Below are 55,254 nucleotides of genomic sequence, written 5' to 3'. Positions count from 1 at the left end.
GCCTGCGTCGCTTTGTACATATGGACTAAGCTGATAAGAAAGCGTTTGATATAACTCAGGGTAAGTATGCCTAACTGTCTGTAGCACTCTATAGATATCATGCGCTTTATAGGGCTTACTCATTATGTGTGTGTTTTTACTTACAGCTAAAAGGCGTTGTACTTGATGTTCAAGCTCAGGAACTTGATTTAAAGGTAAATAAGGTGAAACCCCGCCTTTAGCCATTACATTTGCACTGATTGCCATCCCGACAAGTAGCGATATTTTTTTTAGCATAATTATTCCGTTAGCAAAAAATTGTTTAAGTAAAAAACGTTAATGCGAGGTTAGCAATAAATAACTAAGTAAGAAAGAAAAAGACTCAAACCCACGTAGATTAGTCGTTATTTAGTATGGGTAAGATCTACATTTTTAGCCCAAATGAGCTTTGAGGTTAAGTTTTATTTTACAGGCGCGCAGCTTGCTGGCGGTTTAGAGTGATTGTGTCACCACAGAGTACATTGAGCTGAGAGGGAGAAGTAACTAACTAATGCTCTTGCTTTCTTTGTGTAGTGCAAAGCGCTACGGTGGCCTCGGTGGTAATTTAATAATTAATGAGAAGCTTCGCTTCTAACGTGTGCAAGCTCTACGTTTGCCGCCGGAATTGACGCTGGGGTAAATAAATTTACTTGCTGGCGTTTGGTACATTATAAGCTCTTCGAGATAGCTATTTTTCTTGCATAAAGTTGGTTTTTTGTTAACCTACTTGCCTTCCTTTTTTAGCTTGTTGAGGTGTATATGGCGTTGTTATCTCGTTCGATATTGGCGTTGTGTTTAGCACTTTCAAGCTCTGCAGTTTTAGCTCAGTCACAGTGCGATGTTGAGCTTAGTCATGGCTTAATTATCACTGACGACGTTATACGTATTCTTGATAAAGGCCAAACACGCGTACAAATTAATAATAACAATCAGCTTTTTATTCGAGGTTACTGGGTTGATTTAAGCACTGAAGAAAGCAAAGTACTTGAGCAATTTAGCAATGGTATTCGCCATACGGTGCCGGAGCTTGTTAATTTGGCTACCGATGGTGTTAACTTAGGTTTAAGCGCCATTGAACATGTAGTCGAGGGGATGTCTGACAAAGAGCCAGAGGTGCTAAAAACCCAGCTCCAGTACGTAGAGCGTGCGCTTATGGACAAATTTAAGCGCGGTGATGACTTCTTTTTTATCGCGCCACAGTCGCTTTCGCAAATAGATGATTTTTTCACTAAAGAAATTAGCCAGCAAATACACTCTGCCGTACATGGTTCGTTAGGGGCTATTTTAATATCGCTTGGTGATGCGTTTAAATCACGCGAAGGTAATATTGAAGACCGCATTAACGACATAGGCCAACGTATGGATATTATCTCGAAAGAAATAGATAAATCACTGCAAAAAAAGGCTCAGCAACTTGAGCTTAAAGCCTCTGAATACTGTGAATGTTTAAACGCACTCGATGTGACCGAATCACGCTTGCAAGCGATTGTACCAGGCATGGCTGACTTTGATTTAGTACAGATAAAATCGTAAGGAAAGTGGGGAGTTATTAGTTATAAGCTGTTAGTTATTAGCTTTTAGCTGTCAGCTGTCAGCTGTCAGTTTTAGGCTTTAATTGCGTTTAGGGTTTCTATTTCTTGAAATACTTCTAAGCTAACAGTAAATAGCTAGGATTTAGCCCATGAACTTTGAAAACTTGGAAGTATGGAAACGATCTGCTCGCTTAAGTGCTGATATTTATAAAGCGACTAGCACTATAAAAGATTACGGATTTAGAGATCAATTAACGCGCTCTGGCTTGTCTGTTCCTAGTAATATAGCCGAGGGAATGACAAGAGACAGCAATAAAGAAAAAGTGAGGTTTTTAGATATCGCTCGCTCATCAATAGCTGAAGCAAGAACGCAAATTTATATTGGAATAGATATTCGTTATATAGATAAGTCCGTTGGTCGAAAGTGGCTTGATGAAACCGTAGCGCTTTCAAAAATGTTGACTAGTTTAATCGCAACATTAAAAATGACCGCTGACCGCTGACCGCTGACCGCTGACCGCTGACCGCTCTATAGTTTTACCTCTCCCTCTTTTAACTCCCTATACTCTCCACTTGCTAAGTTTTCGTCCAGTATAATATTGCCTATTTGCTCGCGGTGTAGCTCTACCACTTTGTTACCTACCGCGGCTAACATGCGTTTAACTTGGTGGTATTTACCTTCGCTGATTGATAAACGTAAGCTGTAGGTGGCAAGTGCTTCTGCTTTAGCTGGGCGGGTAAGATCTTTTTCGTTGTGAAGTTGTACGCCGTTGCGTAGTTGTTCTAATGCTTCTTCGGTTATAGGCTCTTGTGTTTCTACTAAGTAGGTTTTTAATTTGTTGTGCTTTGGCGAGGTAATACGGTGCGACCAATCGCCATCGTTAGTAATAAGTACTAAGCCGGTGGTGTCTATATCAAGGCGACCTGCTACATGAAAGTCGGCCATATTTGGCTCATCGAGCAAATCAAATACGGTGGGGTGTAGTTCATCTACATTGGCACACACGTAGCCTACAGGTTTGTGTAGCATAAAGTAGCGCTTGCCTAAAAATACCATAGGCTCACCAGCAAATGTTACTTCATCTTGCTGGGTTACTTGAAAATCGAACGCGCTAACAATTTCCCCATTTACTTGCACTTCTTGGCGTTTAATACCCGCGCGAGCTTTTGAGCGTGGTAGCTCGGCTAGGTGGCTAATAAATTTATCTAAGCGGCAAGGGAATTTCATTTTGGTTCACATTTTTAGTCGGCTACAATGGCGGCGATTATAGCCGATAGTGAAACCCCATGTCAGTAAACTACCCACAAATTTTAAGGCTTTACCAAGCAAAAATAGATACGGGTGAACTGTGTGTTGATAGCGCTCAGCAAAATGCGGTAAACGCGTTAAATAACCTAAGTATACAGTTACACATAAAAACACCTTGGTGGAAAAAAGCGCCGTTAATTAAAGGTATTTATTTGCATGGGCCGGTGGGGCGGGGTAAATCCATGTTAATGGATTTATTTTATAAAAACTTACCCACTGAGCGTAAGAAGCGGCTGCATTTTCATCACTTTATGGCGCAAATACACACGCAACTTGCCCAGCTACAAGGTCATAAAAACCCTCTCACGTTAATTGCTAAACAATGGGCGAAAGATATAAAAGTGCTGTGTTTTGATGAGTTTTTTGTTAGCGACATTGGCGATGCAATGATTATGGCAAGGTTATTTAACGCCTTGTTTGATAGTGGGGTAGTGCTGGTGGCAACTTCTAACGCAAAACCTGAGCAGCTTTATCGCAATGGCCTACAGCGCGCGCGGTTTTTACCCACAATCGATTTAATTAAAAATTATTGCCATGTAATTAGTGTTGAAGGGCAGGATGATCATCGCTTTAGGTATGGTAAAAATAGCCGCCATTATTTTATTAATTTACCTATAAGCGAGTTTAAAAAGCAGTTTTTATCTCAGTATCCGCAAGCAAAGGAAAACCAAATTTTACAGGTACACTCCCGCAGCTTACCGTGTTTATTAACCGCAGATAATGCATTAATGATCGATTTTATGGCGCTTTGTTCAGGAGCGCGTAGCGCTTACGATTATATGTTTTTAGCCAAGCAGTTTGATATTTTATATATAGAAAATGTACCAAAAATGGGTGTAGGCGCAACAGGTAAAGTAATAGTGCATGGTATTGAAGACAGTTATCAACGCGAAAAACAAACCCTCAATGAGCATTATTTAGATGACGAAGCGCGGCGCTTTATTGCATTGGTGGACGAGTTTTACGATTGCCACAAGTTATTAGTTATTAACGCCCACGCGCACGTTGAGTATTTGTATCAGGGGCAAAAGCTGAGCTTTGAATATGCGCGAACGCAGTCGCGTATTGTCGAAATGCAAAATTGGTAATTAGCGCTGACGCTAAGTTTATAGGCGCTTTGCTTGCGCGTTGGTATAAAAATACTGGTATTTCAACTTTGTGCGTGAGCAAGCTTCACGCCTACGACTAAAATAACACAGGTGCAGTGGGTGTTGTAGGCGCGCAGCTTGCTGGCGTTTAAAAGCAGCGCTTTTACGTTGTGTTAAACCCCTTTGATAAAGCTATGAGAAGCTTCGCTTCTAACGTGAGCAAGCTCTACGTCTCCATTAAAAAATTAGCGCGTTAGTAAATTTATTTATAGGTGATTTGCCTGCTTGTGAAACAGGCAAAATTTATAAAGTATTTTTTAATTAACTTTTATAACCATTAGGGTTGTTTGACTGCCAACGCCATGTGTCTTCCATCATGGCATCTATTCCACGCACCGCTTCCCAGCCTAGCTCATTAAGTGCTTTTTCTGGCGCTGCGTAACATGCAGCAATATCGCCAGGGCGACGAGGCGATACTTGATAAGGAACGTCTTGGCCGCTGGCTTTTATAAAGGCGTTAACCATTTGCAGTACAGAGTAACCATTGCCTGTGCCAAGGTTATATACAAGTGCGCCGGTATTGTTGGCAATTTTATCAAGCGCTTTTAAATGCCCCATCGCTAAATCTACAACGTGAATATAGTCGCGTACACCAGTGCCATCAACGGTGTCGTAGTCATCACCAAATACAGCAAGCTGCTTTAATTTACCTACTGCAACTTGGGCAATAAATGGTAATAAGTTATTAGGAATACCATTTGGATCTTCGCCAATTAAGCCTGACTCATGTGCGCCCACTGGGTTAAAGTAACGCAAAATAGCAAATGCAAAACGCTCATCTGATTTAGCAATATCTTGCAGCATCATCTCAACCATCAGTTTTGATGTGCCGTACGGATTAGTTGTGCCACCTACCGGGAAGTCTTCTTTAATCGGTAAGCTTGCAGGGTCGCCGTAAACTGTGGCTGATGAGCTAAATACTAATTTAAATACGCCTGCATCACGCATGGCATCTACAAGTGTTAGCGTACCTTGTACGTTTGTTTGATAGTACTCAACAGGTTTAGCGACCGACTCACCAACCGACTTTAAGCCAGCAAAATGAATAACGCTCTCTATAGTGTGCCTTGTAAAAATGGCATCTAAAAAAACTTTATCAAGAATGTCGCCTTGGTAAAACGTGGCTTCTTTGCCTGTGATTTGCTTTACGCGTGCAAGCGACTCTTTTGATGCGTTACTTAAATTATCAACAACAACAACTTCGCTGCCTTGCTGTAAAAGTTCTAAAACGGTGTGTGAGCCTATGTAGCCTGCGCCGCCTGTTACTAAAATTGCCATGAATGCTCCGTGGATACCTTTTTCAATTATCTTAATTTCATCATATATTCTTACTATTTACATGCTTTATTTTAAAAGCGTATTAAAATAGGTTAATTAAGTAATGGTTAATAAACTAGTGTTAAACTTGTATGGTCTATTACTGGGCTAAGTCTAAATAATTAGTACTGCCCCTTTGGAGAATGCTATGAATTCAGTTAAAACAATCGCTATGGCAATGTGTATCACGTTACCTGCATTTGCACACGCTGGAGAATCTGTAGTTAAGTGGCAAGATTTTAAAGACTACCGCGATGTGCGCGCATCTAGCCAGGGTAAAGCGTCGTACCACAAACAAATTGCTACTCAGTTCGAAAAACATTTTTCTAAACTTGCCGAGCAATTGCCAAAAGGCTACAAGCTAAATTTAGAAATAACCGATATCGATTTAGCAGGGGACGTACGCTATGGCGGTATGGATGAAATACGCGTAGTAAAACCTATTTATTTTCCGCGCATTAAGCTCAATTACTCGCTAAGCGATAATAAAGGGAGCGTAGTGAGTGAAGAGGACGATGTAGAGCTTAAAGACATGGGCTTTATGGATAAAATTAAAATGGGTCGCGACGAGCCGTTTTTTTATGAAAAACGCTTAATAACCGAATGGTTTGGCGAGCAAATTTTAGCAAGTATTGATTAAATTAAACTTGCCAGTAAAAGCGGTAAGTTACAAAATCAAAATGACTTAAAGGTAGCGGCTAAAGTAAGCAACTATTGCAGACTAAAAACAGCGATTTATAGTTTTCCTTATTAAAATTAGTTTTATCAAGCGGAGCTTAAGTATAAGTAGGCTTTTTTATCATTTTGATTATGCGTACAAAGAGAGTTATTAGCTTTTGCATTTCAAGCTGGCAATTAAGTGATTAAATTACTTTTTGATTGTGTTTTATCAATATAGGGATGTACCTAACTTTACATTAAAAATTTTTGCTGCTAATTTAAACTAATGTCATCAGTGTAAGTGTTCTGGTTTATTGTTTTAAATTGAATGTGCTGTACTTGCGTTGACTTTTGATAGTTCACATGGAGAAGATTATGAAAAGTTTAAAATTACTAACGTTAGTAATGGGTTTAAGTTCTATTGGTATTGCACAAGCTGGTGAGTCTGCAGTTAAATGGCAAGATTTTGACAATTACCGCGATGTGCGTGCAGCAAATCAATCACCAACTTCTTTTGAAAAGCAAATTACTATTAACTTTGAAAAGCATTTTGCGAAGTTAGCTGAAAAATTACCAAGTGGATATAAATTAAATGTAGAGGTTGCAGATCTTGATTTAGCAGGTGCTATTGAGTTTTCTGGCGCTAAAAAAATAAGAGTAATTCAACCATTTCATTACCCACAAATTAAGCTGTCTTACACGGTAACTAATCCGCAGGGTGAAGTTGTGAACCACGCCACAGAAGTGTTATTAAAAGATAGAGGCTATTTAGATAAAATTAAGCGCTCAACCTCTAGATCATTTTATTATGAAAAACGCTTAGTAACTAACTGGTTTCATTCAAAAGTTTTATCTAATATAAGTTAAATACAGTTACAAAATAAATAAAAAATGCCGATAAACATTATCGGCATTTTTTGTATTTGATGTTTACTAAATTAAACTTTAATTTTTAGCTACTTAAACGTAGCGAGCAGGGTAAGTAACTGTTGTAGCTTAATAACCGTTGTTTTAAGCTTTTCTTCATCAAAACCATCTGTGCTTAAGCTTTCTACATCGGCTGCTACATCAAGTACGTATGGCTTAAAGCGTTTAGCTTCAAAACTAAATCCGGCATCAGCTGGGAACAAGGCTTTAAATTTACCGTGGCCTTGTTGCTGTAGCTCATCTAGTTTTTTGTCGGCATCAAGTGCTTGGCGATAAACAATTTTTAAGTTAGCGTTGAGTTGTTCAATTATAGAATCCATGGTTTTCCTAAAGCTTTGTACTGCATTGCCGATATAGTACTTGGATTACATTTAAATGTCAGGTTGATTAAGGCTTATAACGATGAATATATCAGGTGGAAATCTACCCGCTATGTCTAGCTCTGGCCAAGGTGGTGAAGTATATACCGCTGCTTTGTCTAAAAAGCAGCAATTAGCAGATGGCGCAGCAGCACTTGCACTAATTGAAGGTGCTGCCCAGCCAACAAATGCGCAATCACCGGCTCAGTCGGTCACTGCAACACTGGGTAACAATGTAAATATATACGTTTAAACTAGGGCGTGTTGATCTTTGCGGATTGAAATTTGTTCAATCTAGGGGCGATTAAATCGCGGCGCGAGGTTTGTAACCTAGTGGGCTAAGTAAAAACCGAGTAAAGCTTCCGCGTCCTGCTCACGCCCCTTACCTACATCCATGTAGGCAACAAAGAGTTTATCGCCCCTAGGAAGAACCCGAAGGGCAGCGCATGTTTGGCATTTATGCTGCGTTATCGCCTATTTATGGGGAATAACCACACTACACAGGCTCAGCCTTGCCTAAAAGCCAAACATACTGCTGCAAATTCAACCATCAAAGGTTAACACGCCCTAACTTAAGGTCGATAGGTGTTTTGCTTTTTTGACCGCCTATTTCTCTTACTAATTTAGGCACTAAAAATCCAGGCAGGGCTTTTAATAGTTCTGCCATTATTTTTATGGCCTGTGGCTCTTCTATATCAAAGTGGCTTGCGCCTTCAACCTTATCTAGCAAATATAAATAGTATGGCAGTACGTCGGCATCAAATAACGCCTCACTTAAATTTATTTGTGCCTCAACGGTGTCGTTCACCTCTTTTAAAATAACTGCCTGGTTTAATAACGTTACGCCTGCTTGCTTTAGCTTTTGCATGGCGGCTTTAAACTCGTCGTCTATTTCGTTGGCGTGATTTATATGGTTAATAAATATAATTTTTAGCGGTGATTGCTTTAGCCTCGCGCACAGCTCATCGGTAATCCGCGCAGGTATTACAACGGGTAAACGGCTGTGTATTCGCATGCGTTTAATTTGAGGTAATTGCTCAAGCTCATCTAAAAACCAGCTAATGGCATCGTCTTTGGCCATAAGTGGGTCGCCACCACTTAAAATCACTTCGTTTATGTTGGCATCTGATTTTATATAGCTCAGCGCATCAAGCAGGCTTTTTTTATTAAGCTGGTTTTCTTGATACGGGAAGTGGCGTCTAAAGCAGTAACGGCAATTTACTGCACAGCCAGTTTTAAACATAATTAAAACACGGGATTTATATTTATGTAAAAGCCCTGGCTGTTCGTTGTCTTGCTCTAGTAAAGGGTCTTTATTAAAACCTTTTTTGGTTAAAAACTCTTGATGGCGTGGCATAACTTGTAGCAATAAGGGGTCGTTTGCATCGCCCTTGCGTATTTTTTTTATAAAAGGGACTGGCACGCGTACCGGAAATAAACTGCGGGCTTTTAGGTCGTTTTCATGGGCTTGGCTCGATAAACCGACCATTTCAAGCAAGGTTTTTGGGCAGGTAACTACATTTGCTAATTCTTTTTGCCAGTTTTTATGCAAATTTGCTTCATTTCTTTGTATCATTGGCACGTAGATTACTCGAAAAAAATTAAATAGAGGAAACGATGGCGAATTATAGCACCAACGAGTTCAAGGGCGGCCTAAAAATTATGATGGACGGCGAACCTTGCAGTATTTTAGAAAATGAAATGGTAAAACCTGGTAAAGGCCAGGCGTTTAACCGTGTTCGTATCCGCAAACTTATCTCTGGTAAGGTGCTTGAAAAAACCTTTAAATCGGGTGAATCAGTTGAAGGCGCCGATGTAATGGATACCGACTTAGCGTACCTATACACAGACGGTGAGTTTTGGCATTTCATGAACAACGAAACATTTGAACAAATTGCCGCTGACGAAAAAGCACTTGGCGATGCCGTTAAATGGTTAGTAGAAAACGATGTATGTACTATTACATTATGGAACGGTAGCCCAATCGCGGTTACTCCACCTAACTTTGTTGAGCTTGAGATCACTGAAACTGATCCTGGCCTTAAAGGCGATACAGCGGGCACAGGCGGTAAACCTGCAACGCTTAGCACTGGTGCAGTAGTACGCGTTCCATTATTCGTACAAATTGGTGAAGTAATTAAAGTAGACACCCGTAGCGGTGAATACGTAGGCCGTGTTAAGTAAGCTTGAGTACGGTTTATAAAATCCCGGCTTAAGCTGGGATTTTTTTTGGAGAAAATATGTCAGCAACACCTTGGGCACCTAGTGCAAGCATAAACACCCTTAAGCAACGTGCAGCCATACTGAGAACTATTCGTGAGTTTTTTTATACGCGTAATGTAATGGAAGTAGAAACACCGAGCTTAAGCAGTGCCAGTGTAACCGATGTGCATTTAGCAAGTTTTAATACGCAGTTTGTAGGCCCAGGCCATGCTGGTGGCTTGCCGCTTTATTTACAAACATCGCCTGAATTTGCAATGAAGCGTTTGTTAGCAGCAGGCTCAGGGCCCATATTTCAGCTTTGTAAAGCATTTAGAAACGAAGAAGCGGGACGCCATCATAACCCCGAATTTACCATGCTTGAGTGGTATCGCCCTGGGTTTGATGAGTTTGCATTAATGGATGAAATGGATGAGCTGATGCAGCTGATTTTAAATGTAGAGCCTGCAGAGCGTCTTACTTACCAACAAGCATTTGAGCAAGTGTTAGCGCTTGACCCATTAACAGCTACGCTTAGACAATTGCAAACACTTGCCTGCGATCACGGCTTTGCCGATATAGCCGAAAACGAAACCAATAAAGATACCTTGCTACAGCTGTTATTTTGTATGAAAGTAGAGCCAACTATTGGGCAAACTAAGCCGTGTTTTGTGTATCACTTTCCGGCATCGCAAGCGGCATTGGCACAAATTTGTGAGCATGATAACCGCGTAGCAGGGCGCTTTGAGCTTTATTATAAAAATATGGAATTAGCGAATGGCTTTAATGAGCTAACTAATGCTAAAGAGCAGGCAAAGCGCTTTGATGAAGATAACGCTTATCGCGCCGCCAATGGGTTAAACCACGTGCCTATGGATACCCGTTTAATCGCCGCACTTGAGCACGGCTTACCGCAATGCGCAGGTGTTGCTATGGGGATAGACAGGTTAGTTATGCTAGCCACCGCTAAAGATACAATAAAAGAAGTCATCGCGTTTGATGTAGATAGGGCGTGATGCATGGCCTATAGGCGCCTTGCTTGCTGGCGCGTTGATATAAAATCTATTTACGCTTTTGCTTTTTGCGTGAGCAAGCTTCACGCCTACCAATAAAAAAGCACCGCGTTTATTGTAAACGCGGTGCTTAATATTTATTTTTTCTAACAGCTAACAGCTAACAGCTAACAGCTAACAGCTAACAGCTAACAGCTAACAGCTTACAGCTCTAACGTAAACGTTATACCCGCTACTCTTGGTTCACCTAATTGCACGTAGGTGTGTGTAGCGTAGCCATCAAGTGGGTCGTTACCAAACTCAAAGCCGCGGGTTGGTACTTCTTCGTCAAATACGTTACGTGCCCATGCGCGCACTGCCCACATGTCGGCTTCGTAGCCTAAACTTAGGTTTACTAAATTGCTGCTGGGTGCTTTTGAATTATGGCTATCGGAGAAGTAGTAATCGTCCTTACCTTCAACACCAATCATACCGTACAGCTCATTAGTAAAGTTGTAACGTGCGCTAAATGCGTATTGGTATTTAGGTGATTGCGCTTGCTCACGACCGTCTTGATTTAAGCCAGATTGCGTTACAAAGTCGTCAATTTCTGTGTTTAAGTAACCCGCACTACCTGTTAAGAATAAGTCTTCGGTAAGTTGGTAACTACCTTCAACTTCTAGCCCGTAGTTGCTACCAGAGCTTGCGTTATCAACGTAGCCTGTAAATTGCTGACCTTCTACTTGCCATGCTTTTAACTGAATGTTGTCGCGGTGCATATAAAATGCTGCTAAACGCAGGGTAAATTTATCATCAAGCGATGAACCCTTAACGCCAAACTCGCCGCTCCAAAGGTATTCTGGGTCAAAGCTTGTATGCTGCTGGAAAAAATCAGCATCTAGGTTTAAGCCTTCATCTTTAGCTTTGGCTAATGCTTCTGAATTAATACCGCCAGCTTTATAACCACGGGTAATGCTGGTGTAGATCATAGTACGGTCAATCACTTGGTATTCAAGTGCTATTTTACCGCCTACCATTACGTCGTCAGTCTCTTCAATAAAGCCGTTGCTGTCGGTGTAATCACCTTGGTATTGCTCTACACGTAAACCGGTAATGAGCGTGGTTTTAGGGCCAATAGGTGTGGCTACTTGGCCGTAAACAGCTACGTTACTGGTTTCGTAGGTTGATGCAAATGGACTTGCAAGCCAAGTGTATTCGCGCTCTAAATCTACGTCGCGGTTTTGATAGTAAACACCGGCAACCCAGTTACCTGTTTTAGAATTAAACTGTAAATTAGCCGATTGATCATCGCGATCACGCGTGTACACATCGGTTGAGCTATAACCCCAAGGGTGTAGGCCAGCTGCACATAATTGTGGCTCGCTTGCATCGTTACATACCCAGTCTTCATCAAAGCTGTAAAGTAGCTCTGTATCAATGGCTGAAAGGTTTAAGCTTACATCAAAGGCATCAAAGCCTGTGTAGGTATTATTAATACCAATGGCGTAGCTTTGTTGATTATCTTGGCCCGGCTCGTCGGCTACACTATTACGGCTGTTATCAAGCGTGAACGCATCGTAGCCGTTGTTTATATCTATGTAGTGCAGGTTTAACTCTGTGTTTAAATGCTCAGTAAGTTGGCTGTTTAATTTAAAGCGGGCTACTTGCTCATCTTGTTGTTGAGTTTCGTCGTTTAAATATAGGTTATCTACGTAGCCATCTGATTTTCTACGGAAGTAGCTGACGCGGGCACTTGTGTCGTCGGTTAATCCAGTACTTGCTGCAAGGCCTGCTTCGCGCGAGTTATAAGTACCCATACCCACTTGTAATTTTAAGCTAGGATCGGCAGTTGCCTGAGCTGATTCCATTTGGATCATACCGGCCATGCCGTCTGCACCAAAGCGAGTGCCTTGTGGGCCGCGGTAAATTTCTACCTGGTCTATATCAAATAATAATGAGCTGCCACCTAAACCCGAGTAGTTAATGCCGTCAATGACTAAGCCAACCGATGGGTTAATTGGATCTACAAATTGTGAACGAAGTCCCACTCCACGAATTTGAATATAACGACCACGAGACGCACCAGATGTAAAGTTTACGTTGGCTGTACTACCTAGCATTTCGTCTAAGTAACTTGCACCACGTTGATTAATTTCATCTTTGCTAAATAGGCTAGCGCTAGCGCTTAATGTTTGAATGCTTTCACGTTGAAAGTCGCCTGTAACAACAATTCGTTCTAGGTCGCTGTCATCAGCGTTTGCTATAAGTGGTGTACTAATTAGCGGTAATAACGCCGCAGTAATTAAAGACAAACGTAAGTTCATTAGGTTACTTAACTCCATTTTGGGGACTCGTATGGTAGCAATTATTTTAATACTTGTGTTATAACGCAGCGATTATACGTTAAATAATCAGGATTACTAATATGACCTTTAAAGTTGATTTTAAAGTGCGCCATTACGAATGTGACCTACAAGGAATTGTAAATAACAGTGTGTACTTTAATTATTTAGAGCATGCTCGCCATGAGTTTTTATTTGCAAATGGGGTTGATTTTGCACTACTAGCAAAGCAAAAAGTTAATTTAGTGGTGATACGCAGTGAGGTTGATTATAAACATTCGCTTGTACCAGATGATGAATTTTATATAGCAGTTGAACCTGAGCGTATAAGCCGTATAAAGTTTGCGTTTAAGCAAACCTTAGTGCGTAAACACGACAACAAAGTAATGCTACAAGCCAAGGTTATAGGCACCTCGGTTAATGAAAAAGGGCGCCCTTTTTTACCTCCCGAAATAGATAACTTATTTAAAAATTACACCCAAGATTAGCGGGTATAATTTTTAGGGGTTGTGACCTTTGGGATTAAATTTAACCTAGTTTGTTTTAAAGCAGCGCCTAGGCAGTGGGATTGTTTATCGTAAATAGCGGGTAGCGTAGGTGCTGTTATCGAGCCCACTAAGTTACAAACCAAGCAAAGCGATTAAAGCCCCCTTACTGTGAACACGTTTTAATCTGCAAAGTTCAACACTCTCTAAACTATCATAGAACAAAAATTTACATTTAAAACATGCATTTTTAACGGATAAACCGCATAAAAATTGTTACTATTACGGTAATTAAATATTTAGTTAGAAATAGCATGAAATTAGCAGCACTACCGATGCTTTTAATCGGTTTATGTATTGGTTGTACAGCCACAGGGACGGTGACCACTGAGCAGCTAAAGTACACACAATGGCAACTATCAAAGGTTGATGGTTTAGCTGTGCCGGCCTCTTACAGTGCATCAATGAGCTTTATTGAAGCGTTGCAAGTAAACGGGTTTGCAGGATGTAATAAGTTTTTTGGTGAAGGCGAGCTTAAAGACAGCAGTATTAGCGTTAATAAACTTGGTATGACGCGTAAGTCGTGCGGAGCAGACGTTGATGAGCTAGAGCAGCAGTTTTTACAAGCGCTAAGAGAAGGTGCAACGCTTACCATGCAAGGCTCACAATTAGTTATGCAGGGCGATCAAACTTTTTTATTTATTGCAAAGTAGTGGCATGAGTATTTAAAACTGCCCCTTGCAGGCAATTTTTAACTGGCGTACACTCAACGCTGATTTGATAAAAATAGCAAATCAACGAACATAATTTTACTTGTCGGAGTGCCTTAAATATTAAGGCTGAGATCGCGAAAGCGGGATCCGTGAACCTGATCAGGTTAAAACCTGCGTAGGGAACAAGCTGCCTAAAATGGGACGCTTGTGCGTCTTTTTTATGCGCACAACAAAATAACTAGCCATTTTAGGCCGCAAAGCAGCGTAACCACTGCTTTACGATCTTTCTCTATTCCTTATGGAATATCTGACAAGACAACCCTTTAGCAATGAGGTAAGTCATGTCAAACACTACAAATAAGTCTACACGTCGAGAAACGCGCGCTGCTGCGTCAGATTACATTTATAATTTAACGGGTCAGCCATTTCCAAGCTCACAAAAAGTGTATGTTGAGGGCAGCCAAAGCGGTGTACGCGTGGGTATGCGCGAAATTACATTAAGCGATACGTTTATTGGTGGCGATGAGCAAAACCCTGTGTATGAGCCAAACGATCCACTGCGTGTTTACGATACATCAGGCCCGTATACCGACCCTAACTTTGAGTTAGACGTACGTAAGGGATTACCTAAATTTCGTGAGCAGTGGATAAAAGAGCGCAACGACACTGAAGTGCTCGACTCGGTCACTTCGCAATTTGCTCAGCAACGTATGGCCGATGACGGTCTTGATCATATTCGCTTTGATCATTTACCTAAAATTCGCCGTGGTAAAGCAGGCAAAAACGTGACGCAAATGCATTATGCTCGCCAAGGCATTATTACCCCAGAAATGGAATACGTAGCCATACGCGAAAACATGGGTCGTGCACAAATTAGAGAAGAGCTGCTAGCAGCACAGCATAAAGGCGAATCGTTTGGGGCGAGTATTCCCGATTTTATTACCCCTGAATTTGTACGCGACGAAATAGCCCGCGGTCGCGCTATTTTACCAAATAATATTAACCACCCCGAAACCGAGCCCATGATAGTTGGCCGTAACTTTTTAGTTAAAGTTAACGCGAATATTGGTAATTCATCTGTAAGCTCATCAATCGAAGAAGAAGTAGAAAAAATGGTGTGGTCTACCCGCTGGGGTGCCGATACCGTAATGGATTTATCAACCGGGCGTTACATTCACGAAACCCGTGAATGGGTAGTACGTAACTCGCCTGTGCCCATTGGCACGGTACCAATTTATCAGGCGCTAGAAAAAGTAAACGGAGTGGCCGAGGATTTAACTTGGGAGATATTTCGCGATACGTTAATTGAACAAGCCGAGCAGGGCGTTGATTACTTTACTATTCATGCCGGTGTATTGCTGCGTTATGTGCCAATGACGGCAAAGCGAGTAACCGGCATTGTATCGCGTGGTGGCTCAATTATGGCTAAGTGGTGTTTAGCGCATCATAAAGAAAACTTTTTATATACGCACTTCGAAGATATTTGCGAAATTTTAAAACAATACGATGTGTGTTTTTCGCTCGGAGATGGCCTTCGTCCAGGCTCGATTGCTGATGCCAACGACGAAGCACAATTTAGTGAGCTACGTACGTTAGGGGAGCTTACAAAAATTGCGTGGAAACACGATGTACAAGTATTTATTGAAGGCCCAGGCCATGTGCCAATGCATATGATTAAAGCCAATATGGATGAACAATTAGAGCATTGTGGCGAAGCGCCTTTTTACACATTAGGCCCATTAACGACCGATATAGCACCAGGGTACGACCATATAACATCGGGTATAGGCGCTGCACAAATAGCGTGGTACGGCTGTGCCATGCTGTGTTATGTAACACCAAAAGAGCATTTAGGTTTGCCCAATAAAGAAGATGTAAAAGAGGGCCTAATTACCTACAAAATTGCAGCGCATGCGGCCGACTTAGCCAAAGGCCACCCCGGCGCTCAAGAGCGCGATAATGCGTTATCTAAAGCGCGCTTTGAATTTAGATGGCACGACCAATTTAACATTGGTTTAGACCCAGAACGTGCCCGTGAATATCACGACGAAACCCTACCGCAAGAGTCTGGCAAAGTAGCGCACTTTTGCTCTATGTGTGGCCCTAAATTTTGCTCAATGAAAATTACCCAAGAGGTACGCGATTACGCCAAAGATCTCGAATCACGCGGGATCGATCCTAACAATGTTGGTGATGCAATTGAGATCAAAATGGTTGATGTAGAAGCGCAAATGAAAGCGAAATCTGAAGAGTTTAAACAAACGGGCTCAGAAATTTACCACAAAGCAATATAAGCCAATAACAGGTTAGCGGCTTATGGCTGCTAGCCTTTTATTAAAAGGAGGTTTTATGTTTTACAACATTGCTGTTGTGGGGTTTGGTTTAGCAGGGCGCTTAGCTGCCCTCGAGCTTAGTAAGTCGCATCATGTAACCGTGTTTGAAGCCAGTGACGAACACACACAAAATAGTGCCGGTAAAGTGGCTGCGGCAATGCTTGCTCCGCTTGCTGAGTCGGTATTGTGTGAAACAGATTTAGCCATCATGGGGCTAAATTCACTCAAGCGCTGGCCAGAGATAGTGAGCGAGCTTGAAGGCGAGGTTTTTTATCAGCAAAAAGGCACGCTGGTTGTGGCGCACCAGCAAGATAAAGGTGACTTACAAAGCTTTAGTCAGCGAATAAAGCCAATAGCAGGGCACAGCGCGCAGGCGTTAAATGCTCTGCAAATAACACAGTTAGAGCCCGAATTAGCTAATCGTTTTAACCAAGGTATGTTTTTACCCTGCGAAGGGCAAATAGATAACCAGGCCTTTTATAAAGCAAGCTTTACCATGCTTAATAAACGTAAGGTTAAGTTTGTTTTTAACCAACGCGTTAGCATTCAAAACGGCGAGGTGAATAACCGCGCGTTTGATTACATTATTGACTGTCGTGGCTTAGGTGCTAAAGGCAATAAACCCCTTAGAGGGGTACGCGGTGAGGTGGCTAGATTACATGCACCTGAGGTTAATTTAACGCGGCCGGTGCGTTTAATGCACCCGCGCTACCCAATTTATATAGCGCCAAAACCAAATAATGAGTATGTAATTGGTGCAACTGAAATAGAGTCTGATGATAGCGGCCCTGCAACAGTACGCTCCACGCTTGAGCTACTTTCGGCGGCTTACACTGTGCACAGCGGGTTTGCCGAAGCACGGCTGTTAAATATTCAAAGCGGGTTACGCCCCGCATTTAACGATAACCGCCCTGCGGTTTTAAAAACAGGTAACGTAATTAGCATTAATGGCTTATATCGTCATGGCTACATGTTAGGGCCCGCCTTAGTGGCTGATGCGTTATCTCAAATAGGGTGAGTAATAAATGACTATAACAATTAATGGTGAGCTGTTAACTATTAAAAGCGCAATGCTTGTTGATGTATTACAAAATTTTGGTGCAAAGCCTCCATTTGCGGTGGCACTAAATGGCGAATTTATTCCACAAAGTCTGCATGCCAGCACCACAATTAACGAAGGGGATAGCATCGAGTTGTTATCGCCTATTCAAGGTGGGTAGCATTATGCAAGGTAACGATTGCTTAACTATTTATGGCGAGCAACTAAATAGCCGTTTATTAATAGGCTCGGCGCTTTATCCCTCTCCAGCGGTGATGGAAGAGTCTATAAAAGCCTCTGGTGCGCAAATAGTAACGGTGTCATTAAGGCGCCAGCAAAGCGCTGCCGCAGGGGATGACTTTTGGCAGCTTATAAAAAACACAGGCCTTAAAATACTGCCTAATACCGCAGGGTGCCACAGTGTAAAAGAAGCCGTAACACTTGCTAAAATGTGCCGTGAAGTATTTGCAACCGATTGGATTAAGCTTGAACTAATAGGTGATGACTACAACTTACAACCCGACCCATTCGCATTGTTAGAAGCCACAAAAATATTAATTGATGATGGCTTTAAAGTATTGCCCTATTGCACCGATGATTTAGTTCTTTGCCAGCGTTTAAATGAGCTAGGGTGTGAAGTGCTTATGCCATGGGGGGCGCCTATTGGCACCGGTAAAGGGCTTTTAAATAGTTATAATTTAAAAACAATTCGTGAGCGCTTACCTAACACAACTTTAATTGTAGATGCAGGGCTTGGTTTGCCTTCGCATGCCTGCCAAGCACTTGAATTAGGGTATGATGCGGTATTATTAAATTCAGCGATAGCAGGAGCTGGCTGCCCAATTACGATGAGCCGTGCATTTAAAGCCGCGGTAGAGGCTGGGCGCTTTGCGTATAATGCCAAAGCAATGCCTGAAAAAGACTTAGCCGCCCCCTCAACCCCTACAATGGGTATGCCGTTTTGGCATCAGCAGTAAGGAAATAAAGAGTATGAATAATTTAGTGTGGACAATTGCAGGCTCAGACTCAGGTGGTGGCGCAGGCATTCAAGCCGATATAAAAGCAATGCAAAGTTTTGGCGTGCATGGCTGTACTGCAATTACCGCGCTTACGGCGCAAAATAGCTTAGGTGTAGAGGCCATTAACGCGGTATCTACCGATATTATTGAATCGCAATTACTCGCACTCGAAAGCGATATGAAAACCAAAGTAATTAAAATTGGCATGCTGGCTAATGTGCAGCAAATTCAATTAATAAGCGAGCATATAGCGCATTATAAAGCTAAATGGCCTGTACCGCCTGTAATTGTTTACGACCCCGTTGCAATTGCTTCAAGTGGTGATGTATTAACTGAAGAAGATACCGTAAGTGCCATTAAAGAATGCTTAATGCCGCTGGTGGATGTAATAACGCCTAACACGCACGAAACGCAATTATTAACAGGCGTATATTTAATTGGCCCAAGCGCCGTGAAAGACGCTGCTAAAAAGCTATTAAGCTGGGGCGCAAAAGCGGTTGTTATTAAAGGCGGGCACTGGGATTACCCAACAGGTTATTGTATTGATTACTGCACACAAAACGGCGAAGAGTATTGGCTTGGTAATAAAAAAATTCAAAGCCCTCATAGTCATGGTACAGGTTGTAGTATGGCCTCGGTTATTGCCTCATGTTTAGCAAAAGACTACCCTCTAAAAGATGCTTTTATTTTAGCTAAAGCTTATATAAACCAGGGCTTAAAGCAGTCGGTTAGATACGGCGAAGGAATAGGCCCTGTTGCACATACTGCTTTTCCTACACAGTTAGATGACTACCCGCAAGTAATTGAGCCTGGCAGCTGGCTTGGCGATGAGCTTGATTTTGATGTGCCGCTTGAATTTAATATGGCGGCTGATTTTGCACCTTGTGAGAGCAAAAAGTTGGGCTTGTATGCTGTGGTCGATAGCATAGATTGGCTAGATAAATGTTTGCAGCAAGGTATTACTACGGCGCAGCTTCGCATTAAAAATAAAACCGACCTTGAGCTTGATGAATTAATTAAGCAGGCGGTAGAGCTGGGCAAAAAGTACCACGCTCACGTATTTATAAACGACTACTGGCAGTTGGCAATAAAGCACGGTGCCTACGGCGTACACTTAGGCCAAGAAGATTTAGAAACCGCTAATTTAGCAGCAATTAAAGAAGCAGGTTTAAGGCTTGGGCTTTCTACCCATGGTTTTTACGAAATGTTACGTGCGCACAACTACCGACCAAGTTATATGGCATTTGGTGCTATTTACCCAACCACGACCAAAGATATGAGCGGCCAAATACAAGGTCTCGATAAACTTAAAAAGTGTGTGCCATTAATGCAAAGCTACCCAACAGTTGCCATTGGCGGCATAGATTTAACCCGCGCAAGCGAGGTTGCAAGTACAGGAGTAGGCAGTGTTGCGGTTGTACGCGCGATTAGTGAATCGGATGATTATATTGCTGCAATTAGTGCGCTAAAAAGTGCTATAAATCAGCCTAATGAATAAGCTTAGCGATAAAGAAACCCTGCGTTATAGTCGCCACTTATTATTAAAAGAAGTGGGCCTAGAAGGGCAGTTAGCACTTAAAGCAGCCACCGTTGCAGTAGTGGGAGTTGGCGGGCTAGGTAGCCCTGCACTTTTGTATTTAGCTGCGGCAGGTATTGGTACGCTTATTTTAATAGATGATGATGCGGTTGAGCTTTCTAACTTGCAGCGCCAAGTGCTATATAAAATTAATCACTTAGGGCAAAACAAGGTCACCGCCGCTGGCAAAGTATTAACAAGTCTTAATAATCAAATAGAAATAGTGACGCATTGTAAAAAGCTTGATGATAACAACGCAGGGGAGCTTTTAAAAAATGCCGACATAGTACTTGATTGCTCTGATAATTTTGCCACACGTTACAGTGTTAACCGTTATTGCTTTACTCATAAGTTGCCTTTAATTGCAGGTGCCGCGATTGCAAGTAGTGGGCAACTTATGGGCTTTGATTTTAGGCAAAACAATAGCCCATGTTATGGCTGTGTTTTTGCAAAAAGTGACGCCGCTCCTGCTGTAAATTGTAGTAATGCGGGTGTAATAAGCCCACTGTTAGGAATTATAGGCTCTATGCAGGCACAACTTACGCTTAATATGCTGCTAGGGCATGTTGAAGGTAGTGTGTTTATCAGCTTTGATGCGCTGAGCTTAAAGCAACAGCATTTTAAAATGATTAAAGACATAAACTGTAAAGAGTGCGGTGAATAAAGTATGCGGTAATTCGCGGGGCTAAACTCGGGGTTAAGCCATGAGAAGCTGCGCTTCTAACGTAAGCAAGCTCTACGTCTACAGCTAAAATTAGCATCGTAGTTTAATTAATCTATAGGCGCCTTGCTTGCTGGCGCGTTGATATAAAATCTATTTACGCTTTTTATTTTTGGCGTGAGCAAGCTTCACGCCTACCAATAAAAAAGCACCGCGTTTATGGTAAACGCGGTGCTTAATATTTATTTTTACTTACAGCTTAAAGCTTACAGCTCTTCACTTTCTTTAATTGTTGCAAATGCGGTGTTTAAACGCGTTACTGTTTCTGGCAGTTGGTCGTCTAAAATGTCTGCTTTATCTGCACCCCATGCTAATACCACTGTTGAGCCTAGTTTAAAGCGGCCCATTTCTTCACCTTTTTTAAGGGTAATGGCGTTTTCGCCTTTAGTAGGGTAGTTCCAGCTAAACACATCGCTACCGGCGGGTGGTGTTACTGTGCCTGCCCAAACGGTCTCTATGCTGGCTACAATGGTTGCGCCTACTAGTACCATAGCAAGTGGGCCAATTTCGGTTTCAAAAATAGCCACTACACGTTCGTTACGAGCAAATAAATTAGGGACATTGCGCGCTGTAAGCGGGTTTACCGAAAATAAGTCGCCCGGTACGTAAATCATTTTACTTAGTGTGCCGTCTATAGGCATATGAATACGGTGGTAGTCTTTTGGCGCTAAATAAATGGTAGCAAATTTTCCGCCTAAAAATGGTGTTGTATCATCTTCAGAGCCACCTAATAGTGCTTGTAGACTGTAGTCATGACCTTTTGCTTGTATTAGCTGCCCATCAACAATGTCGCCCAGTTGGCTAATAGCACCATCAACAGGGTGAGTAATTACGTTCTCGCCTTGCGCCATTGGACGCACGCCGTCTTTTAATGGGCGAGTAAAAAACTCATTAAACGTTTTGTAGTGCGCTGGGTCTTCATACAAAGCCTCGTTCATGTCTACTTTATATTGTTTAATAAATAGTTTAATGAGCGTTGTAGTTAAAGCACCTGCTTTTGCTGCTGCTAATTTACCTACTACGCGTGAAATAAAGTGCTTTGGCATTGCATACTGCATTGCAATTTTAAATTTGTCTAAACTCACAGATTGTTTCCTAAATTAAACGCGAGGTGCGCGTGCACCAGCACGGCCATCGGCCATTGTTTCTAAAATACGGTGGTAGCTGTCGAATCGCAATTGCGAAATATCGCCATCGGCTACCGCTTGTTGAATTATACAGCCTGGGTCGTTTAAATGCTTACAGTCTCTAAAACGACATCCACCTATAAACTCTCTAAATTCTTTAAAGCACCAGGTTACCCGTTCAACATCTAAGTGCCATAAACCAAACTCACGTATTCCCGGTGAGTCAATTAGGTTACCACCACTTGGTAGGTGATGTAAGCGCGATACAGTGGTGGTATGTTGCCCTAAGCCACTGTTTTCTGATACTTCTTTAGTTAATATTTCGGCATCAGGAAGCACAGTGTTAACTAAGGTTGATTTACCTACGCCACTTTGACCAACAAAAATATTATTTTTATCAACCAGTACGTTTTTTAAATCATCTATGCCTTCGCCGGTTACACTACTTACAAGCAGTACCTGATAACCAAGGCCTCGATAAATATCGAGTACTTTTTGAATTTCATTTAGGCCTTCGTCGTCGATTAAATCGATTTTATTAAGTACTAAAATAGGTTCTATACCCATGTCTTCACAGGCAATTAAGTAACGGTCGATAATACTGGGCGTAAACTCTGGTAGTACCGCTGAGACCATTAAAATTTGATCAATATTTGCAGCGATTACTTTTACGCCATCGTAAAAGTCGGGACGCGTAAGCTGTGAGCGGCGTTCTTGTGTTGCTTCAATAACACCCGCTAAGTCGCCTTCACTTACTTTTGCGCGGCGAAATAGTACTTCATCACCACACACTAAGTTAGTAACGGTACGGCGAATATTACAGCGTAATACGTCACCTTCTTGTGTTTCTACATCGGCGTGTTGGCCAAAACGGCTGATCACGACAGCGTTTTCGGTTGCGCCCAGATTATCTGTTTGCCACTCTTGTGCGCCACCTTTTGCCAATTTTGTATCGGCATTATTTAAGCGCTTTTGATGATTAGCCTTGATCCTGCGAGATTGGCCTTTACTTAATTTTTTCTGTTTTGCCACTTTTGGCCTATAACCTTGGTTTAAATGTCGGCTTTGCGTATAAAAAAGCTTTAGCTCGACGGTTGATGCTAATATGATATATCGAAATGCGTTGGATCTAAAGAAAAGCACTGTTTAAGGTTACTATGACTATTAATGAATCTAATTTAATTTGGCTTGATCTGGAAATGACTGGACTTGAGCCGGCCACAGATAAAATACTCGAAATTGCAACAGTAGTAACTGATGCCGATTTAAATATACTCGCGGAAGGGCCTACTATAGCTATTCACCAAAGTGATGAGTTGTTAGATGGCATGGACGAATGGTGTACTACACAGCATGGGAAATCAGGTTTGACGGCCCGTTGTAAAGCCAGTACATATGATGAAGCTTATGCGGTTGAACAAACGCTTAATTTTTTAAAGCAGTGGGTACCTGCGGGTAAATCACCGATGTGTGGTAACTCAATAGGTCAAGACAGACGCTTTATGAATAAGTATATGCGCGAGCTTGAAGACTTTTTTCATTATCGAAATTTAGATGTAAGCACAATTAAAGAGCTTGCCCGACGTTGGAAGCCTGAGGTACTAGAACAGGTAAATAAAAAAGGCTCTCATTTAGCTCTCGATGACATTAAAGATTCTATTATGGAATTAAAGGTGTATAGAGAAAAATTCTTTAATTTGTAAAAAACACTTGCAAACACATTAGATTATTGTAGAATCCTGCCCCGCTCAAGACGATAACCCTCGCGGGGTTGGTGTGTTTGAGTGGTTTAAATACCATCAGTAAGTGCGGCACTAGCTTAGTTGCCAGAACGTAGGACGCGACCTGTCACGCACCAACGGACAAATTACTGACTAACTATGAAGCGGCACTAGCTCAGTTGCCAGAATGTAGGACGCGACCTGTCGCGCACCAACGGACAAATTACTGACTAACTATGAAGCGGCACTAGCTCAGTTGCCAGAATGTAGGACGCGACCTGTCGCGCACCAACGGACAAATTACTGACTAAATATGAAGCGGCACTAGCTCAGTTGGTAGAGCGCGACCTTGCCAAGGTCGAGGTCACGAGTTCGAGCCTCGTGTGCCGCTCCAATTTCTCACCAAAGAAATTGAAGTATCGAATAAAATATAAAGCGGCACTAGCTCAGTTGCCAGAACGTAGGACGCGACCCGTCGCGCACCAACGGACAAATTACTGACTAACTATGAAGCGGCACTAGCTCAGTTGGTAGAGCGCGACCTTGCCAAGGTCGAGGTCACGAGTTCGAGCCTCGTGTGCCGCTCCAATTTCTCACCAAAAGAAATTGAAGTATTGAATAAAATATAAAGCGGCACTAGTTCAGTTGCCAGAATGTAGGACGCGACCTGTCGCGCACCAACGGACAAATTACTGACAATCTATAAAGCGGCACTAGCTCAGTTGGTAGAGCGCGACCTTGCCAAGGTCGAGGTCACGAGTTCGAGCCTCGTGTGCCGCTCCAATCTCTCTAAATATCCCACTAAAATAAACACTTCTTTAAAACAATATCTTGATCTGATTTATAGCTACGAAAATTATTTATAAATATTATACGCACGAGTGGCCGCATGCCGCCGCGCGATATAAAGGGTTTTAAATAATGCGAAGTGGCGTGGGTAAAAGCTAGGGAGGGGAGGTCAATACAAGGTTAAAAGGTTTCGCCTTGCAAGGTCGCTATAATACGTCTTGCACCGCCAGCGTCGCGATGCTCACCTAAGTAAATACCTTGCCATGTACCTAGCGCTAAGCGCCCATTGCTTATAGGAATACTTAATTCACTCCCTAACGTACTGGTTTTTATATGGGCTGGCATATCATCATCACCTTCGTAATCGTGACGATAGTAAGGCTGGCGCTCGGGAACAAAATGGTTAAAGTGGCTTTCCATATCTATGCGCACTGTAGGATCGGCGTTTTCGTTTATGGTTAAACTTGCCGATGTGTGCTGAATAAACAAATGTAATAGGCCAACTTTATAATTAGCCAGCTCGCTCAGCTGCGCGAGTATTTCATCATCAATTAAATGAAATCCTCGAGCGCGCGGTTTTAAAGTTATTTGAGTTTGTTGCCAGCTCATAACTTATCAAAGCTAACTTCTATATTTGCATCGCCTGCATCACAGCTAAATGGCATGATTATTTTTTTGCCCTTACTTTTATGTGTGATGGTGTGGCCTTTACCTGCAACTACAATTGGCGTAGCCATATCAAAGTCATAGCCTTTTTCGCCGAGTAAGTTTTTAGCTCCACCGGTAACCATATTAGTAATTTCCCCAACCATATCAGTTACTTCATCGTCTATGTTGTCAGGGCGCTCACCAAGCATGCGTTCCATGATAGTCAGAGCTAAGTTTTCATCAAAGGTAATTGAAAATGAGCCACGAGTTTGCGCGCCCACCATGCCAATTAAACCAGATACATCGCCACAGGCGACTTCGTCTGTTTTTATACGCGGCTTACCTGGTTTTAACTCGGTTTGTGCCATTGTAGATAACACATTGATCAAAGAAGATAAAAATGGATTAATGAACTCAACATTCATGTTAGGTACTCTTAAAATTGGTGCTAAAGTGGCTATCTAAATATGAGTATAGCTTTAAAACAAACTTTGGGTTTAGCTTCTACAAGACTCACACTTACCGTGTGCTTCAATAGTTTGCCCTGATACAACAAAGCCGCTTTCTGCTGCTAAGTTGTTTAGCTCGTGAGAAATAACCGTAGAGTGCAGCTCTTTTACAAAGCCACAACTGTCACAAATTAATAGCTGCACAGGATGAATATGATCAAAGTGATGGCAAAGCATAAATGCATTGGTGCTTTCTATTTTGTGAATAAAGCCCAGCTCTGATAAAAAGTCTAGCGCACGGTAAATTGTTGCAGGTTTTGCGCCTGTTTCTGTTACTTTTAATTGTTCAAGTAAATCGTACGCCCCAACGCCGCCTTGGGCGCTAGCTAATAGGCGAAATACTTTTTCGCGGATAGGCGTAAAACGCGCACCACGGTTGTCACAAACTTGTTTTGCTTTACTTACGAGTGATTCTATATTCATCATTCTCTTATCCTTACGCTACCGTGATATACTAACATACTGTGTTGTACTTGCAGCGTTTTTATTAAACACTTTTTATCTAGGAACCCCATTAATGCATGAACTGGTAGCTATATTTATTTTCTTTTTTGCGGTGATAGACCCTATAGGTACAGTGCCTGTATTTATTGCTGTGACACGAGGGGAAGATGAAAAGTTTAAACGAAAAGTTGTTTTTAAGGCCGTGGGTGTATCCGCTGTGGTTTTACTCTTTTTTGTTATTGCCGGTGAGCAGCTATTAAATGCAATTGAAATACCGCTGTCGGCGTTTCAAATAGCGGGGGGCATAGTCCTGCTTATTTTTGCGCTTTCAATGATTTTTGGTGAAAGTAAGCCCGAGTCTGAGATTAAAAGTGTGCGCGACAGCACAGAAACCGCTATTTTTCCGCTAGCCATTCCCTCTATAGCAAGCCCAGGCGCCATGCTTGGCGCAGTACTGATGACCCGCAACGAAGAATACACGTGGGTTGAGCAAGTTACTACATCGTCGATGATGTTGGTTGTATTAGTTGTTGTGCTTGTGCTGTTGTTACTCGCAAATCATGTGCATAAATTAATAGGCGACAGTGGCGCAAGTATTATAAGTAGAATCATGGGGTTAATTTTAAGCTCTGTGGCAGTTACAAATATACTCAACGGTATCGCGCATTATTTTGGTTTACAAATATACAGCTAACATTGATGCTAATTAGGCTTTTGTGTAGAATACAGCGCCTTTTTATGGGCGCATTTACTTATAATCCCCGAGGCTTTTACATTGCAAAAACGCACATTAGATAATCCAACGTTAAACAGACGTTTTTCTGTTGCACCCATGCTTGATTGGACTGATAACTAGGTATTTAAAGGGTTATTAGTATGTAAGGGTGACTATAGGGTCACCTTTTTAGTTTTAGGGGGTCCCGATATAACACAGTTTGTGTCATATTTAATTGACTGGGTACTTAACTTCAGTTACTTTACACACATAAAGTTTACTTAACTAAACATATACATCATTTAAGTTGCTTACCTTGTTTATGCAACTATTCTTAATATTAGTAGTCTTATTTATTAGTTAACAGCCAATTATGGCTGTTTTTGTCGTGAGGTTTATTATGGAATTGCCAGCAGTCAAGAATATACTTGATGCCAACTGGGACTGGCATCTACCTGTAAATGTTGAGTACATAGCTAGTAAGTTAGGTATTAAAGTAAGTGTTCTTAATCCGTGGAACTCTGAAAATAGTGGCTTAAGTGGGCTTGCAGAAATTGACAGTAACGGCTTTAGAGTTATTCACTATAACAACTCTGAGTCTAAAAACCGTCAGCGTTTCACTATGGCACATGAGTTAGGGCATCACGTACTTAACCACGTTAATCCACAAAATCCATGCTTTCGAGATGATTCTAATACTTTTAATTCAAACTCACCTGTATGGCAAGAGCGTGAAGCAAACAACTTTGCTGCACAATTACTAATGCCGCTTGATGCAATCAAAACAATGTTATTTGTTAAACGCATTAGTGATATCAAGCAGCTTGCGGAGATTTTCCACGTTTCAGAAGCCGCAATGTATTATCGTTTGAAGAACTTGGGTTACCTAACAATCTAAAGTTGAGTCGGATAAATTATTAATATAATCTAGCCCTTTAAATGAAGGGCTTTTTTATGTCTGATGAAAATAATAGTTCAGGGTTTGACATAGCTGGTGATGTAAATAGTGGCACAAATAGTCAAAACGTTAATATCAATAATGAGCAAACTTCAGCAATAATTAAATTCAACGTGCTTGAAGAAAAAGTATATCTAGGTTTTAAGGTTTTTGGTTTTATTATTGCCATGGGGTTAGCTGTATGTTTCTTAAAAACAGGGCTGGAAGTTAGCAAATATTCATTAGAAAAGATTGTTGAGCATCAAGCGGAACCAAAAAAACAAGTTACCGAAACAAAGCCTGTAAATAAAAGTGAAAAAGCAAACAGCGAAGTTAAAAAAGAAGAATCAGAAAGTATGGGTAATAAAATGCTTTACTCAGGGTCAATCATAACTTTAGTTGCATTTATACTAGGTACTGGCTTAACCTTGTTGTTGACCATTGTTAAGTTCTCTTTCCATAGCCGACAACAAAATGAAGACAATCCAAATGTGGCACTTGCTGGCCCTGCAAGTGAGTTATTTATGGCTTTAGCTAACTATATAAAAAGCAAAATTAAATAAAAAAGCCCGCTTAATGCGGGTTTTTTAATGCTCAAAAACTTTACCCCAACAAATTACTCGCTCTATGCATTCTAATTGACTGGCCAACAACACCTTCAACGTTGTATTCATCATGCTCAGTTATTTTTACCGCTGGGTGATCGGGGTTAGCAGATAACAGCCGGTTGTTTTTTAAGTCGGCTATTTTACAAACGAACAGTCCATTTAAAGCAGCAACAATTACATCGCCGTGTTTAACCTTTGCGGCCCTATCAATAATCAATAAATCCCCGCTGAAAATACCAACCCCTTCCATACTGTTGCCACTGGCACGGCCAATAAAAGTAGCGTCAGTTATAAGGCTATTATCTAAATCGCTTTCTAGCTCTTTTATGCCTGGGCCCACATCAACATTAGAATCAACCATCAAATAACCCTATTTATAAAAATAATTTAAATTAATTTTAGCCCTATTTAAGCCAATATTAAAAAAATGTTCGGAAGATTTTTTTAATTTCAACAAAATACGTAAGTTATTGCCACCTCTAAAAGTTAAGTCGATTTCGCCCAATTTTACACTACAAAATGGTGTAAATATTTACACCAATAAAGCCTTTTAAATCAATTTGTTCGAAAGTTTTAACTGGTTACTTATACAGTATTATTTATTGCTATTATCATTTTTATCATTACAATGAAATTGACTCCTAAACAGAGCTCTTTTAACAAAAAAAGGATTAAGTTATGAACAAGCAACACGTAAACGGAAAATCAGTACTTTTATCAGCGCAGGTAAGTGGTGGTGAAGATACTCAGGACAATGGCGGCGGTGGCGGCGGGGTAGAGCCACCAAAATTAAACTAAGCCAGCACAAATCATTAACCAGCATTATTGCTGGTTAATTACACCACCAAGGAAAACACATGATTGATTTTATAACTGCTACAGACTGGACAATAAGAGCGCTAGAAGTGCTTGTTATTCTTTACTTGCTAGTAACGCTTAACAAGCACCGCTTAGCGTTATTTTTTGGTGGTAAAAATAATTTAAAATCAATTGATGATCACACAATGCATTCATGCTTTATTGCTGCACTTACAGTAATGGTATTTCACTTTGTAAGTTCAAACTTAGCTCAATACATAATTACAATAGAAATGGGCAAGCTAGCACTCAGGCAGTTTTTTTACTTCACCATGTTTAGTTGTTCAATGGCATTTGTCATAGCGCTATTCTTTATGCATAACATTAGGGGTTGCACGTTTTCAACAACAGCGCGGCTTTGCTTATACCTTGCACTAGCTCAATCGGTTGTGCAGCTAATACAATTTATCATGCGTGGCCTGCTAGATAGCAGCATGCTGTCACCAGCTTATAGCTTTAGTGTGGTGGCGCTTAACATATTATCGCTCGGCGTAGTTGCTATTTACCCAGCTAAAAAATTTACTGGCCTACTAACAAAAGAGGGAATTTAAATGCCGTTACTCATAGTTATGTTTATCTGTTTAACAATGGCCTTGTGTATAACTGGAGTTGCTATAGTGCGCGGCCAAAACACAACAGGCATAGAAACCGCGCTTAAACATAAAATAAAGCACTATATGCCAGAGGGAACAGCAGCCCAACAAGCCGATTACGGCGTAGCGTATTCCATAGTTATGGATTTAGGCGCCACAATAGAGCGCACAGATAACTGGGATAAAATAGAATCAATGAATGCGGTACAAAAACGTGCCACTATTTTTAGAAACCAAGCACTTAAAAAGCCAACTAATTTACCCACCTCACAAGAACGGCCAGTATTCAAACTTGTTAAATAACCCGCTAATGCGGGTTTTTTAATACCTGTATAAATCCCCAGCTTGTTCAATTATTGGATACAGATTAACCTATGATCTTCATTGAAAAGGGAAGGTCATGGAAGCAGAACAGATAATTCAAAATGCAATTGATAATAAGCAAAAAATAAGTGCAATTTACCACGGTGGCAGCATGAATGGTAAGTCACGAGTGCTTGGGCCTATTAGTATAAAAGGAAATAAAGTTAGGGCTAAGTGCTACACAACTAACGCTCTTAAAACTTTTCTTATTGAAAGGATACAGGTCATAAACGATGATGGCTCATTAACTACAAATCGTTCCTCAGAAATAATCGAACAGGTTAAAGTAGACCCACAACAAACATTACCTGATGTACTTGGCGCTATCTATCCTCATTTCCCTTCTAACCTATGGTATATCGATTTTAAAGAAGCTGAGAAAGCAATTTTGATTTATGGGGTATTTAAAAACGGGAACCCTAAAAAAACACCCGAATTAGAACTATGCTACGAAGAATATAGAACAGAGCTTATACTTAACGATGAATCAGGCGAGCTTGAAGAAGTAACAATAAAAAGAACCAAAAACTGGGTTGCACGTAACAAGCAAAAAAAATCAGCTATATCTTATGGAACCTTAAACAAAGCCGCTGAACGCTTCTTCATATGGTGTAAAGAATTATTAAATAAACCAAACATAGAATTTGAATTTAAAGAAATTGCTGAGTTAAAGCATCTAAAAACAATGTGGCCTAGTGGCGATAAAGCAAAAATAAAAAGAGAGGTGGCAAGCTTACCTACTGTTTATTATAACTCCGCCCTTAGTCAGGGAACGTTAAATAATAGCAATTGGTATTTTAGTGTCTGTTATGCTTTCAGAGATGCATTAGATATTAAATTTGAAGAGCGAAAAAAAGATAAAAAGGGATACATGGTCTGGACACAAGGCCCAATTCTAAAATTTAAAATGGGTGATAACTTTGTAGCTAAAAATAGCAATATCACAGTACAAGTCCAATATGGCGATCAAATGGGCTGGGACAATGATAGCAATAAAATGTATCTCGGTAGTGTCGTATTCGATGTGTATAAACTTGAAAGTAAAAAGTACAGCTATTATCAGCGCTATCAATGTAATCAAATGGAATTTTTACAATTACTTATAACTGGTGATGGATATAGCAAATTTACAAATCTATCAAGAACCGCTCTTAGCACATAAAAAAAGCCCGCTTAATGCGGGCTTTTTTTATGCTGTTTTTTGGCTATTGGCGGGCTTGCTTGCGCGGGCGTCAATCACAGGCTTTAAGTCTTTTAGCAACAATTTACCACAGTCGTTAATATCAATCTTTTTATCTGGGTTTACCCTAAACCAATCAAGATGAAAGAACATCATTAACGATTTAATTGAAGTATCAATAAACTCTTTTTCAAACTCTTCTTCATCCAACAGGCCTTGTTGACTGATTAAATCTCCTGGAGCAATTTGTCCAGCTGCAGGATTAGTTTCACCTGTAAACAACCACATTAAATACATTTTTGTCTGTGGGTGATTAGCAATTTTTTCTAAATTACCAGCTCCAGGTTCAGAGATTCCAGCCTCATACTTCTTGTAACCACTTAACCCAATATCAAGCAATTCGCAGAACTTAGCCTGACTTAAATGAAGTGATTCACGAATAGTTTTAATTTTAAGCCCAATAGTGTTTGACATGGTTCTTATAAGATCCTAATATTATCCCAGATACAATAGTGTACCAAGTGGTTCTTTTTGTATTCTCTTTATGTGATTGGGCTTAATAACGTGCCCTAACAATAAAGGTTAGCACAATTATAGTCCGTTTAGGAACCAAACGAATCAAGATAAAGGTCAATTATGGATACTGAAAAATACAGAAAAAACTTACAGGGTGAAGTAGTTGGCCCTGATGAAAACTTCTTAAAGCGTAAACAAGTGCTCGAAATGTGCGGTATTTCACTTTCTCACCTGTACTACCTAATGAATAAAGGCATGTTCCCTAAGTCGCATCGTGTATCACACCGCAGTGCGGTCTGGCTTGAATCAGACATAAATCTGTGGCGTTCAATGAATGCCAATCATTTTTATGCAGAGTACGGCGAGCAAATTAAAGCACAAAAATTAGGTGAAGGCGCTGCAGCATGAACATGACCTTTGCACTTTTAGCGATATACAACACCCCAGCGGTTCCGCTTAAAGACATTTGTGAGGAATATTTAGGCCTTAAGTTTAAAACAGCCGAGCAAAAAGCAAAGGCTGCGCAGTTACCCATACCCACATTTAAAATTCGCGACTCAGAACGTGCCCCCACCATGGTAAACGTAAACGACCTAGGCGCGTATTTACAGGCCCGTTATGACGCAGCCCAAAAAGAATGGCAAAGCGTTAATAACTAGGAGCAAAGGCAATGAGCACATATAAAGTATTTGACCAAACCACGTATAACGCATTACCTAATTTAGCTGCCAAAGCTGAGTATTTACTTACGTGCAAAATAAGCACGAAAGACGCCGTTAACTGCCAATCAGTTGAATTTGAACCGTGCTTACAGGCCTTTGTTGGCGAGTTGCCATTACCTATTTACTGCCACGGCAACGAAAGCCAAACCATACAAAAAGCCGTGTACTGGTTAAAAACACAAGCTTTATCTAAACCGCAGCAACAAGCACAAGGGGTATAACCATGGCAAATGCATTAGTTAAACACACCGAGAACGCACAACCAGCGCCATTAAAAGCTGTAGAAGGGCGCCACATACCAAAAGGCTTAGCTGAAATAAAAGCGCTAATGGGTAGCGAACGCCACACACCAGAGTACGTATACACCAAAGTGTTAAGCGAGCAAGAGCGAACAATAGTGTGTTTTGCTGCAGGCCTAAAGCGCCATGACCTTGAAAAAGGCTTTGCCAATTTTAACGCCGATACCCGCTTAAAAATTCACAAAGCCATTTTGCAGTTGCAAGAACTGGTTAAAGCATTTGTTGATGCCAACGCCATGGCACCGGCTAAGTTTTTGCAAAATGCGCCTGCTGAGTCTGCAAAAACCAGCTACTCCCACCTAACTGTTAGTTCACACTAAGGATTGATCATGAGCTCAACTAATCGCGGAACCCAGCGCAATGCAGATGACTACTACGTAACACCGCATTGGTTAATTGAAGATTTTTTAGCAGCGTTTAGCGAAAACTGCCGCTTTAATTTTGACGAACAAGCATACCCGTTAATGTTAGACCCAAGCGCAGGCGGCTGCGACAAGTACGAAATGAGCTACCCAACCGTATTAGAAAAGCACGGATTTAATGTTAATAGCTGGGATATACGTGAAGACTCACGCGCTAACTTAACAGGCGTAAATTTTTTAAACGTCCCTAGTTATGAATCGCGTAAATACGACATGATCATCACAAATCCACCTTTCAACAAAGCCCAAGAGTTTACCGAACACGCACTTGAAATGGTTAAAGAGGGCGGTTTAGTCATTATGCTGCAACGCCTTAATTGGCTAGGTAGCCAAAAGCGAAAACCTATGTGGCAAAAACTGCCATTAGCTGCGGTTTATGTGCATAGCAAACGCCCAGGCTTTGACCCACAAAAGCCAAGTAAAACCGATTCTACAGAATACGCCCACTTTGTATTTTGCAAAGGATACGAGCTAGCCCCTGAGCTTTTCGTAATTTAACACCCAAAAACAACACCCAAAGGACTACTAAAATGAACACAATCAAAGACCAAGATCTATCTAAAAATCAGCTATTAGTTAAAAACATTGTTGAACATGCTATCGACCAAGCCAACTTTACTATTAAAAATTTAAGTAAGCGCCCAACAGTTGCCATGCTAATGGAGTGCGAAAACTGCCTAACTGACTTTATGCCCGTGGTTAAGTTTATTGCCGATGACCACATTGAATACGCACCTATTTACGACCAAATGTGCGCCGCAATTGATGCCGTTCAAATGGGTGAAGATTTAGTTGAAATAGAGTTTGCATAAATGAGCATGTGGCCCATTGTAAACTTTGATGTATGTACAGCGGCTTTAACCTTGGTTAAGGCCGTTGACGACATTGACCACCGCACAACATTAGTAAACGGCCTTGGCCGTTTTACTGCGTACAGCCAATATAAAATGGTTAAGCAGTACCTTGCTAAAATTACCCCACCGAGTGATGCCTGGTATAAAGACGAGCCTATAAACCCAAGCGAAAAAGCAAACGCTTGGTTTTATGATGAGCTTAAAACTGTGCAGCACCGCATTGATGTAACCAATCTTAAACTAAGTAAGCCGGCTAAAGCGGCACTTAAAAAAGTGCATAACAATAATATTCATAATTTTATTGTTAAAGATATTATTCAAAGCGGCCGTGCACCTAGCATACAAGCCAGCTTTGTGCGCCAAACAGCCAGTAATATGGAGTTTGCGAACAAGCAGCGCAATGTAAAAAAGCCACAACCAGAGCCTAGCCAGCACTTACAGCAGCAGGTTGGCGAGCAGGTGTCTAAATCGGCTATGTCGGTTATTAATGCAATTGATGACGCAGAAGAGGTCGCCTTTGTTTACGACTGTTTAAGCAAAGTGCCTAAGCCACTGCAAATGCGTGTAGCAAAACGCTTTATTGATAAATACAGCGCCAACCTTAAAAACGCAGGCCAAACACAAAACGAAACAAACGCGCAGTATAACGAGCGGCTAATTAATGCCAGCCGTAAACATTACGACTTTACGGGCAACAGCACGATACAAAGCAAAGCACAAGTTACTGTTACGGCAATTCGTAAGCAGCAAAAAGCTAACAGTTGGTTACGCCGCACGGTAAAAACATTAGCGCCGCGCTTAAAAATACTTAAGCACATTACCGATACTATGCCATTGCCTTGGCACATATTAGCCAATGCCGATAAAACTAAAAAGCATGCAAATGTATTGGCAATGCAAGTGGCCGAAATAATAGCCGACCTTGCAAAAGAGCAACCCACATGGGATGCAACCGACATACACGCAAGCGTTAACGAATACGCTGCACAATTTACTGTGCAATTGCAGTTTGCTGAAAAGGGCGATTACTTAACCGTACCCGATGCCGAAGTAGCGCTTTTAAAAGCGCAAGATCATAAGTGGTGGGCGCGTAAGCTCAAAACGATTCGCAGCCGCTACCTTGAACATTTAGAAATTGCTACCGGCGAAGTAGGCCGTGATTTATTTACCAGCACCGATAAAAAAGGGGAAAAAACAACTAAACGCCGTGGTATTAGTGCGTACTGTTCTAAACAAGCGGTTGCCGAATACACTACAAATCGCGAACGCGGGCAGCGCTACCTAGAAAGCCTAGAGTTAGTAAACGAGCAAAGCGATGTTATATCGCTAATGAAAGCGGTTGAGGCAGGTGTTGCCAACCCCGAAAACATGCGTAACGAGTTAATGCTACGCATACGCGAAACCGAAGAACTAGCCGATGAAATGGGCTACACAGGCGGGTTTTATAACATTACTGCGCCGAGCCGTTTTCATGCAAATTCAAATAATTGGGATGGCTCAACCCCAAAAGACGCCAGCCTTTATTTAAATAAACTTTACTCACAAGCACGCGCTAAATTAGACCGCGAAGAAATACCGTACTTTGGTATTCGTGTAGCCGAGCCGCATGCAGACGGTTGCACTCACTGGCACATGCTTTTATGGATGCCAGCACGTTACTACGACAAAGTTAACCACATACTACGCCGCTACTTTACCCGCGACGACCGTGAGGTATTTTTTCAGCGTTTTAAAAACCGCAAAGCATTACGCGCACGCTATACAAAAGCGCGCCGTATTTGGGGTTTAAATAAATCAAAAGGTATTTATACCCGCGAACCTAAAAAAGACTACACACCAAGCGGCCCACGTTATACCGCCATTAAAATGCTACCTGCAAAAGAAGATAAAGACGGCAAAAAAACAGGCGGGGCAGCGGCTTATGTTGCTAAGTATGTAAGTAAAAATATAGATGGCTTTGCACTGGCAAATGAATACGATGCCGAAACAGGCGAAAAGCTAACCCAAGCGGTTAACCCGGTTAAAGCATGGGCCAGCACGTGGGGCATTAGGCAATTTCAGTTTCAAAAATCACCTTCTATTACCATTTGGCGCGAGTTGCGCCGAGTGCGCGAAGAGGTACAAGGCAACGAGCAATTAGAACAAGTACGCCAAGCCGCCGACAAAGGCGACTTTAAAACCTTTGTTACTTTAATGGGTGGCTTTGGTATTGGTCGCGATGCTCGTTTTAAACCTGCCTACCAGCATACCGAATACGGCAACCAATACGCCGAATTTACTAAAACCCTAAAAGGCGTTGAAGACACCTTTGGGCTTTGTACGTTAGTGACTCGCGTTCATACCTGGTCTAAGCAAACCATAGGCACCGCAGCTAATAACAACACCACCGTAATTGGTGGGCAGGATGCTAACAACGTCGGCGCAGCCGACCTATCTTGGACTAGTGGGAATAATCGTACGCCTTTAGCTGTAGGGCATACAGACGAATTATTGCTAGATATGATCGGTTTTACAACAAAACAGATCGCAAGCGTTAAAAAGGATCTGTTAGCAGGTAAGCGGGTTAAAAATAACGGCCTTATTTACCTAATAAAAGACGGCCATTTAGTCACATTAGACGAAAAAGCGCAGCGCCAAGAGCAGCGCCGCCTAGCTATTGACGAAATAGCCCGCACCGAAGCCAAAAAAGCCACCCCAGCAGCAGACGAGCAAACATCAGTACCGTGTAAAAATAAGATCAGTGACTTTACCTCTGCACAAATAAGCACCCTTAACCAAGGCGGTATTGTGGTTATTGGTAACCGCGTTTACCACCTGCACGAGCGCGAATTGCACAGCTTTGAAAAGCTCGATATGGAAAAACCTAAAAAGCAAATAACGCTAAACCCAACAGAGCAACAGATTGCATATGCCCGTGAGCTATACGACTTAGCAACAATGTATGCCGAGCTTGATGGCCGAACCGCGCCATCAAGCACCCAATTTAAACACGGTCACGCTGATGTAATTGGCGACCTTGAAATGGCTAGGCTTGTTCTAGCTGGTGAAGCATCAGCAATCAGCGATAACGATTGGTGGGCATTAGATATGATGGCGTAAAAGAAACAATAACTATAATTTTATAGGTGTTCATATTGTTTAATATGGTTATTGAGTCACTTGTTAAACTTAAGTGGTAAGGCTAATATTTTAGAACAAATTTTAATGGTGAGAGCTTATGTTTAATGATGACGACGTATATGATGATGATATATATGATGACGAGCCAAAAATTGAGCAAGAATATATTGATATGATAAATAGCGGCAAGTATTACTCTTTAGACGAACTCTGTAATGGAGAGGGTATTAGTTATGATGAACTATTCATGGATGAAGATGATTTAGAAGATTTACGACGCAATAATAGCGAAGAAGAAAAAGATTTTAATAGTACTAGTGGCGCGTCTTTAGCTGGTTCTGTGTTAGGTGTTGTTATTGCCGCAGGGTTAACAACTACAGCGAAGTATGCTTTTAAAAAATTTCGAGATAAGAAGAGACATAATAAAAAGTCTTAATATCTAATTTAGTTAAATGAAGAAATATTTATCAAAAGCTTTGTGAATGAAACTACTTGCAAACCTATCAAATCCAGCTATGTTTAAAAGTGCCGAAAGGCAAATAGATTTTCATTTGTAAACCCACATTTGTGGGTTTTTTCATGCCTTCAATAAAGTAGAGGCTAAAGGCCAATAAGTTCTAATTGCTCTTCACGCGGTAGGTTTTTAATAAGCGATGCCGCTAGTTGCGCAGTGGTTTTACAAGGAGGGTTTAAGAAGTGATCAAACGATTGGGTAATACGGAACGTAGCGCCGCATTCTTTAGTATTAGTACACGAGCAATATAAATTAACTACATGGGCGCTTTGCTTTTCGCGTGATGTAATTGTTGCTTTAGCTTCGCAATTTGGACAAGTAACCCGCGCCATAATAACCACCAATCGTTAATAAAATACACTGTCATTATATACAGTTGTTTTGTGCGTAACAAATAAGCATTTAGCTATTTATGTTTAATTTAAAAGCGCAAAAGCATTTCTAAATGGGTCTTGATAATTTACGAATATTTCAAAGTAGTGTTATCTTATTACAGAGTTGTTATTACTCTAAATTAAAGGAATATATATGAAAAATATTTTGGTGCTATTTACTTTATTTTTGACTGCTTGCAGTAGCACAGGTGTTATACCTATGGATGATGGAATTTACATGATTGCTAAAAGGAGTGCGCAAGTTGGCTTTGGACCACCTGACGGAGCTAAAGCTGACGTTTACGTAGAAGCAAATCAATTCTGCAATAAAACAAATCAAAAGGTTAAAACAGTGAAACTTGAAATGACAGACTCAGGGCTTGCAAAGCCAGGGAATGTATCACTTGAATTCAAGTGTGAATGAAGTCAGTTACCTGACTTCTTATTTGAAAAATTTAACTATTTGGTTCTAAATCAAAATTTAGCTGCAACTTACTGCCTATTTCAGGATCCCTTGCTACTTCATCACTCATTAACTTAATCAGCGGTTTAGTCTCGTTTTTAAAATACATGGCATCGTATTTAGTCGGGTCGCCAAGGCCTGCATTGTTAGCTGGAATAATTCCCGCTAAGCCCGGCGGGAAACGGTGAGCATTCAATATATCTTGCGCCGATACGTTTTTAACGTTCATGAATTCATCTTTACTTTCAAAATTACCCACGGGTATTATTTGTAAGCCTTTTTCTTTACCGTTGGGTATGTTTACAAACAGCGAGCGGAAGTTACCCACGCCTTTACTGTCTTGTATTTTTTCTTTTATGTCGTCTTCAATGTCAGGGTCTAAGTTAGGATCAGTCGCGTACATAATAAAACCCATGTGCGCGCCGTTTAAAAAGTACTTACGGCGGAACAAGGTCGCATCTTCGTTTAATAACGTAGCCTGTAAACCACCTAAGTAATCGGCTAAACCATACACTTGTTGCACTGGGTCGTACTGGCGAACCCAAATAATGTCGCGTTTTTTATATTTTTTAACTTGGCTATTGCGCTCAAGCACCACTGCGCCACCATCACCGCCAACGCGGGTACGATAACTAGGCAGCGGAAACAGCCTTACAATTTGCCCAAAGCCATTACGTATTTTAAGTAGCGCCACATCACCAAATTGCACCAGGTTTAAAAACCCCGCTTGCACTTGTTGCGCACTCATACCGCCATTAATAAAACGGCTCGCTGCCATATTGGCACGGCTTTGCACTATGCCGCCGTGCTGGGCATTACGGCGGGTTAAGTTGGCTAATAAATGCCTATCAACTGGCGGCTCCCAATACTGGTCGGTATCGTTATAAAATAGTGAGTCGTAATCGGTTAGCCACATGTCAGGCATTACTTGCTCAGGCAAGCCAAACACAACGGGCGCATTTTGTTTTGTTGATTGCTGGGTTAACTGCTCAGCGTTTTGGTCTAATTCTGCATGGTCCATCGTGATTTTCTCTTATGTGCATGGTTAAGGGGTTCGTTAATAACAGCGTGGCTAATAGCAAAAAATACGTCTGCATGGCCTATAGTGTTATCGCGGCTAGCTTTAAAGGTTATCGCGCCGCCCGAGTCGGTACTGGTGCGGCGTATTGAAAGGCAGCTCATAGCAATATCTTTATGGGATGCATCCCATTCAAGTCGGCCACCTTCAATAAGGTCTATCATTTTAAGTACTAAGCGGGTTTTACTGCCCACGCTGTAATGTATGGCGGTGGCTTCACGTGGGTACAGCGTGCTTATTGAGTCAAACACCCCCGCGCCAATGCCTGTGGTATCTACACCAATATAAGTAACGCGGTATTTGGCATAAATTTTTTGAATTTCACTCACATGGTGCGAAAAGTTCATACCGCGCCAATAGTGTTTTTCAAGTATTCTGAATTTTTCACCGGCTTTTTCAGGTGGGGCAACCACCACTAAAGCGGCGTTATCGCGGGTGCGTGATGGGTCGTAACCCAGCCATACCTCACGGTTACCAAATGGTTGTGCGGCATTGGGTTTGTGATCTTGCCAGCGGGTGGCATCAACCATGGCTTTTTCAAGGTCGCTGAATTTAAATATACTGTCGGCATCGTCCACAAAAATGCACATAAACAGGTTATTAAAATCATCAGCGTTGTATTCGTCGCGCAACTCGTCAATGTCGAACAACTCACAGCCGCCGCGCAAAGCATCTTCAATGGTAACTACAAAGCGCCATTGTTTATCGGGGCACAGCCTGCCGTTATCGCGTAATTCATCAAAGCTGGGAAACTCAACCTCTTCGCGTTCGGCGCGGCCTTGTCGCCAATGATCACCCGTCCAAAACGTATAAGCAGGGTGCGCTTTAGTTGAAGGGGTCGAAAAATACGTTTTACGCCACTTTTTGTGCGTGGCCATGGCGCTGGCTAATTTGTTTAGCTCGTTAAACTTACCAATCCAAAAGTATTCATCTACATAAACATGGCCGTGGTAACTTTGCGCGGTTTTGCTGTTGGTACTTAAAAAGCGTAATTCGGCATCGCCATGGGCGGTGTGTAACGTAATGGGGTTTCCGGTTAGCTCTATTTCAAAAAATTCTTGCGCAATGGCAATAATATAACTGCGAAATACCTCAGCTTGAGCGCGACTCGCTGAGAGGAATATTTGTGGGTCGCCATTTAATACAGAATCTTTAAACGCTTCACCCGCTGCGTAATATGTAAAACCAACTTGGCGGCTTTTTAAAATATTACGAATACGCTGATGCAAATTTTCGTGCATCGTTTTTTGGTATTCAAATAACGAGTCGTACCAGGTGCCAAAATCCTCAGCGGTTAAATGACTAACATCATTTTTACGCTTACGGCCTTTGCTTTTTTTACTGTCGGTACCGCCGCGATTATTGTTTTTATTAATGGGTTGGTTTGTGCCGTGGGGTTGCTCTGCCTGCGCTGCTTTTTCTTGCTGGGCGCGTTGCTTTTTAAGCTTCACATGCTTTTCTATTAGCATGTCGAGCTCTTTTATTTGGTTGCCTGTTTTATCGCTTACATCGGTAAGTATTAAAATGCGGCGTGCAATAGCTTCGTCTACGTCTTCCTCGCGCAGCATATCGCGCCAATTGTATTTATCGGCCCAATAGTAAATAACACGGTTATTTGGTAAACCCAGTTCCGCGCGTATTTCGTCGGGGGTATGGTGGCGCAAATAAAGCCGTTTTGCTGCTTCGCGTATTTCAGATGAATAAGCCATTGCTTAATATAAGTGCTCATATAATTGATAACTGAGCACAGTGTATTGGTTTACAATAAGCTTATAACCGCATAAAAAACCACATGTTTCCTAAAACCTCAATCTAGGAATTACCAAAAAGCTAACCAATGTATTCAGCCTTTTTTTATGGCTATGCTGCGTTTAAATATTAAGTAACGCGGTAAGCAAATAATGGCTAAGCAATCAGGTTGGGTAATTGCAGCAACAGAAGGTGCAACAGTAGACGGGCGAACCATTTCAAAAGAGTGGATCACTCAAATGGCTGCATCGTATTCGGTTGATGAATACACCGCGCTTATTTGGCCTGAGCATTTTCGCTCTAGTTGGGGCCCAAGCGAGGGTAAAAACTGGGGTACTGTTGACGAAGTAAAAGCCGCTAAACAAGGTGGCAAATTACGCCTGTTTGTAAAAATTACCGCTAACGACTACCTACTTGCTGCAAACAAAGACGGCCAAAAGCTGTTTATGTCAATTGAGCCAAACCCTGATTACAAAAGCGAAGGGCGTTGCTACCTACAAGGCCTTGCCGTTACCGACTCGCCTGCCAGTTCTGGCACCAGCCGCTTAAAATTCTCTATTGGTGATAATGAAGCCGATCACGAATATAGCCAACTCGAAACGCTACAACACAGTGACTTTATTACCACCAATAGCGAACCAACTACCCCAAATAGCAAACACGCCAAAGCGCAAAGCTTAATGGCGCAACTATTTAGCTTATTTTCTAGTGATCAGCAGCCAGCCGATCAGCAAGATGAAATCACCGAGGAAGACACCATGAAACAAGAACAGTTTGACGCCCTAATGGGCAAGTTTGAAGGAATAGAAGCCAAGGTGACTGACCTTGAAACTAAATTCAGCAAACCAGCAGCCGAAGAAACCCCGCCAGATGAAGAGCCAAAAGACGAGCCTGAAGGTGATAAAGGTGCAGCAGGCGTAACCGCTGAGCAATTTAGCCAGTTAATGGAAAAAATGGACGGCTTTGGCAAAAAGGTTGACGGCATCGAAATCAAATTTAATGCCCTTAGCAAAGAGCAAGGCGGTCAAGAGCCCGACCCAGTAGGCGGCGAAAGCGTAGATCTGGTTTAACCAAGCGCTTAACCACGTTTACTTTTTACTAATGTATAACAGAGCGAGATAACGCATGCACTTAAATCAAACAGCCGCTGGGTTTTTACAAAAATACTCAACGCAAGTAGCAAAATCATTTGGTGTAGAAGACGCATCACATAAATTTGCCATTTCAGACCCAATGGAAACAAAGCTACGTGCCGCGCTTTTAGAGTCGGTCGAGTTTTTACGCATGATCACCACCATGCAAGTAGACCAAATTAAAGGCCAAGTTGTAAAAGTAGGTAACTACGGTATTGCGACAGGCCGTAAAGCGGGTGGCCGTTTTACATCAGAACAAGGCGTTGACGGCCATACCTACGAATTGGTTGAAACCGATTCGTGCTCAGCAACAACATGGGCGCTGTTATCTACATGGGCCAATGCCGGTAACTTAAACGAGTTTATGAAGCTGATTAACCAAAATGCCACGTTACGTTTTGCACTCGACATGCTGCGAGTTGGTTTTAATGGTGTATCAGCTGCTGCCACATCAGACCCAGATGCTAACCCAAATGGTGAAGACGTAAACAAAGGCTGGCATCAAATCGTTAAAGAAAAAGCGGCTGACCAAATTGTTACCGACCCTGTTTACTTTGACCCAGATGGTGCAGGCGATTACAAAACGTTAGATGCCATTGTTACAGAGCTTAAAAACACGCTTATTCACCCATCATTACGTAATGACCCACGCCTAGTTGTGTTGGTTGGTAGTGACTTAACTGCTACTGCACAAACCCACATGATGAACCAAGCCGATAAGCCAAGCGAAAAAGTAGCCGCTCAGCAAATGGATAAAAATATTGGTGGTATGCGTGCATACACGCCGCCGTTCTTCCCAGGTAAACGCATTGCAATCACCATTTTAAGCAACTTGCATATTTATACGCAAAAAGGCACCGCGCACCGCAAAGCCAAAGACGAAGAGGACCGCAAGCAATACGAAAACTCATACTGGCGTAACGAAGGCTACGCACTTGAAGAGTTTGAAGCGTATGCCGCGATTGATGAAAGCGCAATGAACATTGGCGCTAAGCCTTAAACGCGATTAAGCAGCTAGGCCTAAGCGCCTAGCATTAACTCTAATTATTTAAAGGTAACAATGCTATGAGTGCCATTGCTAATTTTAAAAAACGCCGCCTTGCTGCTAAAACCAAAAAAGGTAATACCCAAACCACAATTACGCCGGAAACCACCGCACTTAAATTACTCGCGCAGTTACTAGGTTGCGACGAATCAAAAGCAATTGAAACCGCGCAACAATACGTTGACCAAAACATTAAATTTTTTGATTTAGGTTTTGATCCTGCCGCTGAAGGCGAAGACAAAACAGCAGTTGCAGAAGCCACCCTTGATGACAAAGTCAACATTGAAAGCGTTGATGTTTCAAACGTTGAAGATGCAACCGACGAGCTAAACGAAAGCATTAACACGGCAAGCAATGCTGCAGGTGAAATTGTAAGTGCCGCAGATAAAGCAAGTGATGCAGCCAGCGACTTAGCTTACCAAGCCGATGACATTAACGCGGCTAATAGTGACTTAAAAGATACGGTTGAAGAGCTAAAAAAGCCGTCGGCGGCGCAAAAATCCTCCAATTCAAAGAAAGCAACCGAGCCAAAAAACAGCTCGAAAAAGTAAGCCTTACGGGCTCAGGTAAATACGCCCCAAGCCTGCACTTACAGCTAATTGAATTAGAAGACGACTTAAAACGGTTAAAAAGCTTTGTAAGCCGCGCCGACAAAATAGCCCACAAACGTGATGTGTTATTGCCAAAGTGGTTGCCAATAGTTGATGAATACTTGATTAAAAAGGGTAAACAAAATGAAGACAATCCTATTTTTGCTTATTGCACTGTGTGGTTATTTGATATTGGCGACCTCAGCCGTGGCATTGAGTTTGGCTTTAGAGCCATTGAGCTCAATCAGCCCATGGCTAACAGCATACGTCGCCAGTGGCCTGGCTTTATTGCCGACACTGTTTTTGATTGGGCAGACACCCAAGCTGAAAAAGGGAACAGCATTGAACCGTATTTTGGCCAAGTGTTTAGCAAGGTTGCAAACCATTGGAAATTACCTGAGCAAGTTACCGCTAAGTACTACAAGTTTGCGGGCCTTGCGTTACTGCGTAGTAAAAACGGTGATGTTTCGCCATCGCATGTCGGCGACGTGCAAAGGCTCCAACAAGCCGATGGCTACTTAGCCAAAGCCGCAGAGCTACATAAAAACGCAGGCGTTAAAACAGTACGAAACAAAATAGCCATGAGATTAAGAGCCATTGCCGAGTTAAACGCCCAGTAATAGCCATTACTCCCAACCCTCCAGTGCACTAGCCGAGCGTTTAATGGGCGACCGTTAATAACCGCGTCGACGCTAACTGCACTGAACCTAATTTATTGAAAAAGGTATGCGGTATGTCATTTGGATTTGAAGCAACAGCACAAAACAGCATTGAAATAGATGCTGCAAGCGGCTGGCCAGCGCTAAGCACTGGCGAGTTTCGCGATCATCGCCGCATACCAGAATTTTATGAAGAAACCGTAATAGCTGACTCATTAAACCGCAGCGCCCTAGAAGTACAACAACAAATACTTAAATACATTATGAAAGACAACATGGATGTTGCTTTCACCCAAACAAACGGCGTGCCTAACTTTAGCGCCGCACAGCAAAGCGTTTACCGCGGAGCAGTGTATGCCCGTTCGCATAGCGATTTAATGGGGTACTTTTCAGCGGTTGACCAAAAAGAAGCGGGCAACAACAAAGCCGATAGTGTTGATCAGCAAGATGCGATATTAGCGCAGTCTAACCGCAGCATTCGTTTACTGCTTGGCCTTGGCCGCGGCGGAGTGCATACACTATGAGCCAAACTATTACCCAATTGCAGCAACTAACCGACTTTTTAAACACCAGTTTAAAAGGGGCTATTCACACCAACAACATAGATGCCTGGCAAGAACGTGGCACTTTAATAATAAGCGGCGAAGACAAAGGCCAAGAGGGTTACGCAGTTGCTAAGTGGAAACATACCGCCGTAATTGCAATAGAAAAATTCCCGCACCGCAAAGTTAACCCTTATAACTTACTTGCGATAGTGGGCGCCTTTTTAATCGATAGCAGTTGGCCACGTGACGAATACGGGCTAGACGACCCTGAAATAGACATTGATGTTGTAAGTAAAGACAACGCCACAGTGTTAATTGACGTGCAACTGATTGACGACATAGAGCTAATACCCGCTGAAAACGGCCCTGTTTTATTTAACGGTGCGCGTTATTACGTATCGCTGGCGCCAATTAGTGTGGCCGAAGATGTTGACGTAGATATTAAGGGGCAATCATGAGTTTAGTGATCACCCCAAATAGCAAACAAGCGCTCAGTGCAAAGCACCAGTTGCAGCTATTAGCATTGCCAGCAGGTAAACGTGTGCGCGTACTTAAAACGCTAGGTCGTTATGAGCGAAAGCTCGCCCGCCAGCGAATACGTGCACAAAACACCGTTGAGGGTAATAAGTTTGCAAGTCGCACTGATGGCAAAAAAACCAAAATGCTTAAACGCATGGGTAAAACACTAGAGCCCTACGTAAAAGGCGGTAAGCGCTTAGAGCTTAAACATAAAGCCGGGCTTACTGGGCGTATTGCGGCTCTTCACCAAGAAGGCGGCAGCGAGCAAATGACCTCAACACGCATGAGCCGTATTCATGGCAAGCCAGATTACAAAGCACCGTGTACACGTAGCCAAGCAAAAGCATTGGCAGCCGAGGGTTATAAAGTACGCAGAGCAAAAGGTAAAGGCTATCGCCGCGCAACAATAAAAGAAATTGCAGGGAGCTTAACCCATGGCAAAGCCACATTAGTGTTAAGTGAATTACGCGGCCAAAAAAGCCGTAAAAGCTGGCAAATACCTGTAAAGGCGCGCCCATTTTTAGGCGATACCACCGCGAACGTGCAAGCGCAACTAGCCACAATTTTAAACCAACTCAATAAACGAGGATAAACCCATGTCACTAGGTAAAGTGCAAGTTAACAATCTGAATTTAGGGCAAGGCGACATCCAAGGTGTTGAACGACACTTTTTGTTTGTTGGCCGTGCTGGTAACGCAAGCGAAGAAAGCCAATTGTTTAGCGTAGGCGCTCAAACAGTATTAGCCGACACCTTTGCAGACAGCCCATTGCTTGAAATAGTAAAAGCCGCGCAATTAAATGCAGGCCAAAACTGGACTGCAGCGGTTTACCCACTGGCCGAAGGTGAAAGCATTACCGATGCCATTGACCGCGCCAACGAAGTACAAAGCTTTGAAATGGTTGTTGTATGTGATGAGCAAACAACCAGCGCAGGCTTAACCGATATTCACGATCACCTAACATCATTGCAAGCGACATTAGGCCGCTTTGTATCAGCATTAGTTGCCGTGCCAGGTATTGATGTAGCTACACAAACATGGTCGCAATATGAAGCCGCAACCATTGCACTGCAAGCTGATATTGCCGCGCACTTAGTGGTACCCGTACCACAGTTACACGCTAATAACGTAGGCGTATTAGCAGGGCGACTATGTGACCGCAGCGTAAGTATTGCCGACAGCCCAATGCGCGTAGCAACAGGCAGCGTATTAGGTTTAGGCGATGCACCAGTTGATACGAACGGCGACCCCCTATCACTTGCCACGCTAGAAACACTAGCAAATAACCGCATGAGCGTACCGCAGTGGTATAGCGATTTTGAAGGCACTTATTGGAGCGATGCACAAACGCTAGACGCTGCAGGTGGCGATTACCAATACCTTGAGCATTTACGCCCTGTGCATAAAGCCAGCCGCGAAGTACGTGTGCTTGCCATTCGCCGTATTGCCAACCGCGCCCTTAACTCAACACCAAACAGTATTGAACTAAACAAGGCGTATTTTATGCGCCCACTACGCGCCATGAGCAAGAGTACCACGATTTTAGGCACGCAGTTCCCTGGTGAAATACAGCCACCGGTTGAAGGCGACATAACCATTGAATGGACCAGCAATAAAAGCGTGGTTATTTACATGGTGCTGCGCCCATACAACAGCCCAAAAGAAATTACCGTAAATATTTTGCTTGATTTAAGCAGCAACTAGGAGCATTCACCATGCGTTTATCAGGAATGAATTTTAACGTGAACTTGGGCGACATTATGGTCCAAGTTGACACCGCTTCACTGGCGATTACCGACAACAGTGCCGTAAGCCAAACCAGTGGCGTACCCGATGGCTCAGTTGATGGCGATGTATCGGCCAGCGGCGAACTGTCGGTTAACGCGAGTAACTTTGCGCTTATATCGGATGCTGCAAAAAGCGCCGGTTCTTGGCGTGGTATGGAACCGTTCGACATAATGTTTTACGCCAAAACCAGCCAAGACGAAATGAAAGTAGAAGCCTTTGGTTGCCGCATTAAGTTAAGCGACATTTTAGACATAGACAAAAAGGGCGGCAGCGCCAGCCTGTTTAAAATTCCGTTTGATGTAACCGACCCTGACTTTGTAAAAATTAACGGTGTGCCGTACCTGCGCCCCGACGAAATTGAAAACATAGTGCAATAAGGTAGTTAGTAAATGGACTTTATAGACCACCTAACCATTGCACAGGAACGCGCCGATCAGCAGTTTATTGATCAGCGCCTAAAAGGACTTAACAACGCCAATAAAATCAGTGCAACGGATTGCATTGATTGCGGCGACCTAATACCTAAAGCACGGCGCAAAGCAGTACCCGGTGTGCAGCGTTGTGTACCGTGCCAATCGTTAAGCGAGTAGCAAAATGAACAATATCAAAGTGAATTTTAAGTTTATCGCCGCACTGGAAGGTGGCCCACAGCTATCCGGCTATGTGCCCGATGCTAAACATTCTAATTCGGGGGTCACTATTGCCACCGGCTTTGATATTGGCCAATGCGATGAAGCGGCACTTAAGTACTTATTGCCTGAATTTATAGCTAACAAATTAAAGCGCTTTTGCTTATTAAAAGGCGAACAGGCACTAAAAGCCTGTAAGCAGAACCCGCTTAGTATTAACGAAAATGAAGCAACCATTATTGATTTATGTGTAAAGCAAGAATCAACCGATTACTTAGTTACTACTTACAACCAGCACTCAACGGTTGAATTTGAACAACTAAGCGAACCGATGCAAACCGTGATTGCATCGGTTGCTTTTCAGTACGGCCATTTAGCTAAGCGTTGCCCTAATTTTTGGCGCTACGCCATAACGCAAAATACTCAAGCCATGATCAGAGAGCTTGTTGATTTTGGCGACCGATACACCACGCGCCGCTGGCGTGAAGCAAGTTACTTAAAACAGGCAGGGCACTAGTTATGGGCTGGTTTTCAAAAGTATTTAATGGCAACCCAATAGAAGCCATTGGCAAAGCGGGCGATGCGTTATTCACATCAGACGAAGAACGCCAGCAGCTAAGCAATGATTTAGCAGAAATTAAGCAAAAACCTCTGTTAATGCAAGCGCTAGCTAATACTTATGCAGCACAACACCGCTCAACGTTTGTGGCAGGCGCTCGCCCATTTTTACTGTGGGTATGTGGCTTTGGTTTTTTATTCACGTTTTTAATTAACCCTATTCTGCAATGGATTATGCCAGACGCTGGCACACCAGAACTGCCAACAGATGTAATGATGGAATTAACCCTGGCATTACTTGGCCTAGCAAGTTTAAGGACAGTCGAAAAAATTAAAGGAGTAGCAAAATGACACAGTGGATAATGGTTGCAATATCAACAGCCGCGTTAATTTTGAGTGTATTAGTGCCCATTATTGTGGCGCTGAATAGAGCAAATAAAGATACGGCCAAAGAGCTAAGCGATCATAAAACCCATGTGGCCGAAACCTACGCCACTAAAACCGATTTTGACAAATTAACCGAACGCATGGAGCGCCAATTACAAAACGGATTTGACACACTCGAAAGACTATTAACCAAATCTAAGGATTAACCCATGAAACAAGCAATTATATTAACCATCGCTGCTACTGACTTTACTTTTAACATGACAGTGCAAGATCACAGCGACTTTGTAGACCTTGTTGCCCGCGGTGGCTCAATGACCGCAGCGTCACACAACATGGTAATGCGCACCATTGACGACAAACAAAAAGCCGATCTTAAAAAGGTACTTGAAAGCTCACCAGGTTCTGAGCTGCAAATTGCGTCAACGCTTAAAGCTGAGTTTTCACCAGTGCTGGAAATTGCCGTAAAAAAATAGAAGGGCTGATTGATTCAATCGACTCGAATCAGCTTGAACAACTGTTTATTTTACGCCGTCATTTTTTGCCACATGAGCAAGACGACGAGCAAAACCTAGCCCGCGCTGGTTGGCTGTATAAAAACCAGCGCGAAAACCTAGAAAACATAATAACCAATGCTGTGTGCAAGGCCTTTGGGGGCAAGTAAATGAGTTTACCGCAACCGCTAATGTTTACCGTTGGCATGATTGACCAAATAACAAAGCCTATTGCCAAAGTAAGCAATAGCTTAAATGGGTTAACCAACGACTACCAACGCGGCACCATGAAAATGGCGTCGGGCGTAGCGGGTATTGCTGCCAGCGGCTATGCACTACAAAACGCATTAATGCCAGCCATTGAAATGGACCGCGCATTAGGCGAGGTTAAATCGCTAGGTGTGCGCGAATCGGCCTTAAAACAACTTACCGATACCTCTTACGAATTTGCCCTTAAATACGGTAAATCGTCTACCGAATTTGTTAAATCAAGCTACGACATACAAAGCGCCATTGCTGGATTGAACGACAACGACCTGTCAGCGTTTACTATGTCGAGCAACGTACTGGCCGCAGCCACCAAAGCTGATGCAGGCACTATTACCAATTACATGGGCACCATGTATGGCATTTTTAAAAACCAAGCTAATGCTATGGGTAAAAGTGAGTGGGTAGAGCAGCTAACAGGCATGACGGCTACCGCCGTACAAGCGTTTAAAACAACAGGCGCTGAAATGTCATCGGCGTTTACATCAATTGGTGCTGAAGCAACAAGCGCCGGTATTGGTATGAACGAGCAAATGGCCATACTCGGTACGTTGCAAGCGACTATGTCGGGCAGCGAAGCCGGTACAAAATATAAATCGTTTTTAGCCGGTGTAGGTAAAGCGCAAGATGCCCTTAATTTAAGTTTTACTGACAGCCAGGGCGCTATGCTGCCAATGGTTGACATACTAAACCAAATTAAAGGGAAATACGGCGAAACGATAGACGTAGCTGAGGGTGACGAACTTAAAAAAGCATTCGGCTCAAGTGAGGCCGTAGGCACTATAAAATTACTAATGAATGACATTGACGGTCTAGGAAAATCAATAAATGACCTAGGCGACGTTACCGGCATGCAGCAAGCTGAAAAAATGGCAATGAGCATGACCGACCAAAGCGAGCGACTAAGCCAAAGCTGGTTTGTTATTCGCGCTGCGTTTGGTTCAGCAATACTCCCAGCCTTTAATGACTTTGTTGGCTTGATTGCAGATATGGGATCAGGCGTCTTAAGTTTTACTGAAGAGTTCCCAACATTAACAAAATGGCTTGGTTATGCAGCAGTTGGTGTGCTGGCATTAGTGGCCGCAGGCGGTTTAATTTCTGTTGTGATGGGTGGCGCAACAATGGCCATGACCGCATGGAATACAGCAACAATGATTGGTAGAGGTATAAGCGCAGCGTTTACAGCATCATTAGCATTTTTAAGAGGTGCCATGCTGGCGGTAAACCTTGTTATGTACGCTAACCCAATAGGATTAATTGTGGCTGGTATTACTTTAGCCATAGCAGCCGTGGGCGCATTAGTTTATTACTGGGATGACCTAAAAGCCACCATGAGCGAATGGGGTTGGGTTAAGGCCATTGCAGGTATTTTTAATACCGTATGGGGCGGTATTAAAAGCGTATTTAATGACACCATGGATTGGATAATAGACAAATTAAATATGATCCCCGGTGTTGATATAGATACCAGCCTTGGGAGTAAAAGTGGAAGTGACTTAGCGTCTAAAATGGCACTTGAACTTGCTAGCCTATCATCTGAAGAAAAATCGAGTATTGCGGCAATAGCTCCCGTTAAAAGCCGTGTTGAGCGCGGCGGTATTACTCAGCAAATAAGCAATGCGAATCAGCAAAAATCGACCAGTGTGGGCACGGTTAACGTGTACCCAGCCAAAGGTGAAACCAACTACATGAACTTTGTTGAGATGCACTCATGAGTATTTACCGCGACTTACAAATATTAAACGGTGATGTGGTATTAGATGCCGGGAAAAACCCGACTTACTTAACCGATCGTGACGTAATAGCCCAAGACATAGTGCACGCTATTTTAGACACCGGACTTGCAAATTTATTAGTAAGCGATAGGGGAACCAGCGTTACTAACGACACCCAAACAAAAATAAAACTATTGGTAGAAGATGACGTTCGCATTATGCCAGGCACGGTAAAAGTTCAGCAAAGCGACATTAACAAAGGCCAGTGGTGGGTGTACGCACAAACAATAGACTTCGGTGAAATTTCATCGTTATTAGTAGAGGCACAGTAAATGGCTGATGAAACCCCAATTATTAATTTTACTCGTATTGTAGAAAATGCAGGTATTCCAACTACCGAAGATGGGTGGAAAACCCTATTTAAGCAAGACGTAGAAGACCAAGGCAGCATTATAGCCAATGACTCTATTTACTCACCTTTTTGGCGATTGATTAGCGCCATTGTGGCGAAGCCTGCAACGTGGATAGTCAACAAAGTATTAATTGAAAAAATACTCCCCAACTTATTTCTGCAAACAGCCACCGACAGCGACTTTATTGAAGCCAAAGCTTGGGAGCACGACCTAACACGTAAAAGCGAAGAGCGCACCCAAGGCAAAGTGCGTTTTAAGCGTGCAGCAAACCTTGGCCCTAGCTTACTCATTAGCGCAGGCACGGTAATACAAACCGATGCCATAAACGGGACTATTTACCGTGTGCTTACGGTTGACGATGTAATACTGCCAGAAAACCAAAGCAGCATATTAGTAAACGTAATTGCAGAAAATGCCGGTGCAGCCTACAACTTAGGCGCTGGGTATTACCATATATTACCGGAATCTGTAACGGGAATTGGCAGTGTAAATAACGACGCTGAATGGATTGATGTGCTGGGAGCGGATGCTGAAAGTAATCAAAACTTAAAGCTTAGAACACGTAATGCATTTACCGCTGCGGCACCTTGGCATATTGATGCTGTATATACCGCCATTATGACTGAGCGATCAGGCCTTGATACCGACAACATATATTTTGAACACGACGCACCGCGCGGACCTGGTACAGCAAATGCCTTTATTTTGTTAGACATTGGCGAGCCTTCGCAAATATTACTTGATGATTTAAACGACTATGTAATGCAGCAAGGGCACCACGGCCATGGCGACGATATTTTAGTATTAGCAATGCCAGGCGTATTGGTTGATATAGGGGTAACTGTTTATTTAGTTAATACCTTAACCAATGAAGCCGCCAACGAAGTTAAGCAAGAAATAGACAACTTTATACGCTGCGCATTTAGAGAAAACACCGACTATACCGCCACTAAAACACTGCCAACAAGCCGCTTTAGCTTTAGTCGGTTAAGCCAAGAGCTACACCGTAACTTTGCTGATATTGAATCGTTAAACTGGCACCAAGGCGACATTACCAGCGCAAATGATGTGCCGCGTCTAGGTTCGTTAACCGTTGAACTTGGGAGCTAACCATAATGGCGTTTGATTTTAACGTAATTACTAAAATGCCTTATTGGTTGGCTCGCCCAGCCAGTGAGCTGGATAAATTACGCAAAGGCGCTGTTATTTATTGGCAGCGTTTAAGTGATTTATTGGCATGGCCTGCAAAGCAGCTTGACCCAATGACAGCCGAAATTGAATTAGTGCACTTATTAGCGTGGGAACGTGACGTAGAGCAAATACCTCAAGAAGACGAAGTAATGTACCGGGTGCGCGTTAAGTTTGCACTGCAATTTGCAAAAGGCGCAGGGAGTACTGAAGGCTGGCTTGCCATGTTTAAAAAGCTCGATATGCCTTATGTAGAGATAGCTGAGCGTTTTTCGGTATCTGACTGGGACGTTATAAACCTTAAACTCACGGATGATGATTTAGGCGAGCGGCAAAATCTTATTAATTACATTGTTAGGCAATACGGACGTACCGCAAGGCGTTACCAGTACCAAACAGTAGCAGAAATGAATACATACGGTGGCTTACAGTCATTTGATAACCACAGCGATTACACCGTTGCAAAAATAGATCAGGAGAGTTAAACCATGTCACAAGTAGTTACTAACGCAGGCGAAGCCTTATTTGCCCAAAAAGCGCAGGCAAATGAGCAGTTAGATATTGATACGTTTATTTTTGCTTATGTTCCAGGACAAGATTCACAAGCACCGGTAGACCGCAGCGAAGGTTTACCGCCTACAGCGCAGCAAGTGCATACTCAACCTGTTCAGCAAGTTGGCCGTATCAATAACAACACAGTGGTTTACTCAACAGTATTAAACAGCCTAACAGGCCCATTTGAATTTAACTGGGTTGGCTTGTATTCATCTGTAAATAATACGCTAGTAGCTATTAGCCATGTAAAAAGCGTGAATAAAACAATTACAGAACTGGGTAACGCGGGTAATACGCTAAACCGTAACTTTGCCATTGAGTACTCAGGCATTAGCGATATAACCGGTATTACAGTAGCACCAGAAACATGGCAACTAGATTTTAGCGCCCGATTAGCTGGCATGGATGCATTGACACAAAACTTAGCAATGGATATGAACGGCCGCGACTGGTTTATAGGTGACGGGTTTAAGGTAGAACCGACAGCTAATGATGATGAATTTAGAGTAATTGCGGGTGTTGGTTACGTACACGGCATGCGTTTAGAGCTTGAACAAGACTATGTATTTAGTGTGCAGAGCTACCCGCAAAATGTATATGTTGATGCTTTGTTTGAGGGGGATGTATCTAGCCAGTGGAAGCCACAATATAAATTTACACTGTCTAACGCTCAACAAGAAGACTACATGAATGAAAATGGGGTAAATCATTATGTGTTTAAAATTTCGGTGCTTAGTGGAGCTGACGCCGTTGAGGACTTAAGAAATAATAATGGGTTAGCAGCAAAATTAGAAGATTACATTCTTAAAAACAGATCTGAAGTAGATAACACGGAAAGTTTAAAGGAGTTGTTTGGGTTAGTTGCAGGAATGAAAGTTAGTACTAAAGGTTATTATGAGCCATTAGATGGTGGAAATACTACTTATGAGATAAGCACTAATTCTGATATTGATGGTTATAGTTCGTTTGAAATTATAGGTGGTTTATATGCACATCCGTACAGAAAGCAAAATGGATTAACCTCAACACAGTTCGGGGTTATGCCTGATGGAGTGACTAACTGGGAGGCTGATCAAGGGCTTAGAATGAAGGCGCTATATGCGGCCTTAAATAAAGGTGTTGAAGTTAAGTTTGTTCGTGTGGGAGAAAAATATTTATATAATACCGGTATGAATATTTACAATAATTATGCTCAAAAATGGACAATGAGTTTTGACGAAGGTGTAGAATTTGGGAACATATTTCATATTATCAGTTCTGGCAGCGCTATATTTGATAGACGCGTATCAATACCAATAAACTCACCAGATCAGACTCTTACTTTTCCAGAGCCGCATGGGATGATTACACCTAGAATGTGTACGTTTGTTGATACTGGTACGATTTTAGATAAAGGGAGCTATTTAGTCACGCCAACGGACAGCCGACATGCAACAGTTGATGCCCCAGGCCTTTTAGGAAATAATATTAATACTGGC

68 protein-coding genes, 3 tRNA genes and 1 riboswitch (2 of these 72 only partly in view) are annotated in these 55,254 nt (G+C 42.2%); of the genes, 55 read left to right on the top strand and 16 right to left on the bottom strand.

Annotated elements, in window-relative coordinates; all coding sequences use genetic code 11:
• A protein-coding gene (locus SJY38_RS12580) for a capsule assembly Wzi family protein (protein ID WP_377109892.1) crosses the window boundary here: on the bottom strand, positions 1-276 show its start. Its footprint begins 1,167 nt before the window's first position; only the first 276 of its 1,443 coding nucleotides appear in the window; the start codon lies at positions 274-276; its stop codon lies off the left edge, out of view.
• Between the two features lie 501 nt (positions 277-777).
• On the opposite strand from SJY38_RS12580, the gene SJY38_RS12575 reads away from it, so the two are divergent.
• Both SJY38_RS12575 and SJY38_RS12570 read left to right on the top strand, forming a co-directional pair.
• A complete protein-coding gene (locus SJY38_RS12575) occupies positions 778-1,551 on the top strand; it encodes a YggN family protein (RefSeq protein WP_377109891.1) in 774 nt (257 codons plus the stop codon).
• A 148-nt stretch (positions 1,552-1,699) separates the two neighbouring features.
• On the top strand, positions 1,700-2,053 hold the full coding sequence (locus tag SJY38_RS12570; protein ID WP_377109890.1) for a four helix bundle protein: 354 nt from the start codon (positions 1,700-1,702) through the stop codon (positions 2,051-2,053).
• Between the two features lie 26 nt (positions 2,054-2,079).
• Here the strand turns inward: SJY38_RS12570 and rsuA are convergent, their stop codons facing one another.
• Positions 2,080-2,778, bottom strand: a complete 699-nt coding sequence (gene rsuA, locus SJY38_RS12565) for a 16S rRNA pseudouridine(516) synthase RsuA (RefSeq protein ID WP_377109889.1) — start codon at positions 2,776-2,778, stop codon at positions 2,080-2,082.
• 59 nt (positions 2,779-2,837) lie between these two features.
• Here rsuA and zapE point away from each other — a divergent pair, with 59 nt between their 5' ends.
• On the top strand, positions 2,838-3,947 hold the full coding sequence (gene zapE / locus SJY38_RS12560; protein ID WP_377109888.1) for a cell division protein ZapE: 1,110 nt from the start codon (positions 2,838-2,840) through the stop codon (positions 3,945-3,947).
• A gap of 321 nt (positions 3,948-4,268) precedes the next feature.
• On the opposite strand, the gene galE is transcribed toward zapE, so the two are convergent.
• Complete coding sequence (galE, locus tag SJY38_RS12555) at positions 4,269-5,285, bottom strand: UDP-glucose 4-epimerase GalE (RefSeq protein ID WP_064386952.1); 1,017 nt, start codon at positions 5,283-5,285, stop codon at positions 4,269-4,271.
• A gap of 187 nt (positions 5,286-5,472) precedes the next feature.
• Between galE and SJY38_RS12550 the strand changes: the two genes are divergently transcribed.
• Positions 5,473-5,964, top strand: coding sequence for a DUF3016 domain-containing protein (locus SJY38_RS12550; protein ID WP_004587951.1), 492 nt, complete (start codon positions 5,473-5,475; stop codon positions 5,962-5,964).
• Between the two features lie 395 nt (positions 5,965-6,359).
• Positions 6,360-6,851, top strand: coding sequence for a DUF3016 domain-containing protein (locus SJY38_RS12545; protein ID WP_029773263.1), 492 nt, complete (start codon positions 6,360-6,362; stop codon positions 6,849-6,851).
• Positions 6,852-6,940: 89 nt separating this feature from the next.
• Here the strand turns inward: SJY38_RS12545 and SJY38_RS12540 are convergent, their stop codons facing one another.
• Positions 6,941-7,231: a hypothetical protein gene (locus SJY38_RS12540; protein WP_004587953.1), complete on the bottom strand. Its 291-nt coding sequence runs from the start codon at positions 7,229-7,231 to the stop codon at positions 6,941-6,943.
• Between the two features lie 82 nt (positions 7,232-7,313).
• Here SJY38_RS12540 and SJY38_RS12535 point away from each other — a divergent pair, with 82 nt between their 5' ends.
• Complete coding sequence (locus SJY38_RS12535; RefSeq protein ID WP_273605548.1) at positions 7,314-7,523, top strand: hypothetical protein; 210 nt, start codon at positions 7,314-7,316, stop codon at positions 7,521-7,523.
• Positions 7,524-7,820: 297 nt separating this feature from the next.
• Here SJY38_RS12535 and epmB read toward each other — a convergent pair whose 3' ends face one another.
• Positions 7,821-8,846, bottom strand: coding sequence for an EF-P beta-lysylation protein EpmB (gene epmB, locus SJY38_RS12530; RefSeq protein WP_377109887.1), 1,026 nt, complete (start codon positions 8,844-8,846; stop codon positions 7,821-7,823).
• A 41-nt stretch (positions 8,847-8,887) separates the two neighbouring features.
• Here epmB and efp point away from each other — a divergent pair, with 41 nt between their 5' ends.
• Positions 8,888-9,454, top strand: coding sequence for an elongation factor P (gene efp / locus SJY38_RS12525; RefSeq protein WP_004587956.1), 567 nt, complete (start codon positions 8,888-8,890; stop codon positions 9,452-9,454).
• 56 nt (positions 9,455-9,510) lie between these two features.
• Entirely contained in the window at positions 9,511-10,485 is a 975-nt protein-coding gene (gene epmA, locus SJY38_RS12520; protein WP_377109886.1) for an elongation factor P--(R)-beta-lysine ligase, read from the top strand.
• A gap of 200 nt (positions 10,486-10,685) precedes the next feature.
• Here epmA and SJY38_RS12515 read toward each other — a convergent pair whose 3' ends face one another.
• A complete protein-coding gene (locus tag SJY38_RS12515) occupies positions 10,686-12,803 on the bottom strand; it encodes a TonB-dependent receptor (protein ID WP_171038594.1) in 2,118 nt (705 codons plus the stop codon).
• Positions 12,804-12,886: 83 nt separating this feature from the next.
• On the opposite strand from SJY38_RS12515, the gene SJY38_RS12510 reads away from it, so the two are divergent.
• From SJY38_RS12510 to SJY38_RS12475, 8 genes are all read left to right on the top strand, one after another.
• On the top strand, positions 12,887-13,291 hold the full coding sequence (locus SJY38_RS12510) for a thioesterase family protein (RefSeq protein WP_004589047.1): 405 nt from the start codon (positions 12,887-12,889) through the stop codon (positions 13,289-13,291).
• A gap of 311 nt (positions 13,292-13,602) precedes the next feature.
• Positions 13,603-14,001 (top strand): META domain-containing protein, encoded by a 399-nt coding sequence (locus SJY38_RS12505; protein WP_004589048.1) that lies wholly within the window; start codon positions 13,603-13,605, stop codon positions 13,999-14,001.
• 94 nt (positions 14,002-14,095) lie between these two features.
• Positions 14,096-14,200, top strand: a riboswitch (TPP riboswitch).
• A gap of 142 nt (positions 14,201-14,342) precedes the next feature.
• Positions 14,343-16,295, top strand: coding sequence for a phosphomethylpyrimidine synthase ThiC (gene thiC, locus SJY38_RS12500; protein ID WP_054982298.1), 1,953 nt, complete (start codon positions 14,343-14,345; stop codon positions 16,293-16,295).
• A gap of 55 nt (positions 16,296-16,350) precedes the next feature.
• Positions 16,351-17,352: an FAD-dependent oxidoreductase gene (locus SJY38_RS12495; protein ID WP_377109885.1), complete on the top strand. Its 1,002-nt coding sequence runs from the start codon at positions 16,351-16,353 to the stop codon at positions 17,350-17,352.
• A gap of 7 nt (positions 17,353-17,359) precedes the next feature.
• Positions 17,360-17,554 carry a sulfur carrier protein ThiS gene (gene thiS, locus SJY38_RS12490; protein ID WP_096739084.1) on the top strand — a complete coding sequence of 65 codons (195 nt, stop codon included), beginning with the start codon at positions 17,360-17,362 and terminating at the stop codon, positions 17,552-17,554.
• A gap of 4 nt (positions 17,555-17,558) precedes the next feature.
• On the top strand, positions 17,559-18,350 hold the full coding sequence (locus SJY38_RS12485; RefSeq protein ID WP_004589052.1) for a thiazole synthase: 792 nt from the start codon (positions 17,559-17,561) through the stop codon (positions 18,348-18,350).
• Positions 18,351-18,363: 13 nt separating this feature from the next.
• A complete protein-coding gene (gene thiE, locus SJY38_RS12480; protein ID WP_377109883.1) occupies positions 18,364-19,890 on the top strand; it encodes a thiamine phosphate synthase in 1,527 nt (508 codons plus the stop codon).
• Positions 19,883-20,632, top strand: a complete 750-nt coding sequence (locus tag SJY38_RS12475; protein ID WP_377109882.1) for a HesA/MoeB/ThiF family protein — start codon at positions 19,883-19,885, stop codon at positions 20,630-20,632. Before thiE ends, SJY38_RS12475 begins: the two co-directional genes overlap by 8 nt.
• A gap of 263 nt (positions 20,633-20,895) precedes the next feature.
• Here the strand turns inward: SJY38_RS12475 and asd are convergent, their stop codons facing one another.
• Entirely contained in the window at positions 20,896-21,774 is an 879-nt protein-coding gene (gene asd, locus SJY38_RS12470; RefSeq protein ID WP_004589055.1) for an archaetidylserine decarboxylase, read from the bottom strand.
• A 15-nt stretch (positions 21,775-21,789) separates the two neighbouring features.
• Positions 21,790-22,848, bottom strand: coding sequence for a small ribosomal subunit biogenesis GTPase RsgA (gene rsgA, locus SJY38_RS12465; RefSeq protein WP_004589056.1), 1,059 nt, complete (start codon positions 22,846-22,848; stop codon positions 21,790-21,792).
• 125 nt (positions 22,849-22,973) lie between these two features.
• Between rsgA and orn the strand changes: the two genes are divergently transcribed.
• The 4 genes from orn (at position 22,974) to SJY38_RS12445 (ending at position 24,320) form a co-directional block, all read left to right on the top strand.
• Positions 22,974-23,519, top strand: a complete 546-nt coding sequence (gene orn, locus SJY38_RS12460; RefSeq protein ID WP_004589057.1) for an oligoribonuclease — start codon at positions 22,974-22,976, stop codon at positions 23,517-23,519.
• 336 nt (positions 23,520-23,855) lie between these two features.
• A tRNA-Gly gene (locus tag SJY38_RS12455) sits at positions 23,856-23,931 on the top strand.
• A gap of 118 nt (positions 23,932-24,049) precedes the next feature.
• Positions 24,050-24,125: transfer RNA gene (locus SJY38_RS12450), tRNA-Gly, on the top strand.
• Between the two features lie 119 nt (positions 24,126-24,244).
• Positions 24,245-24,320: transfer RNA gene (locus SJY38_RS12445), tRNA-Gly, on the top strand.
• 186 nt (positions 24,321-24,506) lie between these two features.
• Here the strand turns inward: SJY38_RS12445 and SJY38_RS12440 are convergent.
• From SJY38_RS12440 to SJY38_RS12430, 3 genes are all read right to left on the bottom strand, one after another.
• Positions 24,507-24,935, bottom strand: a complete 429-nt coding sequence (locus SJY38_RS12440; RefSeq protein ID WP_377109881.1) for a secondary thiamine-phosphate synthase enzyme YjbQ — start codon at positions 24,933-24,935, stop codon at positions 24,507-24,509.
• Complete coding sequence (locus SJY38_RS12435; protein ID WP_029773279.1) at positions 24,932-25,399, bottom strand: chemotaxis protein CheX; 468 nt, start codon at positions 25,397-25,399, stop codon at positions 24,932-24,934. Before SJY38_RS12435 ends, SJY38_RS12440 begins: the two co-directional genes overlap by 4 nt.
• A 72-nt stretch (positions 25,400-25,471) precedes the next feature.
• Positions 25,472-25,906 carry a transcriptional repressor gene (locus SJY38_RS12430; protein ID WP_029773280.1) on the bottom strand — a complete coding sequence of 145 codons (435 nt, stop codon included), beginning with the start codon at positions 25,904-25,906 and terminating at the stop codon, positions 25,472-25,474.
• Positions 25,907-26,000: 94 nt separating this feature from the next.
• Here SJY38_RS12430 and SJY38_RS12425 point away from each other — a divergent pair, with 94 nt between their 5' ends.
• The 3 genes from SJY38_RS12425 (at position 26,001) to SJY38_RS12415 (ending at position 28,142) form a co-directional block, all read left to right on the top strand.
• On the top strand, positions 26,001-26,621 hold the full coding sequence (locus tag SJY38_RS12425) for a MarC family protein (protein WP_004589061.1): 621 nt from the start codon (positions 26,001-26,003) through the stop codon (positions 26,619-26,621).
• Positions 26,622-27,042: 421 nt separating this feature from the next.
• On the top strand, positions 27,043-27,540 hold the full coding sequence (locus tag SJY38_RS12420) for an ImmA/IrrE family metallo-endopeptidase (RefSeq protein ID WP_377109880.1): 498 nt from the start codon (positions 27,043-27,045) through the stop codon (positions 27,538-27,540).
• A 56-nt stretch (positions 27,541-27,596) separates the two neighbouring features.
• On the top strand, positions 27,597-28,142 hold the full coding sequence (locus tag SJY38_RS12415) for a hypothetical protein (RefSeq protein ID WP_377109879.1): 546 nt from the start codon (positions 27,597-27,599) through the stop codon (positions 28,140-28,142).
• A gap of 40 nt (positions 28,143-28,182) precedes the next feature.
• On the opposite strand, the gene SJY38_RS12410 is transcribed toward SJY38_RS12415, so the two are convergent.
• Positions 28,183-28,548, bottom strand: coding sequence for a LexA family protein (locus SJY38_RS12410; RefSeq protein WP_377109878.1), 366 nt, complete (start codon positions 28,546-28,548; stop codon positions 28,183-28,185).
• A 496-nt stretch (positions 28,549-29,044) separates the two neighbouring features.
• On the opposite strand from SJY38_RS12410, the gene SJY38_RS12405 reads away from it, so the two are divergent.
• The 3 genes from SJY38_RS12405 (at position 29,045) to SJY38_RS12395 (ending at position 31,163) form a co-directional block, all read left to right on the top strand.
• The gene (locus SJY38_RS12405; RefSeq protein WP_377109877.1) at positions 29,045-29,596 is read left to right on the top strand and encodes a hypothetical protein; all 552 of its coding nucleotides are present in this window, start codon (positions 29,045-29,047) and stop codon (positions 29,594-29,596) included.
• A complete protein-coding gene (locus SJY38_RS12400; protein ID WP_377109876.1) occupies positions 29,597-29,941 on the top strand; it encodes a hypothetical protein in 345 nt (114 codons plus the stop codon).
• Between the two features lie 97 nt (positions 29,942-30,038).
• Complete coding sequence (locus SJY38_RS12395) at positions 30,039-31,163, top strand: hypothetical protein (RefSeq protein ID WP_377109875.1); 1,125 nt, start codon at positions 30,039-30,041, stop codon at positions 31,161-31,163.
• A 27-nt stretch (positions 31,164-31,190) separates the two neighbouring features.
• On the opposite strand, the gene SJY38_RS12390 is transcribed toward SJY38_RS12395, so the two are convergent.
• The gene (locus tag SJY38_RS12390) at positions 31,191-31,655 is read right to left on the bottom strand and encodes a helix-turn-helix transcriptional regulator (RefSeq protein ID WP_309168323.1); all 465 of its coding nucleotides are present in this window, start codon (positions 31,653-31,655) and stop codon (positions 31,191-31,193) included.
• Positions 31,656-31,817: 162 nt separating this feature from the next.
• Between SJY38_RS12390 and SJY38_RS12385 the strand changes: the two genes are divergently transcribed.
• From SJY38_RS12385 to SJY38_RS12350, 8 genes are all read left to right on the top strand, one after another.
• Positions 31,818-32,105 carry an AlpA family phage regulatory protein gene (locus SJY38_RS12385; RefSeq protein WP_309168324.1) on the top strand — a complete coding sequence of 96 codons (288 nt, stop codon included), beginning with the start codon at positions 31,818-31,820 and terminating at the stop codon, positions 32,103-32,105.
• Positions 32,102-32,356 (top strand): pyocin activator PrtN family protein, encoded by a 255-nt coding sequence (locus SJY38_RS12380; protein ID WP_024608339.1) that lies wholly within the window; start codon positions 32,102-32,104, stop codon positions 32,354-32,356. The genes SJY38_RS12385 and SJY38_RS12380 overlap by 4 nt, the downstream gene beginning before the upstream one ends.
• An 11-nt stretch (positions 32,357-32,367) precedes the next feature.
• Positions 32,368-32,640, top strand: a complete 273-nt coding sequence (locus SJY38_RS12375) for a hypothetical protein (protein WP_377109874.1) — start codon at positions 32,368-32,370, stop codon at positions 32,638-32,640.
• 2 nt (positions 32,641-32,642) lie between these two features.
• Positions 32,643-33,038 (top strand): hypothetical protein, encoded by a 396-nt coding sequence (locus SJY38_RS12370; RefSeq protein ID WP_377109872.1) that lies wholly within the window; start codon positions 32,643-32,645, stop codon positions 33,036-33,038.
• Positions 33,039-33,047: 9 nt separating this feature from the next.
• Positions 33,048-33,638 (top strand): SAM-dependent methyltransferase, encoded by a 591-nt coding sequence (locus tag SJY38_RS12365; RefSeq protein ID WP_377109871.1) that lies wholly within the window; start codon positions 33,048-33,050, stop codon positions 33,636-33,638.
• A 32-nt stretch (positions 33,639-33,670) separates the two neighbouring features.
• Complete coding sequence (locus tag SJY38_RS12360; protein WP_377109870.1) at positions 33,671-33,952, top strand: hypothetical protein; 282 nt, start codon at positions 33,671-33,673, stop codon at positions 33,950-33,952.
• A complete protein-coding gene (locus tag SJY38_RS12355; RefSeq protein WP_377109869.1) occupies positions 33,953-37,093 on the top strand; it encodes a replication endonuclease in 3,141 nt (1,046 codons plus the stop codon). It abuts the gene before it with no gap.
• 118 nt (positions 37,094-37,211) lie between these two features.
• On the top strand, positions 37,212-37,550 hold the full coding sequence (locus SJY38_RS12350) for a hypothetical protein (protein WP_004587551.1): 339 nt from the start codon (positions 37,212-37,214) through the stop codon (positions 37,548-37,550).
• Between the two features lie 164 nt (positions 37,551-37,714).
• Here the strand turns inward: SJY38_RS12350 and SJY38_RS12345 are convergent, their stop codons facing one another.
• Positions 37,715-37,960 carry an ogr/Delta-like zinc finger family protein gene (locus SJY38_RS12345; protein ID WP_009838248.1) on the bottom strand — a complete coding sequence of 82 codons (246 nt, stop codon included), beginning with the start codon at positions 37,958-37,960 and terminating at the stop codon, positions 37,715-37,717.
• Between the two features lie 196 nt (positions 37,961-38,156).
• Between SJY38_RS12345 and SJY38_RS12340 the strand changes: the two genes are divergently transcribed.
• Positions 38,157-38,426, top strand: a complete 270-nt coding sequence (locus tag SJY38_RS12340) for a hypothetical protein (RefSeq protein WP_377109868.1) — start codon at positions 38,157-38,159, stop codon at positions 38,424-38,426.
• A 31-nt stretch (positions 38,427-38,457) separates the two neighbouring features.
• On the opposite strand, the gene SJY38_RS12335 is transcribed toward SJY38_RS12340, so the two are convergent.
• Positions 38,458-39,486 (bottom strand): phage portal protein, encoded by a 1,029-nt coding sequence (locus SJY38_RS12335; protein WP_377109867.1) that lies wholly within the window; start codon positions 39,484-39,486, stop codon positions 38,458-38,460.
• A complete protein-coding gene (locus SJY38_RS12330; RefSeq protein WP_377109865.1) occupies positions 39,468-41,252 on the bottom strand; it encodes a terminase large subunit domain-containing protein in 1,785 nt (594 codons plus the stop codon). Before SJY38_RS12330 ends, SJY38_RS12335 begins: the two co-directional genes overlap by 19 nt.
• A 192-nt stretch (positions 41,253-41,444) precedes the next feature.
• Between SJY38_RS12330 and SJY38_RS12325 the strand changes: the two genes are divergently transcribed.
• The 20 genes from SJY38_RS12325 to SJY38_RS12230 form a co-directional block, all read left to right on the top strand.
• On the top strand, positions 41,445-42,362 hold the full coding sequence (locus SJY38_RS12325) for a GPO family capsid scaffolding protein (protein ID WP_377109864.1): 918 nt from the start codon (positions 41,445-41,447) through the stop codon (positions 42,360-42,362).
• 55 nt (positions 42,363-42,417) lie between these two features.
• On the top strand, positions 42,418-43,425 hold the full coding sequence (locus SJY38_RS12320) for a phage major capsid protein, P2 family (RefSeq protein WP_377109863.1): 1,008 nt from the start codon (positions 42,418-42,420) through the stop codon (positions 43,423-43,425).
• Positions 43,426-43,490: 65 nt separating this feature from the next.
• Positions 43,491-44,021 carry a hypothetical protein gene (locus SJY38_RS12315; protein ID WP_377109862.1) on the top strand — a complete coding sequence of 177 codons (531 nt, stop codon included), beginning with the start codon at positions 43,491-43,493 and terminating at the stop codon, positions 44,019-44,021.
• Positions 43,970-44,680 carry a phage terminase small subunit gene (gene gpM / locus SJY38_RS12310; protein ID WP_377110214.1) on the top strand — a complete coding sequence of 237 codons (711 nt, stop codon included), beginning with the start codon at positions 43,970-43,972 and terminating at the stop codon, positions 44,678-44,680. The genes SJY38_RS12315 and gpM overlap by 52 nt, the downstream gene beginning before the upstream one ends.
• Before the next feature lie 113 nt (positions 44,681-44,793).
• A complete protein-coding gene (locus SJY38_RS12305; protein WP_377109861.1) occupies positions 44,794-45,243 on the top strand; it encodes a head completion/stabilization protein in 450 nt (149 codons plus the stop codon).
• Positions 45,240-45,722 (top strand): phage tail protein, encoded by a 483-nt coding sequence (locus SJY38_RS12300; RefSeq protein ID WP_377109860.1) that lies wholly within the window; start codon positions 45,240-45,242, stop codon positions 45,720-45,722. Before SJY38_RS12305 ends, SJY38_RS12300 begins: the two co-directional genes overlap by 4 nt.
• Complete coding sequence (locus SJY38_RS12295; RefSeq protein WP_182779574.1) at positions 45,719-46,375, top strand: hypothetical protein; 657 nt, start codon at positions 45,719-45,721, stop codon at positions 46,373-46,375. Before SJY38_RS12300 ends, SJY38_RS12295 begins: the two co-directional genes overlap by 4 nt.
• Positions 46,376-46,379: 4 nt before the next feature.
• Positions 46,380-47,486: a DUF2586 domain-containing protein gene (locus tag SJY38_RS12290; protein WP_377109859.1), complete on the top strand. Its 1,107-nt coding sequence runs from the start codon at positions 46,380-46,382 to the stop codon at positions 47,484-47,486.
• A gap of 11 nt (positions 47,487-47,497) precedes the next feature.
• Positions 47,498-47,947, top strand: a complete 450-nt coding sequence (locus SJY38_RS12285) for a phage protein (RefSeq protein ID WP_055020001.1) — start codon at positions 47,498-47,500, stop codon at positions 47,945-47,947.
• 12 nt (positions 47,948-47,959) lie between these two features.
• Positions 47,960-48,160, top strand: a complete 201-nt coding sequence (locus tag SJY38_RS12280) for a TraR/DksA C4-type zinc finger protein (RefSeq protein ID WP_377109858.1) — start codon at positions 47,960-47,962, stop codon at positions 48,158-48,160.
• Between the two features lie 4 nt (positions 48,161-48,164).
• Positions 48,165-48,716, top strand: a complete 552-nt coding sequence (locus tag SJY38_RS12275; RefSeq protein WP_377109857.1) for a pesticin C-terminus-like muramidase — start codon at positions 48,165-48,167, stop codon at positions 48,714-48,716.
• A gap of 2 nt (positions 48,717-48,718) precedes the next feature.
• Positions 48,719-49,108 (top strand): 3TM-type holin, encoded by a 390-nt coding sequence (locus SJY38_RS12270; protein WP_377109856.1) that lies wholly within the window; start codon positions 48,719-48,721, stop codon positions 49,106-49,108.
• A complete protein-coding gene (locus tag SJY38_RS12265; RefSeq protein WP_377109855.1) occupies positions 49,105-49,350 on the top strand; it encodes a hypothetical protein in 246 nt (81 codons plus the stop codon). The genes SJY38_RS12270 and SJY38_RS12265 overlap by 4 nt, the downstream gene beginning before the upstream one ends.
• A gap of 3 nt (positions 49,351-49,353) precedes the next feature.
• Positions 49,354-49,620, top strand: coding sequence for a putative phage tail assembly chaperone (locus tag SJY38_RS12260; protein WP_377109854.1), 267 nt, complete (start codon positions 49,354-49,356; stop codon positions 49,618-49,620).
• Positions 49,617-49,808: a DUF6890 family protein gene (locus tag SJY38_RS12255; RefSeq protein ID WP_377110213.1), complete on the top strand. Its 192-nt coding sequence runs from the start codon at positions 49,617-49,619 to the stop codon at positions 49,806-49,808. The genes SJY38_RS12260 and SJY38_RS12255 overlap by 4 nt, the downstream gene beginning before the upstream one ends.
• A complete protein-coding gene (locus SJY38_RS12250) occupies positions 49,809-51,620 on the top strand; it encodes a phage tail tape measure protein (RefSeq protein WP_377109853.1) in 1,812 nt (603 codons plus the stop codon).
• Positions 51,617-51,952, top strand: coding sequence for a DUF2590 family protein (locus SJY38_RS12245; protein WP_377109852.1), 336 nt, complete (start codon positions 51,617-51,619; stop codon positions 51,950-51,952). Before SJY38_RS12250 ends, SJY38_RS12245 begins: the two co-directional genes overlap by 4 nt.
• The gene (locus tag SJY38_RS12240) at positions 51,953-53,143 is read left to right on the top strand and encodes a baseplate J/gp47 family protein (RefSeq protein WP_377109851.1); all 1,191 of its coding nucleotides are present in this window, start codon (positions 51,953-51,955) and stop codon (positions 53,141-53,143) included. It abuts the gene before it with no gap.
• Between the two features lie 5 nt (positions 53,144-53,148).
• Positions 53,149-53,706 (top strand): hypothetical protein, encoded by a 558-nt coding sequence (locus tag SJY38_RS12235; RefSeq protein ID WP_377109850.1) that lies wholly within the window; start codon positions 53,149-53,151, stop codon positions 53,704-53,706.
• A gap of 3 nt (positions 53,707-53,709) precedes the next feature.
• Positions 53,710-55,254, top strand: partial view of a phage tail protein gene (locus SJY38_RS12230; protein WP_377109849.1) — the 5' portion only. It continues 1,491 nt past the right edge of the window; the window shows 1,545 of its 3,036 coding nt (coding positions 1-1,545); its start codon is at positions 53,710-53,712; its stop codon lies off the right edge, out of view.

This window comes from Pseudoalteromonas sp. R86517 (genome assembly GCF_042466295.1).
Lineage (GTDB): Bacteria > Pseudomonadota > Gammaproteobacteria > Enterobacterales > Alteromonadaceae > Pseudoalteromonas > Pseudoalteromonas atlantica.
Note: the sequence above shows the minus strand (reverse complement) of the source record. Positions and strands in the feature narration are given on the sequence as shown.

Excerpts from the sequence above, each read along its gene's own strand:
- SJY38_RS12305 (WP_377109861.1), top strand. The coding sequence starts at position 44,794 with ATGTCATTTGGATTTGAAGCAACAGCACAAAACAGCATTGAAATAGAT.
- epmB (WP_377109887.1), bottom strand. The coding sequence starts at position 8,846 with ATGATACAAAGAAATGAAGCAAATTTGCATAAAAACTGGCAAAAAGAA.
- SJY38_RS12245 (WP_377109852.1), top strand. The coding sequence starts at position 51,617 with ATGAGTATTTACCGCGACTTACAAATATTAAACGGTGATGTGGTATTA.
- SJY38_RS12235 (WP_377109850.1), top strand. The coding sequence starts at position 53,149 with ATGGCGTTTGATTTTAACGTAATTACTAAAATGCCTTATTGGTTGGCT.
- SJY38_RS12410 (WP_377109878.1), bottom strand. The coding sequence starts at position 28,548 with ATGGTTGATTCTAATGTTGATGTGGGCCCAGGCATAAAAGAGCTAGAA.
- SJY38_RS12260 (WP_377109854.1), top strand. The coding sequence starts at position 49,354 with ATGAAACAAGCAATTATATTAACCATCGCTGCTACTGACTTTACTTTT.
- SJY38_RS12415 (WP_377109879.1), top strand. The coding sequence starts at position 27,597 with ATGTCTGATGAAAATAATAGTTCAGGGTTTGACATAGCTGGTGATGTA.
- SJY38_RS12495 (WP_377109885.1), top strand. The coding sequence starts at position 16,351 with ATGTTTTACAACATTGCTGTTGTGGGGTTTGGTTTAGCAGGGCGCTTA.
- SJY38_RS12510 (WP_004589047.1), top strand. The coding sequence starts at position 12,887 with ATGACCTTTAAAGTTGATTTTAAAGTGCGCCATTACGAATGTGACCTA.
- SJY38_RS12325 (WP_377109864.1), top strand. The coding sequence starts at position 41,445 with ATGGCTAAGCAATCAGGTTGGGTAATTGCAGCAACAGAAGGTGCAACA.
- SJY38_RS12375 (WP_377109874.1), top strand. The coding sequence starts at position 32,368 with ATGAGCACATATAAAGTATTTGACCAAACCACGTATAACGCATTACCT.
- SJY38_RS12365 (WP_377109871.1), top strand. The coding sequence starts at position 33,048 with ATGAGCTCAACTAATCGCGGAACCCAGCGCAATGCAGATGACTACTAC.
- SJY38_RS12250 (WP_377109853.1), top strand. The coding sequence starts at position 49,809 with ATGAGTTTACCGCAACCGCTAATGTTTACCGTTGGCATGATTGACCAA.
- SJY38_RS12405 (WP_377109877.1), top strand. The coding sequence starts at position 29,045 with ATGATTGATTTTATAACTGCTACAGACTGGACAATAAGAGCGCTAGAA.
- SJY38_RS12355 (WP_377109869.1), top strand. The coding sequence starts at position 33,953 with ATGAGCATGTGGCCCATTGTAAACTTTGATGTATGTACAGCGGCTTTA.
- SJY38_RS12300 (WP_377109860.1), top strand. The coding sequence starts at position 45,240 with ATGAGCCAAACTATTACCCAATTGCAGCAACTAACCGACTTTTTAAAC.
- SJY38_RS12540 (WP_004587953.1), bottom strand. The coding sequence starts at position 7,231 with ATGGATTCTATAATTGAACAACTCAACGCTAACTTAAAAATTGTTTAT.
- SJY38_RS12440 (WP_377109881.1), bottom strand. The coding sequence starts at position 24,935 with ATGAGCTGGCAACAAACTCAAATAACTTTAAAACCGCGCGCTCGAGGA.
- SJY38_RS12420 (WP_377109880.1), top strand. The coding sequence starts at position 27,043 with ATGGAATTGCCAGCAGTCAAGAATATACTTGATGCCAACTGGGACTGG.
- SJY38_RS12550 (WP_004587951.1), top strand. The coding sequence starts at position 5,473 with ATGAATTCAGTTAAAACAATCGCTATGGCAATGTGTATCACGTTACCT.
- SJY38_RS12385 (WP_309168324.1), top strand. The coding sequence starts at position 31,818 with ATGGATACTGAAAAATACAGAAAAAACTTACAGGGTGAAGTAGTTGGC.
- SJY38_RS12395 (WP_377109875.1), top strand. The coding sequence starts at position 30,039 with ATGGAAGCAGAACAGATAATTCAAAATGCAATTGATAATAAGCAAAAA.
- SJY38_RS12265 (WP_377109855.1), top strand. The coding sequence starts at position 49,105 with ATGACACAGTGGATAATGGTTGCAATATCAACAGCCGCGTTAATTTTG.
- SJY38_RS12320 (WP_377109863.1), top strand. The coding sequence starts at position 42,418 with ATGCACTTAAATCAAACAGCCGCTGGGTTTTTACAAAAATACTCAACG.
- SJY38_RS12570 (WP_377109890.1), top strand. The coding sequence starts at position 1,700 with ATGAACTTTGAAAACTTGGAAGTATGGAAACGATCTGCTCGCTTAAGT.
- SJY38_RS12345 (WP_009838248.1), bottom strand. The coding sequence starts at position 37,960 with ATGGCGCGGGTTACTTGTCCAAATTGCGAAGCTAAAGCAACAATTACA.
- SJY38_RS12290 (WP_377109859.1), top strand. The coding sequence starts at position 46,380 with ATGTCACTAGGTAAAGTGCAAGTTAACAATCTGAATTTAGGGCAAGGC.
- SJY38_RS12360 (WP_377109870.1), top strand. The coding sequence starts at position 33,671 with ATGAACACAATCAAAGACCAAGATCTATCTAAAAATCAGCTATTAGTT.
- thiS (WP_096739084.1), top strand. The coding sequence starts at position 17,360 with ATGACTATAACAATTAATGGTGAGCTGTTAACTATTAAAAGCGCAATG.
- SJY38_RS12575 (WP_377109891.1), top strand. The coding sequence starts at position 778 with ATGGCGTTGTTATCTCGTTCGATATTGGCGTTGTGTTTAGCACTTTCA.
- thiC (WP_054982298.1), top strand. The coding sequence starts at position 14,343 with ATGTCAAACACTACAAATAAGTCTACACGTCGAGAAACGCGCGCTGCT.
- SJY38_RS12285 (WP_055020001.1), top strand. The coding sequence starts at position 47,498 with ATGCGTTTATCAGGAATGAATTTTAACGTGAACTTGGGCGACATTATG.
- SJY38_RS12535 (WP_273605548.1), top strand. The coding sequence starts at position 7,314 with ATGAATATATCAGGTGGAAATCTACCCGCTATGTCTAGCTCTGGCCAA.
- galE (WP_064386952.1), bottom strand. The coding sequence starts at position 5,285 with ATGGCAATTTTAGTAACAGGCGGCGCAGGCTACATAGGCTCACACACC.
- SJY38_RS12380 (WP_024608339.1), top strand. The coding sequence starts at position 32,102 with ATGAACATGACCTTTGCACTTTTAGCGATATACAACACCCCAGCGGTT.
- SJY38_RS12335 (WP_377109867.1), bottom strand. The coding sequence starts at position 39,486 with ATGGACCATGCAGAATTAGACCAAAACGCTGAGCAGTTAACCCAGCAA.
- zapE (WP_377109888.1), top strand. The coding sequence starts at position 2,838 with ATGTCAGTAAACTACCCACAAATTTTAAGGCTTTACCAAGCAAAAATA.
- SJY38_RS12350 (WP_004587551.1), top strand. The coding sequence starts at position 37,212 with ATGTTTAATGATGACGACGTATATGATGATGATATATATGATGACGAG.
- efp (WP_004587956.1), top strand. The coding sequence starts at position 8,888 with ATGGCGAATTATAGCACCAACGAGTTCAAGGGCGGCCTAAAAATTATG.
- SJY38_RS12240 (WP_377109851.1), top strand. The coding sequence starts at position 51,953 with ATGGCTGATGAAACCCCAATTATTAATTTTACTCGTATTGTAGAAAAT.
- SJY38_RS12430 (WP_029773280.1), bottom strand. The coding sequence starts at position 25,906 with ATGAATATAGAATCACTCGTAAGTAAAGCAAAACAAGTTTGTGACAAC.
- SJY38_RS12390 (WP_309168323.1), bottom strand. The coding sequence starts at position 31,655 with ATGTCAAACACTATTGGGCTTAAAATTAAAACTATTCGTGAATCACTT.
- SJY38_RS12370 (WP_377109872.1), top strand. The coding sequence starts at position 32,643 with ATGGCAAATGCATTAGTTAAACACACCGAGAACGCACAACCAGCGCCA.
- SJY38_RS12330 (WP_377109865.1), bottom strand. The coding sequence starts at position 41,252 with ATGGCTTATTCATCTGAAATACGCGAAGCAGCAAAACGGCTTTATTTG.
- SJY38_RS12475 (WP_377109882.1), top strand. The coding sequence starts at position 19,883 with ATGAATAAGCTTAGCGATAAAGAAACCCTGCGTTATAGTCGCCACTTA.
- thiE (WP_377109883.1), top strand. The coding sequence starts at position 18,364 with ATGAATAATTTAGTGTGGACAATTGCAGGCTCAGACTCAGGTGGTGGC.
- SJY38_RS12545 (WP_029773263.1), top strand. The coding sequence starts at position 6,360 with ATGAAAAGTTTAAAATTACTAACGTTAGTAATGGGTTTAAGTTCTATT.
- SJY38_RS12280 (WP_377109858.1), top strand. The coding sequence starts at position 47,960 with ATGGACTTTATAGACCACCTAACCATTGCACAGGAACGCGCCGATCAG.
- SJY38_RS12505 (WP_004589048.1), top strand. The coding sequence starts at position 13,603 with ATGAAATTAGCAGCACTACCGATGCTTTTAATCGGTTTATGTATTGGT.
- SJY38_RS12400 (WP_377109876.1), top strand. The coding sequence starts at position 29,597 with ATGCCGTTACTCATAGTTATGTTTATCTGTTTAACAATGGCCTTGTGT.
- SJY38_RS12315 (WP_377109862.1), top strand. The coding sequence starts at position 43,491 with ATGAGTGCCATTGCTAATTTTAAAAAACGCCGCCTTGCTGCTAAAACC.
- rsuA (WP_377109889.1), bottom strand. The coding sequence starts at position 2,778 with ATGAAATTCCCTTGCCGCTTAGATAAATTTATTAGCCACCTAGCCGAG.
- SJY38_RS12485 (WP_004589052.1), top strand. The coding sequence starts at position 17,559 with ATGCAAGGTAACGATTGCTTAACTATTTATGGCGAGCAACTAAATAGC.
- epmA (WP_377109886.1), top strand. The coding sequence starts at position 9,511 with ATGTCAGCAACACCTTGGGCACCTAGTGCAAGCATAAACACCCTTAAG.
- SJY38_RS12515 (WP_171038594.1), bottom strand. The coding sequence starts at position 12,803 with ATGGAGTTAAGTAACCTAATGAACTTACGTTTGTCTTTAATTACTGCG.
- SJY38_RS12295 (WP_182779574.1), top strand. The coding sequence starts at position 45,719 with ATGAGTTTAGTGATCACCCCAAATAGCAAACAAGCGCTCAGTGCAAAG.
- SJY38_RS12435 (WP_029773279.1), bottom strand. The coding sequence starts at position 25,399 with ATGAATGTTGAGTTCATTAATCCATTTTTATCTTCTTTGATCAATGTG.
- SJY38_RS12270 (WP_377109856.1), top strand. The coding sequence starts at position 48,719 with ATGGGCTGGTTTTCAAAAGTATTTAATGGCAACCCAATAGAAGCCATT.
- orn (WP_004589057.1), top strand. The coding sequence starts at position 22,974 with ATGACTATTAATGAATCTAATTTAATTTGGCTTGATCTGGAAATGACT.
- SJY38_RS12425 (WP_004589061.1), top strand. The coding sequence starts at position 26,001 with ATGCATGAACTGGTAGCTATATTTATTTTCTTTTTTGCGGTGATAGAC.
- SJY38_RS12340 (WP_377109868.1), top strand. The coding sequence starts at position 38,157 with ATGAAAAATATTTTGGTGCTATTTACTTTATTTTTGACTGCTTGCAGT.
- SJY38_RS12275 (WP_377109857.1), top strand. The coding sequence starts at position 48,165 with ATGAACAATATCAAAGTGAATTTTAAGTTTATCGCCGCACTGGAAGGT.